The organism is Nocardia arseniciresistens (assembly GCF_046764875.1).
Taxonomy (GTDB): Bacteria; Actinomycetota; Actinomycetes; order Mycobacteriales; family Mycobacteriaceae; genus Nocardia; species Nocardia arseniciresistens.
The window spans coordinates 115344-172256 of sequence record NZ_JBKORD010000001.1; the positions used below are offsets into that span (position 1 = coordinate 115344).

Here is a 56913-nt window from a genome sequence, read left to right on the forward strand (position 1 = left end):
CGATGCGCCGCCCCGTCTCCTCGGCCTTCACACCGCGCGCCATCGGCAGGCTGCGCGACCGCATCGAAACCGTCACCGAGGAACTACTCGACGCGCTGCCGTCGGGCGGTTCGGCCGATCTGATCGAATCCTTCGCCGCACAGGTTCCCATCGCGATCATCTCCGAAATGCTCGGATTTCCCGAACGGGACCGAAATCTCTTCCTCGAGTGGGGCGACAAGGCAACCCCGCTGCTCGACGTCGGGATCTCCTGGAGCGCATTCCGCAGCGGGGTCGACGCGATGGATGTGATGAACGGGTACCTCGACGAGCACATCGAGCGCCTGCGTCGCGAGCCGGGCGACGATATCCTCAGCAGCCTGGTCACCGCGGGCGAACTGGATACCTTCGCACTGAAGGCGACCGCGAGCCTGCTGATGGGCGCCGGATTCGAAACCACGGTGAACCTCATCGGCAACGGCGTCGCCCAACTCGTCGCCCACCCCGAACAACTGGATCGCCTGCGTGCCGAACCGGAACTGTGGCCCAACGCCATCGAAGAGGTGCTGCGCGTCGATGCACCGGTACAGACCACCGCACGCACCGCCCTGTCCGATATAGAGCTCGAGGGCCTCTCGATACGCGAAGGCAGCACGATCGTGCTGTCACTGGCGGGCGCGAACCGCGACCCCGCGGTCTTCACCGATCCGGCGACCTTCGATATCGCCCGCCCGAATGCCAAGGAGCACCTCACCTTCAGCAGCGGCGTGCACGCCTGCCTCGGTGCCAGTCTGGCCCGGATGGAGGCCACCTACGCACTGCAATCGCTCTTCGACCGCTTCCCCGACCTCACCCTCGACGGCCCACCGCAACGCCGGAAGCTGTTCACCCTGCACGGTTATGAGCGCATGCCGGTCCGATTGGGTAGGCGCGCAACCACTCCGTCAGCGGTCTAGACGGATACGGCTCAGCTGAAGCCGACCGCCTGTTCGCCCCACGCCGTGTGTAGCTCACGGTCGGGGTTGTCCACAACGCGGTCGACGGTGTCGATCAGCAGTGTGGTGCGATTCGACGGACGGTAGGGCGGCCAGTGTTTCGACCCGTCGATGGCCGCGGGTACGCCGTGGGTGGCGAAGGCCAGCCAGCGTCGCATCATCCGCCCAGATACCTCGGTGGCCACCTTGCGGCCACCGAGCCAGAAGGTCGGGTCGTGATTGAAGGTGCCGAAATTGCCGAAGACGTACGGCAATTCGGTGGCATGGCCCGCCCCGACGCGGGCGGCCTTCAACATCGGCGTCGCGTGGTCGAAGCGGTACAGCCAGGTCGGTGAGTGCTGTGCGTGCGCGTCGGCCACCCAGTGCGCGGGCATCCGGAATGCCGCGTCGGTGGACATGGCGAGCGCGCCGCGGGTTTTGTCGAGATCGGGATAGGCCGAGGTGATTTCGGCGATGCGCTCGTGCGACATCTCGGGATGGCTCGCGGCGACGTCGCGCAGCATCGCGTTCACCGCGTCCGGCGTCACCGGCATGATCGGCGAACGGAATACCCGGAACAGCGACGCCTCGTCCCTATTGGTCCCGATCATCAGCGGCACCCGGTGCGAGCGCCCGTGCTGGAAGCGATCGATCGGGTAGGTCGGCAGCAGAACACCATCGACAACGGGGGCCGCGGCCAGCCTGCCCGGCTCCTTCAACGGGATCTCGTCGAGCAGCAGGCCTGCCGCGGTCACTATCCGTTCGAGCGGGCACTCGAGCAGTTCACCCACCCGGGATTCGGGCAGGTCCAACAGTTCCAGGAAACGCTGTGCGACACCTGCCGCGCGCGCCTGGCCGAATACCGTTGTCGCGGGTGGACTCTGCGCGATGGCTTTGTGGAACAGCCCCGCCGAACGCGGCGAGGTCAGCAGCGCTGTCACACATCCGGCGCCGGACGACTCACCGAACAGCGTCACATTGCCGGGGTCGCCGCCGAATCCGGCGATGTTGTCGCGCACCCACTCCAGCGCGGCGATCTGGTCGTGCAGACCGAGATTGGGGGTGAAGGCGTCCGAAAGCGAGGACAGATCGAGAAAGCCGAGTGCGCCGAGCCGGTAATTGACACCGACCACCACGACGTCACCCGTTTCGGCCAGCTTGCGTCCATCGTAAATGCGCTGCGCCGCGGTACCGAGGCAGTACGCGCCACCGTGCACCCACACCAGCACCGGCCGTGGTTCACCCGTCTCGGTGGCGTGCGGCGGCGCCCAGACATTCAGCCAGAGGCAGTCCTCGCCCATCCGGAGCTCGGAATCGACGGGGACCATCGGGCCGAGGGTCTGCGGGGCGATGTCCCCGAATGTCACGCAGTCTCGAACCCCGTCCCACGGTTGCGGGGGCATCGGTGGCCGAAACCGGTCGGGACCGGCAACGGGTGCCGCGTACGGGATGCTGCGCCACACTGCGACAGGGCCGTCCCAGCGGCCACGCACGTGCCCCGACACCGTTCGTGCGGTAGGTCCGGGGGCGCCCACATCCGAGCTCGGTTCCGTCTCGAACTGAGTGCTCATCTTCCGCACCTCCTGTCCACGACGCCGGCCGGAATGCCGCGAATTTGCTCCGCCCGGGTCCGGAACCTCGTGATCTCTGCTTCGAGAGTACGTCGATGCCACGAGCGGGACGGGTAAGACGCGGTTAACGGCTGCGTGACGGTACGCTGGAGCGATGCCGAGTTACAGCTTCCGTTGCCGCAGCTGTGGCGACACCTTCGACGTGAATCGCCCGATGGCGGAGTCCTCGAACCCGGCCACCTGCCCGAGCGGTCACGACGACACGGTCAAGCTGCTGACCACGTTTGCCACGGTCAACCGGGGTGGCACCGGCACAACGCAGCCCGCGGCCGCACCGCCTCCCTCGGGCGGCGGCTGTTGCGGTGGCGGCTGCTGCGCCTGACGCGCAGCACGCACCGCGAGACCTGCTCAGTCGCGTTTGTCGGCGTGGCCGAGATCACGATCCGGCGCGACCAAGTCACGCACCCGCTGCTTGAGCACCGCGATATCGGGGAACCCGCCGTCGGCCTTGCGTTCCCACACCTGCTCGCCGTCCACCGTGATGCGAAAGACGCCGCCGGTTCCTGGGACGAGCGCGACCTCGCCGAGGGCGGTTTCGAAGGTGCTCAACAGTTCCTGCGCCATCCAGCTCGCCCGCAGCAGCCAACGGCACTGGGTGCAGTATTCGATCGCGACGCGTGGCATAAGTGGCACGCTACCGGTCACTGTTCGACCACGCCGTCCAGGTAGACCCACGCGCCGTTCTCCCTGCGGAACCTGCTGACCTCGTGCAGCGATCCACGAACATCGTCGGCCCGGTAGTGCGCGATGAACTCGACGACCCCGATGTCGTCGAACGGACCGCCGCGCTCGGTACGCACGATCTCCAAGAACAACCACCGCTGCCCAGGATCGAGCTCGAGCTCCACGGGCCTGGTGCTCGGATGCCACGAGCGCCGAAGATAATCGACATCCCCCGTCGCGAACGCCGTGTACCTCGATCGCATCAGCGCCTCGGCGGTCGCGGCAGCCCGCTCCCCCGCAAGCACCGGCCCGCAGCACTGTTCGAACGGCTCCCCTCGCCGACACGGACACGCCTTGGCTTCACTCATACCCGAATCGTCCAAGCCCCGAGAATCGAGCATCACGCCGGGTCACCCGAATCCGTCCTGTCGCCCATGACCGTTCGCTCAGCGGACCACGGCCGCAGCTGTCCCCTCGGTCAACGCGAGTCGGGTGATTCGGTTGCGATAAGCGTCATCGAGCTTCCGCTTCGGCGAGCGCCGTAGCGATCGCGGCGGTCTGCTCGCGCCAGCGGCGCAGTTCGGTGACGCTCGGTGCGAGCTCGTAGTCGTAGTGGTGGGCGGCGCGCGAGAGTGCCGCCCATACCGTGGCGACCTGCGCGGCCGTCTCCGGACCAGCGAAGACGCGTAATGCCAAGAGCTGCGCGCGCATCGGGCAACGCATCAGTTCCGGTGCGACCCGCTCCCACAGTTCATCGACACACTGTTCGAGGGCCAACCGCAGAATCCACACCGTCGCACGCGACCACAGCCCGTCGGCATCGGTCACCGATCCGTCGAGCAACCGGTCGACGGCATCGAATCGTTCGGCAACGGTCGGCCTCGGTTGTGCGCGCGGTCGGCCCTTACCCGATCGGCCGGCGGGACCGCGGCCGCTCGGCCCTCGACGAGGTCTGCGTTGCGCACTCATCTACGCAGCCAGGCGACGAACTTCTCGGTATCGGCGATCAGGTCGCGCATACTGCGCTCGATCGGCACGTGTGCGCCCGCTGTCGCATCGCGCAGAGCGTCCACCACCCATTTGCCTTCGCGGGCAAGGTGTTTGTTCAGATCGTCGACACGTCCGGAGACGCCCATCACCGCGAGCGCGACCATCGCCCTGGTGGTGTGCGCGCCCTCGACGTAGCGCTCGACCTCACGATGGTCCATACCTTCGGCGAGCAGATTGCGCCGCACTCGTGCGAGGCTGGCCGCCTCCACCGCGGAGCGGCAGCAGGTGGCGACGAGTTCGTCGGCGATCGCCTGCGGCAGCTGCGGGGTTTTCAGCAGCGAGCGCGCATCGTCGAGGTAGCGCCGCACCGGGTCGCTTGCCATTCTGATTTCGACCACCGAACGCTCGCGCCGCTGTACCTCGAGCACGCAGGCATCCAACTCCATGCGGCGCACCGCCTCGGCCAGCCGCTCGTCGTGGGTGAACACGATCACCTGACGCGTCCACGCGACAACGGCCAGGACCCTGGCCAGCCCGTCCACCTTCGCCGGGTCCATCGCCTGCACCGGGTCATCGATCATGACGAAACGAAACGGACTCTGTTCGACGGTCGCGCGCGGCAGGAACAGCGACAACCCCAGCGCGTGCAGCTCACCCTGGCTCATGACGCCCAGCGCCGCACCGTCGACATCGTCGACGGTGACATCGAGCAGCACCCGCCTGGCCGTTCCCGCGTTGCCCTGCAACTTGATCGCGCCGAGCTCCACATTGCTCTGCTGGCGCAGCGAGTGCCAGACCCAGCGCGCCGTCGTCTCCAACGGCGCCATTCGTTCGCCGCGCAACCCCGCGGTCGCGGACTTGAGCCAGTCTTCGGCCCGTCGCACGGTGCGCAGCACGCCCGACTGCGCGGCCACCTGACGAGCGCCGTCCAACCAGCCGACCAACCTTGGCACCAGCGGCGACCAGACTTCGTCGATGCGGCTCAATTCCTTGCGGGTGCCCTGTTGCAGCAGATCGAGTTCGTCGACGAGCCGCGCATGCGCGCAACGCAACCTATCGGGCAGCTGAGCGGTGTAGTCGGCCGAAGTCAGCGCGGCCCAGTCCGACCACGCCCTGCGCACAGCCGTTGTGTCCACGGTCGGCGGGTAGCCGGGATCGAAATCCAGTTCCGAGGGAACATGCTCCGGCAGTGCCCGTGCGGCGCGCACCGCACTGTGCAGTTCGGCACGCGCGGTGGCGAGCGCATCGACGCGTGCGGTCAGCGCGGCGATCGAATCGTCGGCGTCGTTCGCCCACGCGTCGTCCAAATCCCCACGCCCGCATACCGGGCAGGCGCAGGCACCGCTCGCGACGACATGATCGCGCGCCCGACTCAACAGCCCGAGCACCCGCAGGTCGGCTTCGGCGTCCGCGGTGGAGTCGCGGGCGAGCACGGTCGCGCATTCCTCCAGACGTCTTGCCACCGCTTCGACCTCGGCACCGGACGGGATGGCCAGGCGCACGATCGCGCGCAGGCCCGCTCGTCCGGACGGATCATCGGCGGAGCCGAACACCTCACGACCGATCGCGGTGAGATCGGGTTGTGCGGGGCGCAGCAGGGCCGCCACTCGGACCGCGCGGCTGTCGGCCACCGACTCCAGTGTGGCGACAAGTCCGAGCCGGGCCTGCCGCGAATCCCGGACCACGCGTTCGAGTTCCAGCCTGCGTGTGCGTATCCGCTCCTGCGCGGAAGTCAATTCGTCGAGGCCGAGCAGCTGGTGCAGCGCGTCGAAGAGGTCGCTGGGTTTGCCGTCGACCAGCGCACCCAGTTCGCTGTAGGACAGGAAGGGGCGGTACAGCTCCAGCAGTGCCGACCATCGATCGGCGTCGAAATCCGTTGGCGGGGCGGGTGGGCGCTGCTCGGTCCAGCGCGCCGCGCCGAGGTTCGTCCCCGGTGCCCACTCTTTGGCGATGGTCAGCTCGGAATCGCTTCCCGCGGTGAGCAATTCCAGTTCGATGCGCGTCGCGTCGGGCTCGTGCAGGTTGCGCCAACCCTCCCGCCACGCCGCGGACCGCCCATCCCATCGGCGATTGCCACCGGTGAACGCCAACTCGGCGGCCTCGGCGAAGCTGGATTTGCCGCTGCCGTTACGTCCGACGACCAGGGTCAGGCCAGGGCCGGGCGGCAGGTTCAGCGTCGCCTCCTGGCCGATGCCGCGGAATCCACGCACCCGGATGGATCGCAGGAATATCCCCGAATCATCGAATTCCATTGCCCTGTCGGGAGACTCGGTGCCGAGCGCCTGCAAAACGGCCGCTGCTACGTCCACGGTTACCGTGGGATCCGCGGCGAGCCTGCGAGCAATCACCTCGGTCAGCCGCGGCACGGACTCCGTCGCCTGTTCGGCCTCGGGATCCGTGCGCATGCGAAACCCCCTCCACCGAACCGCGTCCTGGCGACCCCAATGCCCGGCGTCACTGCCGAAAGCTGTGCGAAACGCTACCCGATCGCGTTGAATTCGCCCACAGCACGGGATGAATACGCTGGTAGAGGTGCGAACCTGCCCGCGGGGGTCGGTATGGCCATCGAGCGGCAGGGGAATGCGCTCGATGTCCACCCCTCGCCGACCCCTGCGGGCAGCTCGATGGTGTATCACCCGACATGGGTGGCTCGGACGAGCCGAACAGAACAGAATGACAGAAATGCGACACTTAGGCAAGGCATATTTGCCACGAGTTTGCCAGCTGCACAGCGATTTCCAGGCAAAACCGGTGGGTAGCGCCGCACTTGTCGGTGGGCTGCGGTAGAAATCCGGTCAACCGAGAAACGGGGGAACAGATGAAGCAGAGCCGAACCGGCACGGCCCGATGACGGCGCCGTGGACCGCGGAACAGGTCGCCGCCCTCGCGCCGGATGCGAGCTCGCTGTCCGCCGCGCGGAAACTCGCCGGACGCTGGCACGGCACCGGATACCACGACACCGCGCTGTGGGGCCTGTGCAAAGGCAGTGGCGCCAAGCCCTATCAGACGATCGTCGATCTCGCAGGACCCGCGTACAAGTGCTCGTGCCCGAGCCGGAAGTTTCCATGCAAGCACGCACTGTCATTGCTGCTGAGCTGGTCGGACCGGACGATCGATGAGACGGCGCAGATCGCCGATTTCGCGGCGGACTGGATCAATGGAAGGACTACCCGCGCCGCGGCCAAGCTTGACGGTGAAACCGCAACGCGCACACCCAATCCAGCGACGGCCGAGCAACGCCGGGTGCGGGTCACCGCGGGTCTCGAGGAGCTCGATGTCTGGCTCGGCGACCAGGTGCGCACCGGGCTCGCACAGTCCGACAGGTCCTTCGGCGCATTCGAGGCGATCGCCGCACGGATGGTCGATGCGCAGGCGCCCGGCATCGCGGCCGCGCTGCGCCAATTGCCTGCCACCGTCGTTACCAGCGCGGATTGGCCAGAACTAGTACTGCGCGAATTCGCGAGGCTGCACCTTCTGGTCGCCGCGCATCGCCGCATCGCCGACATATCGCCCGCCTTGGCGGCCAGCGTCCGCTCCCACATCGGCTACCCCGCACCGGCCGAGAGCGTGCGCACCGAGCCCGCCGTGCGCGACCAATGGATGGTGCTCGGCGTCAGAACCGGCGAGGAGGAACGACTCTACACCCGCCGAAGCTGGCTGTACGGCAGGAAAAGTCGCCGCTGGGCCCTACTCGTCGAGCACTCGTTCGGCTCACCCAGCTTCTCCGCGGAAGTCCCCGCCCCCGGCATGATGGCCGACGCAGACCTGCACTATTACCCCGGCGCCGCGCCGCTGCGCGCCCTGTGGGGCGAACGGCACGGCGTCGCCGAACCATTCACCACACTGCCCGGGGCAGCCGAAGCGGGTACCACGCCGGCCGACGCAGTCGAACCACCTACCGAACGGCCCAGCGCTGCGGAAGCGGGCACTATCGCCGCCGCGCTCGGTGCGCATGCGCAGGCACTCGGTGCGGACCCATGGCTGCGGTCGTGGCCGGTTCTGCTCACCGACGTCGTACCGGTGTCGACCGAAAAGGGTTGGTATATAGCCGAATCCGGTGGTGCGGCGCTGCCGGTGGCGCCGATCGAGCAGCCGTGGCGGCTGCTCGGTGTATCCGGTGGTCATCCGGTGGCACTGGCCGCCGAATGGACAGCGGACGGCCTGGTCCCGATTTCGGCGTTCACCGCCGGCGAAGTCGTCGACGTGAGCGGCCGAGAACTCGCCGCCCGCAATACCCGGAGTTCGGCTGCCATACCCTCGCAGAACGCCGCTGACCTGACCTCCGTCGCGTTGCTCGGGACAGCACGCCGCGCACCAGACCCCACCCGGCTCGACCCGCCCGTCGCGGCCGCCGCCACCCAGCTGCGGACCGAACCGGCAATGCTGTTGCTCGAATCAGCCGTGCTGCGTGACACTTTCGCGCGTGGCGGCGTCACAGCGGGCACCGCGACCCCACCCGAGCCCGCCGAAAGCGACACCCGGCGACTGCTTCCCAGTTCGGCCGCCTCTCGGCTCGCACGCATGCTGGCCGATCGCTCGCCGTTCCTGGCCGAATGGTTCGCCACCGCCGCGCCGCGCGACTATCGCGCCCCCGACGCACTGTGCGGACAACTGCTCGAACAAGCGAAGACGAACGCCGAGCTACGCGAACCCCTACTGCGCCTCGCCGGTGCGCGCGGCCGATGGCTGGCGATGCAGCATCCGGACTGGCGAAACCTGGTGCGACACAGCACCACGACACCGCCGACGGATGTGTGGCAGTTCGGCAGGCCCGCCGAGCGCAGGGAGTGGCTCACCGAGCTGCGCCGCCACGACCCGGGCACCGCGCGAGCGGCACTGACCGCGGCGTGGCCTCGGGAATCCGGCCCACTGAAGGCGGAGCTGCTCGCCGTTCTCGCCGAAGCGCTTTCGGCCGCCGACGAAGCACTGCTCGAAACCGCATTGGACGATCGCCGCGCGGACGTCCGGCGAACCGCCGCCGGTCTTCTCACACTGCTTCCCGACTCGCGTTTCGCTCACCGAATGAAGCAACGCGCGGCCAAGTGGATCACCATCGACTCGCTCCCCACCGAACACAGTCCGGTCCGCACGCATCTCACCATCGACCTACCCGACGCACTCGCCCGCGAAGACCACAGAGACGGCATCGCCGACCGCAGTGTCGAATTCACCTACCGCTGGGGTGGCGCACCCGATGTCACCGCGGGCCGAGTCCGCCAACTCATCGCCGCAACCTCACTCGCCCACTGGGAATCAGCCCTCAGCAGCCTGAACACACCAAGCACCCCCCACACCCTGAGCACGCCCAGCATCCCGAGCGTGCCCAACGCTGCGCGCGCGCAACGCACGCCCAACACCTCGACTGCACCCGACACTCCGAGCACGCCTGCTGACACGCCGGAGCAGGCGACGCAGGCCGGGATCGAGGATCGCTTCCGGCAGCCGGTTTTCGACGGATGGGTTGATGCCGCACTGGCACAACGCAATCCGGAATGGGCGCGGGCCCTGTTCAACGCCGGAGTGCCGTCCGATCTCGCCATGCTGCGCCGCCGCGAACTGTTCGCGCTGCTGCCGATGGCTGATCGGACCCAGCATCTGTTGCGGCTGGACGGGTCCTGGCTCTCGGAGATCGAGGCATTGCTGCCCGCAATGGGGCATCCGTGGCCGGAGTCGTTGGCGCAGCATTTGATTCTGTTGCTGTTCGAACGTGCGCGCGCCGCGTACCAGCCGCCGGGGACGCAACGACCAGGGGCGCACGGCGCGACGCCGAGCGCGCACCGGTCGCTGCTTGCCGCGGCGGCCGCGCGACTGCCGCTCGGCGCGGTCGGCGCGGTCACCGTGGTGGCCCGCCGGTGCGACGACCCCGCCTGGGAGCAGGCATTCAACCAACTCGCCTACGACCTCAACCACCGCTCGATGATGCTCGAGGAGTTGCAGTGACCACCACCGCAGTGACCACCGAAGACACGACGCCGGACCTGATGCGTCCACACGCCGAACAGGCCTTCGCCGACGAACTGCACGCACTGGCCGCCATCGACGACCGCCCGCGCCCACCGTCGTGGCGGTTGTCGCCTTGGGCCGTGGTCACCTATCTGCTCGGCGGCGCGCTCGACGACGGCACCGTGATCACCCCGAAGTACGTCGGCCCACGCCGACTCATGGAGGTCGCGGTCGCCACCCTGGCCACCGACCGGGCGCTGCTGCTGCTCGGCGTGCCCGGCACCGCCAAAACTTGGGTATCGGAACACCTTTCGGCCGCTATCAGCGGCGAGTCGACGCTGCTAGTGCAGGGCACCTCCGGCACCGCCGAAGAGGCGATCCGCTACGGCTGGAACTACGCGCGACTGCTCGCCGAGGGGCCGAGCGAAGGCGCGATGGTGCCGTCACCGGTGATGACCGCGATGCGGCGCGGTGCCATCGCCCGCATCGAAGAACTGACCCGTATCCCCTCGGATGTCCAAGACGCGCTGATCACCGTGCTGTCCGAAAAGACCCTGCCTGTCCCGGAACTCGGCACGGAGGTACAGGCCGCCAAGGGCTTCAACGTCATCGCCACCGCCAACGACCGCGACCGCGGCGTCAACGACCTGTCCTCGGCATTGCGCCGCCGTTTCAACACCGTGGTACTTCCGCTGCCCGCCAGTGAAGACGACGAGGTCGCCATCGTCACCCGCCGCGTGGAACAGCTCGGCTCCGCACTCGAACTGCCGACCGTGCCCGCCGCCGCCGAGGAGGTGCGCCGCGTCGTGCGCATCTTCCGCGAATTGCGCTCCGGCATCACCGCCGACGGCCGCACCAAGCTGAAATCCCCGACGGGCACCCTCTCCACCGCCGAAGCGATCTCGGTCATCACCAACGGCATAGCCCTCTCCGCCCACTTCGGCGACGGCATCCTGCGCGCCTCCGACATCGCGGGCGCCGTGCTCGGCTCGGTGATCAAGGACCCGGTCTCCGACGCCGTCGTCTGGACCGAATACCTGGAAGCCGTCGTCCGCGAACGCCCGGACTGGTCCGACTTCTACCGAGCCTGCCGCGAGGTAAACGGGTGAGCGGGTACGGCGATGACGGCAGCACATCGCAGGCCCCCGAGGAGCCTGCGACGCGGGTATTCGGGATCCGCCATCACGGCCCCGGTTCGGCCAAATCGCTGCGCTCGGCGCTGGAGGCATTCCGTCCCGATGCGATCCTGATCGAGGGGCCTGCCGACGCCGACCCACTCGTCGGTTACGTTGCCGCCGAAGGGATGGCACCGCCTGTCGCGCTGCTGGCCTATCTGCCGGACACTCCGGCGAAGGCCGCTTTCTGGCCGTACGCGGTGTTCTCCCCGGAATGGCAGGCGCTGCACTACGCCGTCGAACACGCTGTGCCCGTGCGGTTCTGCGATCTGCCCGCGACGAATGTGCTCGCCCGCGACGACGAACCGGGCGATCACATCGACCCACTTGCCGAGCTGGCCGCCGCCGCCGGGTACGACGATGCCGAGCGCTGGTGGGATGCGGTGGTCGAATCGGCGTCCGACGCAACCGCTTTCGAGGCGATCACCGAAGCAATGGGTGCGATCCGCGAGGCCGCCGAAGCTGGAACACTGAGCGCGGCCACCAACGGCCTCCCAGCATCGGCCGAACCGACCGGCGACATCACGGCCGGAGATTCCTCATCCGACAGCGAATCGGCCGACGAGGACATCGCGCCGCGAGTGCCGATCGCGATCGACGAGCACACACTGCGGCGTGAGGCCTACATGCGGCAGACGATGCGTAAAGCGCTCAAAGACGGCTCGCAGCGGCTCGCGGTGGTCTGCGGCGCGTGGCATGCTCCCGCGCTGGTCGGCAAACTCGGGCCCGCCGCCGCGGATATGCGGCTGCTCAAGGGGTTGCCCAAGGTGAAAGCCACGGTGACCTGGGTGCCGTGGACACATTCGCGGCTGGCGTCGGCGTCCGGGTATGGCGCGGGCATCACCTCGCCCGGCTGGTATCACCATCTGTTCACCCAGACCGAGCAACCCATCGCACGGTGGCTCACCAGGGTGGCAGGAGTACTTCGGGCGCATGATCTGCCGGTCTCCAGTGCGCACATCATCGAGGCCATCCGACTCGCCGACACCCTCGCCGTGCTGCGCGACCGCCCGCTCGCTGGGCTGTCCGAGGTCACCGAGGCGGTGCGTTCGGTGATGTGTGCTGGCGACGAGACGATGGTGCGGCTGATTGCCGCCGAACTCGTTGTCGGAGAGGCGCTCGGCAGCGTGCCGGAAGGTACGCCGACCGTGCCGCTCGACGCCGATCTGCGGGCCGAGATTCGGACGCTGCGCATGAAGCAAGAGGCTTCGTCTCGGGCCCTCGACCTGGACCTGCGCAAAGAGCGGGAGGTCGATCGCTCCCGGCTGCTTCATCGGCTGCGACTGCTCGGCATCGACTGGGGCACACCGACCGCCGGAGAGGTGCGCAGCACCGGCACCTTCCGGGAAACCTGGACGCTGGAGTGGCGACCGGAGTTCGCCGTCTCGATCATCGAGGCCTCCCGCTGGGGCACCACCATCCGAACCGCCGCCGAGGCGAAAATACTCGATCTGGCCAACCGAGACGGCAGCACCGTCGCCGATCTCACCGCCGCGTTGGAAACGGCTCTGCTCGCCGATCTCGGCGGTGCCACCGATGGCCTGATCGCGCGACTGGAATCGGTTGCCGCACTGGATCATGACGTAAGCCACCTGCTCGCCGCACTACCCGGTCTGATCCGCACGCTGCGCTACGGCGACGTCCGAGGCACCGATACCAAGGCGCTCGCCCATGTCGCCGACGGCCTGCTCGTGCGCATCTGCGCGGGCCTGCCCGGCGCGGTCACCGGCCTGGACGCCGATGCCGCCGAACTACTCCGCGGCCTGCTCGATGCGGCCCACATCGCCATCCATACCAGGGACGACGGCTGGGCTATCAAGGAATGGCTCGCCGCGCTGCGCCGCCTCGCCGACCGCGACGACGTACACGGCGCACTGGTCGGCCGAGCCGTCCGGTTGCTCTGCGACGCGGACATCATCGACGAAACGGATTCCACGCGAAGGCTTTCCGCCGCGTTGTCGATCGGCAACACCGCCGCCGCCAAGGCCGCCTGGATCGACGGCTTCCTCGGGGGGCGCGGCCTCTTGCTCGTCCACGATCGAGAACTGTTGCGTCTCATCGACGATTGGTTACGCGGCCTCGGTGACGACCAGTTCATCGATACCCTGCCCTTGCTGCGCCGCACCTTCGGCGCCTTCGAGTCGGGAGAACGCCGCGCCATCGGCCGAGCCGTCCATGACGGGGGTTCCATCGCGTCGCGCACCGACGCCGACGACAGCACCGCCTTCGACATGACTCGTGGCCTGATCGCCATGCACACGGCGGCCGAGATTCTAGGAGTCGCGGTATGAAAATCACTCGGCACCGGACCGCGACCATCAACCTCCCTGGAGCGGCTGGATGAATGCCCACGACGAAACACATTCCCGGCGTTGGCGTCTGGTGCTCGGCACCGCTGCCGAGCCGTCCCTTGGCGGCCTCGGGTCCGTCGACGACCAGGCGATGGATGCGGCGTTGTCAGCCCTGTACAACACCGACGACACCACACCTTCCGGGAAAAGGACGGCCGGTCTCGGCGGCTCGGCACCGAAGGTCGCCCGCTGGCTCGGTGACATTCGTACCTATTTCCCGTCCACTGTCGTCGAGGTCATGCAGCGCGACGCGGTCGACCGGCTGAACCTCACGCAACTGCTGCTGGAGCCCGAATTGCTCGAAGCGGTGGAACCCGACGTCCACCTCGTCGGCACGCTTTTGAGCCTCAACTCGGTGATGCCCGAAACCACCAAGGCGACAGCGCGAATGGTGGTGGAGAAGGTCGTTCGCGAGATCGAACAGCGCATCGCCGCACACACGCTCGCGGCCGTCTCCGGCGCCCTCAACCGTGCGGCCCGCATCGGCCGCCCACGCCTGCGCGATATCGACTGGGATCGGACCATCCGCAAGAACCTCGCGCACTACCTGCCCGAACATCGCACCATCGTGCCCGAACGCCTCATCGGCTACGGCCGCAAAGCCCAAGCGGTCCGTCGTGATGTGGTGCTCGCCATCGACCAATCCGGCTCGATGGCCTCCAGCGTGGTCTACGCGTCGGTGTTCGGCGCGGTCCTCGCCTCGATGCGCGCATTGAAGACATCCCTCGTCGTCTTCGACACCGAAGTCGTCGATCTCACCGAAAAACTCGCCGACCCGGTCGATGTGCTGTTCGGCACCCAGCTCGGCGGCGGCACCGACATCAACCGCGCCATCGCCTACTCACAATCGCTCATCACCCGCCCCGCGGACACCCTTTTCGTCCTCATCTCCGACCTCTACGAGGGCGGCATCCGCAACGAAATGCTCCGCCGCGTCAACGCGATGAAAGAATCCGGCGTCCAAGTGGTGGTCTTACTGGCCCTCTCCGACGAGGGCGCCCCCGCCTTCGACCACGACAACGCCGCCGCCCTGGCCGCCCTCGGCGTCCCCGCCTTCGCCTGCACCCCCAACAAATTCCCCGACCTACTGGCGCTGGCCCTCGACCACGGCGATATCCAATCCTGGGCCAACACGAACGCAGGTCAGCGATAACTTCAGACACGGCGCGCCATCGAAATTGATCAGGGCCGGCATCGGGGATCTCCCCGATGCGAAGACACAAGCCCGACAGCGAGACTCGACACGAAATGATCAATTCGTGGAAAGTGAGCCCGTGCGTTTCGCCCGTCTTCTCGCCCTCGCAGCTATTCTCGCGACAGCACTGTGCACAGCGACCGCAGCACCCGGGTCGGCCGCACCAACCGCGTCCGGACCCGATATCAGTTCGGCGCTGCCTGCTCCGACCGGACTGTTCCCGGTCGGTGTCCAGGAGTTCCACCTGGTCGACGATCGTCGCGATCCGTGGGCCCCGTATCGTGACCGCGAACTGATGGTCTCCGCCTGGTATCCCGCCCTGGCGCCGATGGGCAGGCCGGATTCCTACGCCACACCCCAGGAATCGGCACTAATCCTGAGCTCGCTCGGCCTCACCGACATCGCGCCGGAAGCGCTCAGCACGATACGAACCCACGCCTATATCGACGCTCCGGGATGGGGCTACCCCCTACCCACCGTGGTGCTCTCGCCCGGCTTCACCATGCCGCGTTCGTCGCTCACCGGGCTCGCCGAGGAACTCGCCAGCCGCGGCTACCTCGTTGTCGGCATCGACCACACCTACGAGTCCGCCGCCGTGACCTTCCCGGACGGCCGCATCACCGAATGCCGGGCGTGCCAGGGCCGCCCGGACGGCGCGGCAGTCTCGCTCGAGCGCGCGCAGGATGTGTCCTTCGTCCTGGACGAACTGGCCGGACGTCTGCCGATCGACTCGACACGCATCGCTATGGGCGGGCACTCGGCAGGCGGGTTCACCGCGCCGTTCGCTCTCGCCGAAGACAACAGGATCCGCGCGGGATTCAACCTGGACGGAACCTTTCCCGCCCCGCCCTACGGCCGAGCCGTCGACCGCCCTTTTCTGATGATGGGCGCGCCACACCACGCACCAGAGGGCAAGTACGGCGCCAAGTGGGCCACGATCTACGACGCCTTCGATGGCTGGAAACGCTGGTTGTCAGTGGAGGGCACCTCGCACTCGTCGTTCACCGACTACGCGCCGATCGCCACCGCCCTCGGTATCGAGGTCCCGGAGACAACTATCGACGGCAACCGTGCCATGAACCTGACGCGCCGATACGTCGCTGCCTTCCTCGACAACCAGTTGCGCAACATCCCGCAGCCGATCCTCGACGCCCCGAACCCCACAGCCCCCGAGGTCCACTTCGGCTGACCGATCGGCCTTTCCGCGCGGGCGACGAGTCACCGTTCGTCCGGAGGCGAGTAGCACCTGACGGAGGTGGGCTCTCGGTGTTTGTCGCGGTCATGCGCCACTCGCGAGCCAGCCGTCCTCGTCGACCCGGGAGAGGGTGCCGTCCGCGTGGTGGAGTATGGCGGGGCCGTTGTCCGGGGCGATGGCGAGCTTGTGGGCGGTGTCCTCGTGGAAGATCGTGAGCAGAACCGCTACCGAATAGGCCAGATCGTCTGGCAGACAATAGAGTTCGAACACCCGGCTAGCCCCTTGTCCCCGAGGGCGGCAGATCGGCCATGTTGAGCAGTGCGTGCCAGTAGTCCTCGCGCACCGCGTCCCACAGATCGAGGTAGCCGGGGAACGCGTCACGCACCGTTGCTAGATCCGGCGGTGCCACCTCATCGAACAACACCAAACCCGGTGCGGCCATGGGCAGCAGCTCCCGGCCCGGCCACCGGTAAGCCGGGGACGCGTCCGCCCGATTCTGGACCCGCAGAATGCGAGCCCCAGCGCGCAGCAATCGCCAAGAGGCGACCTTCCGCCCATCTGGTGATTCGGTGGTGCGCAACCTGTCTCGGCGCATCACCGAACCTCCCGGTCTATGCGCTCGATGCCGGGGAACGCGACACCCCGGCACCGGGACGATTCGGCGCTCGCCTCGCCCGCCCACTCGCGTACGGCGATCGCGAAGCTCGCCACCACATCGGCCGTCGCGCCGACATATTCGCTGGGTGGCCCGATGAACGGGTCTCGTTGCGGAAGCTCATTTTTCGGCATCTGCCGACCTCCGGAGGATTGCCTGCGGCTTATGTGCGCCCGGCTCTGGACGTCGTCTGCAACCAGAGACTGCCTCTCGACCGGGCACGCGCATAGGACACCATGCGGCGCGCAGGCGTTCCTTCCAAATTGGGTTTCTCAAAGAGACTGCCGCAAAATGCCTGGCACACGGTCAATGAAGTGAGACAGTGCAGTGCACGTTCGGCACACGCGGGGACTCAGAACGGGGGCACACGATATGTCAGAAGCTGGCAGCACAGTTCCACGGCGGCAGTTGGGCCGCTATCTGCGAGACCTACGGACGCAGACCGGGATGACCATTCCCGAGGTAGCGAAACTGATTGAACGAAGCCCAAGCACTCTGCAACGGATCGAGAAGGGAGACCTACCACAGAGGGTGCGCACGGTTGACATCCGAGAGCTGTGCAACGTACTCGGGGCCGATGACACCATGACCACAGCGCTTACGGGACTGGCCGAGCAGGCGAATGTACAGAGTTGGTGGCACGAATACGGAAATCTGATTCCGAAAGACTTCGATGTGTACATGGGGCTGGAGTCAGCAGCTGAACGTCTGACCTCGTACTCACCCGACGCCGTAATTGGACTTCTACAGCACGCCGACTACGCCCGGGTTCTCGCTCGGGATGTCTACTCACAGGGGACGCCCGATGAGATCGAACAGCGCGTACACCTCAAACAGCGGAGACAGACGCTGGTCACCCGGAAGCGGCAACCCGCGAAACTGACAGTGGTTCTGGGCGAGGCGTCGGTACGCCGCGTCGTTGGAAACCGGAAGGTCATGTCGCACCAGCTGAAGCATCTAGCGGACATGAGCACTCTGCCGAATGTGTCGATTCGAGTGCTCGCGTTCAATGCCGGTATCCCGATGGGGGATCCGCTCGGCCTGTTCACCATCCTCGGATTCGGCACCACAGCCAAAAGTCAGCACGTGGAACCGCCCGTGGTCTACCTGGAGAACTTCACCGGCGATATGTACCTGGAAAAGGCCGCCGACGTACAGCGCTACTATGAGGCGCATCAAGCAATCCAGCGCGCGGCGCTGGACGAGAAAGCAAGCAGGGACCTGTTCAGGCAGGTAGCAAGGGAGTTTAGCGCGTGACCGACAAGTACGACGTTGACCTCTCAGAGGCACGTTGGTTCACCAGCACCCGCACATCCGGCGGCAAAGACTGCGTCGAAGTCGCGTTCCTCGATGGGGGCAACATCGGAGTACGTGACTCGAAGAACCCAACCGGCCCAGCACTGGTCTTCACCCCGGGTGAGTGGGAAGCCTTCACCGCAGGCGTGAGCAACGGCGAGTTCGCCAGTGAGTGTTGACCTGTCGGGGGCACGATGGTTCAAAAGCAGACGCAGCAGTGGCTCTCAGGAATGCGTTGAGGTGGCCTTCCTCGACGGGGGTCACGTCGGCGTCCGAGACTCCAAGAACGGGGCTGGCCCAGCACTGGTCTTCACCCCCGGCGAATGGGATGCCTTTACCACAGGCATGAACGACGGCGAGTTCAACCGCCGGTAATCCTCGCTTGACAGCGCAAGGCCCCAGCTCGTTTGTGTTGAGCTGGGGCCTTGCTCGCTGTACAGGCCGTCTGTTCGGACAGTCCGTCGGCGCGAAGATGTCCAGCGGGCATCGTTGGATGACAACAGCTACCGCTTGCGGAGTCCCCCCATTTCACCGCACCCCCAACTCGCATTGGCTCTGAACTGCGGCAACGTTGGTCTTGGACCAACACCAACACAGAGCCCGGGGTCAGTAATCCCCCGACGAACTCACCAGGTTCCCGCCGACATGCTCACCATGCCTTTGAACACGTCGACGAACCTGTTGCCCATACCCATAAAGACATCGAGAAAGTCCATGCCGAACCCCTTTCGAGACTATTCAACTAAATCCGACAGCCGAGTGTAGGGCCGTGCTCGAATCGATGTGCAGGGCAGGCCGATTTATGTTGCGCGTCAGCCGATGACGCGACCGGTGTCGAGATCATCGGTACAGGACAGGTGACGATTCCACCGGGCCCATCACGCCCCACGCGGTTGCCGAGCCGGGGACCACCAGCGGATGTATGGCCGCCGCTACCGCTAGCAGCGTGATCGCCACGATGACGTCGAGCCAGTAGTGGTTGCCGGTGCCGACCACCACCAGGGTCGTGATCACCGGGTGCGCCAATGCCAGCCAGCGCCATCGGGTTCGGGTCGCGGCCACCACGGCGAAGGCCAGCAGCAGCGCCCATCCGACGTGCAATGAGGGCATTGCCGCGAATTGATTCGACAGGCCGCCCGAATCGGGTGCGCCGTATACCGATTGGCCGTGGATCGCGGCGAGATCGACGAAGCCGTACTGCGGGAACATCCGCGGCGGGGCCAATGGCATCAGCACGTGCACCACCAGCGCGGCGCCGGTGAGAGCCGCCATCAGGTTGCGGGTCCACCGATAGTGCTCGGGCCGGAATGCCCACAGCCACAACAGCACCGCGACCGCGACGGTGAAATGTGCGGTGGCGTAATAGAAGTTGGCGGGCAGCGCGAGGAAGCTGTGGTCGACGAAGATCGCTTGCAGCGTCGTTTCCTCGGGCAGTCCGAGCCGGTCTTCGACGCCGAGGATGCTGTGCGCGTTGCTCATCGCGTGCATCGTGTCGTCGGCGGTGAACATTCGACCGACCCGATACGCCAGATACAGGACGGTGATCAGCACGAGTTGCCCGATCGCCTCGCCGCCACGGCCACGCACCGCGGCCCGCACCCGTTCGACCCGCTCGGCGAGCGCTGGCGGAAAACTCACGCCCGGACCACCGGCACCTACTGCCACCATCGCCAGCAGTTCCTTCCTCATCGCACCAGGCCGTCACCGACAATTAAACGGAGCAACCACCTCCGTTTACCGTAGCAGCACCTTCGGCCTCGCCCCACCGCTATGTGACCGGACAGACAAAAATGGTCGGCATCGATCGCCGGCCGGGTGTAATCGTCAGCAGACCAAGGAAATACGGCGATCTGCCGCAACCAGCGACCTGCCGATCTCGCTACGCCTCCACGGTCCCGGCACGATCACGACAGCGCGGCAGGGCCCGCAACGTAGACGGCCGGTGTCACCTTTTCGGGCAACACCGGCCGGTAGGTCAGCGGACGGAAGTCTCTACAAATCCGCGATGGCTGCCAATGGCGGCGTGCGTGCCGCACGGATACCGGGCCAGAGAGCCGCGAGTACGCCGACGACGGCTGAGCTCACCAGCATCAGCACCAGTTGGTTCCATGGGATCGCGATCTGATCGATCCCCAGGTCGCGCAGGGTGCGCAGGAAGCCGACGCCGAGGCCGAGGCCGAGCAGCATGCCGACGATCGCGCCGAACACCGCGATCAGCATCGATTCCAGATAGATGGTTCGCCGTATTTGGGCTCGCTGCATTCCGACCGCGCGCAACATGCCGATCTCTCGACGACGCTCTACCACCGACAGCGCCAAGGTATTGACGATGCCGAGGATCGCGATCACCACTGCCAGCGCGAGTAGGCCGTAGAGGATCGCGAGCAGGGTGTTGATCTGTTTGCCCTGTGCGCCTTTGAACTCCTCGCGGTCCTGTACCTGAACGACCACGAACTGCTCGGTCGCCTTCTCCAGGTCGGCGCGCATCTCGGTGAGATCGGCGCCGGGCTTCGCCTTGACCAGTATCAGGAAATTGGTCCGGAAGTTGACCGGCATGGTCTCGTCATACATCTTCGGCGACACCACCATCGGGCCGAGCAGCGGCGTCTTCTTGTAGATGCCGGTCACGGTCACCTGAATCTTCTTCGCGTCCAGGCTGACCAGGTCGACGTGATCGCCGACCTTCCAACCCCGCTTGTCGGCCTCGTCCTCCGACACGAGCACATCGTGATCGCCGATCGTATCGGTGCCGCGCACTATGTCGTAGTTCAGCACACTGTCGAGCGGCCCGTCCGGTGCGGTTCCGAGGATCTGATCGTCGCCGACCTTGAAGCCGACACCGCGAATCCCGACCACATCGGCCACCTGCGGCACCGACTTGCGCACCGCGTCACCCGCACCGAGCGGCACCCCGATCAGCTGCGGCCCTGCCAGCACATAGTCGGCCTGCACACCCTTGTCGACAAGCACGCTCACACTCGCCTTCGCCGAGGCGCCGAGCATGCCGATCGCGGTCACCAGCATCAACCCGAGGGTGAGCGCGAAAGCCGTTGCGGCCGTGCGACGCGGGTTACGGGCGGCATTGTTGCGCGCCATCCGGCCGATCGGCCCGAACGGGCGAATCAACACCCCGAGCACCGCGACCACCGGCCGCGATACCGCGGGCGCGGCGAGCAACACCGCCAGTATCAGGGCCAGCGCACCGATGCCCACCGTCAAAGCCGCATTACCGCCGGTGGATTGCGCGCCGATCACCACGAGGACCGCGCCCGCCACCGCGAGCAACGCACCGATCAGGGTGCGAAGCCGCAAAGAGTCACCGGCAGAAGCGAATTCCTCTCGCATCGCCTCGACGGGCGGAATCTTCGCGGCCCGTCGCGCCGGCGCATAGGCACTCACCATGGTGACCAGCAGTCCGACGAGCATGCCGACCACGATCGTGCGCGGTAGCACCGCCATCGAACCGGTCGGCAGCCCGAGATCGAAGGCGTTGAGCAGCGCGGAAAGCCCGAACGCCAGACCGACACCGCCCGCCAATCCGATTGCGCTACCGATCAACCCGATAACGAAGGCCTCCGCGACCACCGAACGACCGACCTGCTGCCTGCTGGCGCCGACCGCGCGCAACAGCGCCAGTTCACGCAGCCGCTGCGCCACGATCATCGAGAAGGTGTTGTAGATGATGAACGTGCCGACGATCAGCGCGATCGCACCGAAGGCGAGCAGAAAGTAGTTGATGAAGTTCAGCGCGTTGGAGATTTCCTTCTTCATATCGGCGCGCACCTGCTCGCCGTTCTGCACCTTGTAATCCTTCAAGGTGGCCGAGAGCTGATCGCGCAACTGATCGCCGGGGATGCCCGCCGCGGCGATATCGACATAGGCGACATGCGTGCCGTCGGTGAACAGCTTGCGGGCCTGCGTGTCATCGAACAGCAGCCCGATGAAGCCGCCGGTATCGGAAGCCACCTGGTAGATGCCGGTCACCGTGACGTCGATGGGTGGACCGTGCGACGGGATGAGGACTTTGGTCTTGTCCCCCACCTTCAGCCCGGCGCGTTCGGCGCCGCCGGTATTGATCGCGATCTCGCCCTCCCGCGTGGGTGCGGCGCCCTCGACGAGCTTGTCCGGTTCCGCGACCGCCTTCTCCGGCGGCAGGTACGACTGCCCGAAAGTGGGCGCGCCACCGGTCTGTACGGCCTTCTTGCCGTCCGGATACAGCAGCACCACGGGGCCGTTCACGCTCGGCGCGACGGTCCGAACCCCATCCATCCTGGCAATCTGGTCCACCAGACTCTGTGGAACGCCGAGGGCCTGTCGTTCCTTGGGGCTCACCCGAACGTCGACGCCCTTCGCCTGATTGGCGAAGATCCCGTCGAAGGTGCGTTGCAAGGTATCGGTGAACACGAACGACCCCGCGATGAACGCGGTACCGAGCACCACCGATAGCAGGGTCAAAGCCAGTCGCACCTTGTGCGCGGCGAGATTGCGCAAGGCCACCTTGCGCATCGGGCTACCGGCCATCACTGCTGCTCCTGGATCTTGCGGGATGCCGAGCAGGACCGTCGCTCGCTCACGCCTGCTCCAGTGACTTCATCTTGTCGAGCACCGACTCCGATGTCGGATCGCGCAGTTCGTCGACGATCTTTCCGTCGGCAAGGAAGATCACCCGGTCGGCATAGCCCGCTGCGTGCGGTTCGTGGGTGACGATGACCACCGTCTGCCCGAATTCGTCCACCGCGGCCCGCAGGATGTTCAACACCTCCTCAGAGGCTCGCGAGTCCAGATTGCCGGTCGGCTCGTCGCCGAAGACAATCTCCGGCTTACCCGCCAGTGCCCGCGCACACGCCACGCGCTGCTGCTGTCCGCCGGAAAGCTCACTGGGCCGGTGGGTGAGCCGGTCGGTCAGCCCGAGCCGCTTGAGCACCGTGTCCAGCCAGTCCTGGTCGGGCTTGCGACCGGCGATGTCCAGCGGCAGTGTGATGTTCTCCAGCGCGGTCAACGTCGGCACCAGGTTGAACGCCTGGAACACGAAGCCGATCCGGTCGCGCCGCAGCCGCGTCATCTGCTTGTCCGACAGTCCCGGCAGATCGGTATCGCCGATCCGTACCGACCCCGAACTGGCGCTGTCGAGGCCGGCGAGGCAGTGCATCAGCGTCGACTTGCCGGAACCCGATGGCCCCATGATCGCGGTGAACTCCCCCTTCCCGAACTCGACCGACACGCCGTCCAGCGCCGTGACCAGCGTATCTCCCGCCCCGTAGACCTTCGACAAGTCGATGGCACGTGCCGCTACATCGGTCGGAGCCGCCGGTTCGGCGGTGTCGGTACCCACAGCGTGCGAAGTCATGCAACCCAGTCTGTCTGCGATTGCGCTACCGCGCCATCAGGGACATCCCCGATAGCTCGAGTATCGATCCAGGCTCCCAGGTCAGCAGGGTCGGTGTTGGCTCCGCACAGGATCACCCCGACCCGCTCCCCCTTGCTCGGCCGGTACGCACCGGTCGTCAGCACCGCAAGGGCCGTGGCGGCGTCGTGTTCCACGACCATCCGGTAGCCCTCCCACAGGGATCTGCGAGCCAGACCGATCGCGTCGTCCTCGACTACGAACGTCCGTACATCCGCGGCCCGCGCTCGTGCCGAGGAGAGCGCGTGCGGCGCACGACTCCCATCCGGCTCTGCGCCGACAACGCGGATGCCGCGGCCCGCGGCGACCGCGGTGACTCCGGGGAACAGGCCGCCCGCACCGACGGCGAGCACGATGGTGTCCAATTTCGGTATGGCGGTGAGACATTCGAGCAGGAGCGTGCCCGCGCCAGCCGATGTCAGATTGTCGTCGAAGGTATGGGCGTCGATCGCGCCGGTACGCGCCGTGAACCGACTCGCGTTGTCGTTCGCCTGATCCTGTGTCCAGCCGCCGATCCGAACCCGGGCGCCCAATCCGCGCAGCCGATCGGCGCGGGCCGGCGTCGCCGACTCCGCGAGGAAGACCGTGGTGGGAATGCCGAATAGCCGTGCCGCCCAAGCGAATCCGATGTCCGCGTTGTGATCGGTCGTGGAAACAATGCCCGCATCGGGCATGGTTCCCGCCGCGAGCATGGCGGCGAACAGATTGGCCGCACCGCGTGCCTGGAACGAGCCGGTGTGCTGCATGAATTCGAGCGCGAGGAAAATCTCCGCCCCGAGGCCGTATTCCGGGCCCGCCGCCATCACGGTGACCGGTCGAACGAGTCCGGCAATGCGCTCGGCCGCGGCCTCGACATCCAGGGGGGAAGGAGTGCGGATATCGATCACCGGCAGTCTCCTCACGATCTGTGGTCTTGACCGGGGACGTTAGACACTGGAATAGACGATCGGTATCGGGCATCTGCCCTAATCAAGGAAACAACAGCGCCGCCCGGACCTGCTCGGTCGGGGCGGCGCGTCACCAAAACGTACTATTCGGAAGTATCTGTACCCCAACGATCCAGCGCAATGTAAGCGGGTTACCACTGCTGGAGACGGGCGGCGCGGACGGATCAGGACCCGAGGAAGTCGAGGATGTCGGCGTTGAGCTGATCGGCGTGGCTGATCATGATGCCATGGCCGGTTGCCGGGTATTCCTTGTAGGTGCTGCCGGGTATCAGGTCCTTGACCTTGCGACCGCACAGGTCGATCGGCGCGGAGGCGTCGGCGTCGCCGTGGATAATCAAGGTCGGCAGCGTGATTTCCGGCAACTCCGCCCGAAAATCGGTAGTGAAGATCGACTGCATGATCTCGTCGGACGCCAGCAGCGAGCAATCCATGCACTTCTGCACCATCCACGCCATGCGCGCGGAGGACACTTCGTTGCCGAGGTGGGTCGCGAAGAATGCCTGCGTGTTCTGCTCCATCCAGCGCGGTCGGTCGGCCGCCCTTGTCGCATTCACCGCGTCAGCAACGGCTTTCGGGATGCCATCCGGATTGTCGGCGGTCTGCGCGGGGAACGGCAGGGTGACCGAGACCAGTGCGATTCGGCTGATTCGGTCATCGCCGTGCCGCGTCAGATACCGGACCAGTTCGCCGCCCGCCATCGAGTGCGCGACCACTGTGACCTCGTGGAGGTCGAGGTGTTCCAGGAAGGCGGCAAAGTCCTCGGACAGGCTGTCGTAGTCGTAGCCGTGCCCGACCCAGTCGGACTTCCCGTGTCCGCGCCGGTCATAGGACAGGCATCGCAGGCCCTGCCGAGACAGCGGGAGCATCTGCAACTCCCAGGAACTGCTGCTCAACCACCCACCTGCCATGAACACCACCGGTCGTCCGCTGCCCCAATCCTGGTAGTGCAGGCGGGTGCCGTCGTGTGAGTCGAAGTAAGGCATCGGATTCTCCAATCATCGTGTGCCTCACCATCTTGCGGCGACCGAGGTAACCAAGTCCATTACGTCTGAAGTAATGCGATGGTGACCGTGCCCCGTTCCGACACGATCAGAGAAAACGGGTTCGGCGCTACTCGAGGATGAGTAGCGCGGATTTCTCCAGCCGGTCGGCGATTTCGGAGTAGGAGGCGTAGCCCATTCCGGCACGGACCAGGGCTCCCGCGTAGAGGAGTTCCAACGATTCGACGACATCCAGATCCGGGTCGGGCCCGAGAGCGCGCATCAGGCGTTTGCGGATCTCGGCCCCGATACGGGCCCGCAGGTGCGCGACATCGGGATCGCGCCCCAGCAGTGCGCTGGTGACAGCGCCGGACAGTTCCTGCTCGTCGGCGACGAGCAGGGCGATATTGCGCAGTTCCGCGACGACCCGGACCGTGGGGTCGGGGTCCTCGCTGGCCGGAGACGAGCCGGAAACCAATCGACGCCAGAAGATTTCGGCGACGAGGTGCTCCTTGGAGGAGAAATAGGTATAGGCCGTCGCGGTGCCGACACCGGCCGTCGCGGCGACCATGCGGATGGTCATCCCCGCAAAGCCCTCGCGGGCAAGGACTTCCACCGCCGCTCTGGTGAGCTTGTCGACCGTGTCTGCCTGCTTCTCGGTGAGGCGACGCCTGGTCGCCTCCAAGATGATGGACTCGTCTTCAGACATGTGTCTAAACCCTACTTGGCGGCGGCGAGGCCGGCGCGGCGGCCATAGAAGCTGCCGTCGCCGAGCGAGGCGCCGCTGACGTAGCCACCCGCGCAGAGGCCGGAGGTGCAGCGGCCAGCGGCGAACAATCCGGCGATCGGCTCACCCGAGACGTGCATGACCCTGGAGTCGAGGTCGGTACGCAGACCGCCGAGGGTGAAGCCCGCGGTGAAACCGCGCATGTCGAACGCCGCGAGCGGGCTGCCGATCGGCTCGACCCACTCCGGCTTCTTGCCGAGCAGCGGATCTTTGCCGTCAGCGGCATGCAGGTTGTAGGCGTCGACGGTGCCCTGCAATGCCAGCCTCGGCAGGCCCATGTCGGCCTCGAGTTCGGCGACAGTCTCGGCCGCCCAGGTCGGTGGCTGCCGGAAGAAGGGGGTGGAGGTCTCGGTGGCCAGCGCGGCCTCCAGAGATTGCTCGTCGATGATCAGATACGCCTGGTTGTCCTGCTGAATGAGCGTCGCCTGCCCGATCCGTCCCGGATAGGTGTCCTCGGGGATGTACCGCTGGCCGCGCCCGTTGACCAGAATGCCGCGCGCCATCATCTGCGGGTCGCCGAAGAACGCGACCTCGGTTGCGTCCATATGCGCAAGCTCGGCCCCGAGGGCTTGGGCCACCAGAATGCCGATGCCGTCGTGCTCCTCGATCGCGGCGGCGGGCCTGCCGATCAGCCGCGGCGCATAGCCCTCGATCATCTTCTGGTGATAGGCGAAACTGCCGGTGGCAAGAACGACGCCGCGCTCGGCTCTGATGGCGACCTGCTTACCGAACTGGGTGGCGAGCACGCCGACGACACGGTCGGTGTGGTCGACGATCAGACGCCGGATCCTGGTGTCGTATTCGACACGGACACCGAGTCCCTCCGCGGTCTCGGCGAGCGGCTTCATGAGCATGTAGCCGCCGCTCTTCTGCCCGATTCGCTTATCCGCCATCTGCGGAACATGCCCGCGCGGAGCGGGTTTCGCTATCGCGTTGAACGGCGCGGCGTTCTCGCCGCCGGAATACATCAGCCCCTCGTCGTGCGGCGGCTCCCAGCCGGGCTGACCCCAGAACGTCTCGCGGAACGGCACCCCGCACGAGACGAGCCACTTGTAATGTTCGACGCTGCCCTGGCAGTAGTCGGCGATCTTGGCCTTGTCGACGCCGGGACCGAGCGCCGCGAGTAGAAACGTCTCCATGTTCTCGGGTGTGTCATCGAAACCGAGTGCCTGCTGAAGTGGGGTGCCACCGCCGAGATAGATGAATCCGCCCGCCATGGCGGCCGCACCACCCCAGCCACCTGTGCGTTCCAGTATCAGCACATCGGCGCCCGCGCGCGCGGACTCGATCGCCGCGCACACACCGGCTATCCCGTATCCGGCAACGACGACGTCGGCCTCCTTGTCCCACTCGGAGATCTCGCTGGCACGCAGCGGCCGAATTGTCGCGGCATCAGACATTTTTCGTGTTCCTCACTCTTCTACTCGGTCGGACCCTGCGCATTGTCGCGATGTACTGCTCACTCGAACCGCACCCGCTCCGGCCACCCTGTGCTGTCGCCTACTGTGCCGTGCCTGGCCGCACAGGTCGAGCTTCGCGACTCGATGCCGATTCGGACTGCTCCTCCGCTTTCTTGCGCGCGGCCTTCTTCTGTTGTCCGACGATGGTCCCGACCAGCAGGTCGAGCTTGGTTCCGTTCGGCCAGCCGACGTAGTGGCAGAGGAACAGCGCGATCTCGTGCAGCTGCTCCTCGGTCAACTCTTCGTTACGCAGCGCGGCGCCGATCTGGATGCCCGCGGTGTCGATAGCGCCCTGGGCGGTCAGCGCGCCGAGCAGGATCAGTCGGCGGTCGCGCACTGTGAGCGCCGGGCGGGACCAGATATCGGCGAAGAGGTGATCGGCGGTGGCGGCGAAGTGTGCGCCTGGGTAGTCCTGGAACTCGGTGCCGTAGACCTCGGCCATCTTCGCCAGCCCGCGCTGACGGACGGAGTCGGCCGCAGCACCGTTGGAAGCGTTGTCGCTCATCGGGATTCCCTTTCTGCTGACGCGGGCTCGGATACGACGCCAAGCCCTGGACCGAGCCGGTCGAGGGCGAGTTCGGCCAGCGGCAGCTCGACGCCGAGCCGGGTGCCGAGGTCGAGTGCGAGGGTGAGGTCCTTTTCGCCGAGGTCACGGACGTGGCCGAGGATGGGCAGCCAGAAGTCGCCGACCTCGATCGGGGCGGTCCGGTCGCGCAGCATGATGGCCCCTGGGCCGCCGGTGACCGCGTCGGAATGACGCACGACCTTGCCGAGTGTGGTGATGTCCAGGTCGGCGGCTTCGGCGAGGCGTTGCGCCTCGGACGCGGCGGTGAAGGCGACGAAGTGGAGTAGGTTGCGGGCCAACTTCATTCGGGTTCCCGCACCCACCGGGCCCGCGTGCACGACGAGATCGGCGAAGCAGCCGAAGGGGCCGCGCACCCGCTCGAAGGCCGTCTCACTGCCGCCGACCATCACGGCGAGTCTGCCGCGCTGCGCACCCGGTGCGCCGCCGCTCACCGGGGCGTCCACGAGTTCGACGCCATGTTCGGCACACACGATCGCCAATTCTTCGGCGGTCCGATCACCGATCGTGGAGTGCACGGCGATCACGGTTCCCGGTGCGGCGGCGCGCAGGATCCCGTCGGGCCCCGCGACCACCGCACGGACCTGCTCGTCGTTCAACACCGTCACCGAGATGACGGCGGCCTGCTTCGCGACCTCCCGCGCGGTGCCAACGGCAACGGCTCCCGCGTCGGTGAACGGCTGGACGGCCTCGGCACGCATGTCACACACAGTGAGTCCGCCGGACCACTCCAGTAGCCGCTTCGCCATCGGCGCACCCATATTGCCGAGACCGATGAAGCCGACCCGGAATTCACCGCCCGCACCTGTGCTCATGACCGGAACACCTGTCCGCCATCGACATTGAAGATCTGACCGGTCACCCAGCTCGCCTCGTCCGAAAGCAGGTAGAGGCAGGCTCCGACCAGATCCTCCGGTGTCCCCATCCGCTTGAGCGGCAGCCGGTTCACCATGTCGGCGACGATCACCTCCGGCGTCACAGCCTTGGTCGCCTCGGTATCGATCGGGCCGGGCGCGATGGCGTTGATACGAATCTTGGAGCCGCCGAGCTCGAAGGCCAGCTGCTGGGTCAGGCCGTTGATCCCGACCTTCGCCAAGCCGTAAAAGCTCGAGTATGTCCATGCGGCGGTCGATGATTGGTTGACGATCGAGCCGCCGCCCGAGGCCGTCATGGGCTTCCAGACCGCACGGGTCATGTTCAGTGCGCCGTCCATGTTCACGCCCATGAACTTCTTGTAGTAGTCCCACGGCACGCTCAGCAGCAGATTGAGCTTCATCTCGCCGTAGATGGCCGCGTTGTTGACCAGGTGATTGATGCCGCCGAACTCTCCGACGGTCAATTCGGCAAGCGCCGTGGCGGATTCGGGTTCGGCGACATCGACCTCACCGAAGATCGCCGTCCCACCATCGGCGACGATCTTCTCCGCGACAGCCTTGCCGCCTGTCACATTGCGGTCGGCGACAACGACTTTGGCACCCTCGGATGCCAGGGCCCGCGCGTACACCGCACCGATCCCCTGCCCGGCACCGGTGACAATGACGGACTTTCCCGCGAAACGGGCCATGAAGTCGGTTCCTCTCATTCAGGCTTGGTAGGCGATCAGCTTGGTTTCGAGGTATTCCTCGAAACCGGCGATGCCCATCTCCCGGCCGATGCCGGACTGCTTGTATCCGCCGAATGGTGCGTCCGCGGAGTACCAAATGCCGCCGTTCACGCTCAGCGTCCCGGTTCGGACCCCCTCGGTGACGCGCCGAATCCGGTCCGGATCGCTGCCCCAGACCGAGCCGGAGAGGCCGTACGGGGAATCGTTGGCGATACGGATCGCGTCGTCATCGCCGTCGTAGGGAATCACGACGAGCACGGGGCCGAAGATCTCCTCGCGGGCGACCGTCGAGGTGTTCGCCACGTCAGCGATCAGCGTCGGTTCGATGTAATAGCCGCGCTCGCGATTCGCGGGCCGTCCGCCGCCGGTGACGATGCGCCCGCCCTCGGCGACGGCGATCTCCAGATAGCGCTCGACGCGGGCGCGCTGCCGCTGCGAGATCAGCGGGCCACAGATGGTCCTCGGATCCGCGGGGTCGCCGGGCACGATCCCGCTCAGCGTGGCGGCGGCGACCTGTACCGCGTCGTCGTAGGCCGCGCGCGGGACGAGCAGGCGGGTGGTGATCGCACAACCCTGTCCCGCGTGCACACACACCGAAAACGCCGCGACACCAACGGCCGCCGCGAGATTCGCGTCATCGAGCACGATGAACGCGGACTTGCCACCGAGCTCGAGGAAGGCCTTCTTCAGCGTCGTCGCCGCACCCGCCATCACCGCTTTTCCGGTCAGCGTCGAGCCTGTGAAGCTGACCATGTCGACCCGCGGGTCGACGGTGAGCCGCGCGCCGATCGTGTGATCGGCGGAGGTGATGATATTGACGACGCCTGGCGGGATGTCGGTGTGCTCGGCGATCACCGCACCAACGGCCGCCGCGCACCATGGCGTGTCGGGAGCAGGCTTGAGTACCAGCGTATTTCCGGCCGCCAGCGCCGGTCCGAGCTTCGCGAAGTTGATCTGGTGCGGGAAGTTCCACGGGGTGATCGCGCCGACCACGCCGATCGCTTCCCTGCGCAGCACCCGGCGGGACTTGATGCCCATCGGCTCCGCGATCCCGAGATCGGTTTCCCAGTTGTAGGTTTCGGCGAGCGAGGCGCAGTAGCCGAGGTCGGCGACCGGGCCCTCCAACTGCGGGCCGCGCGTCAGCATCGTCGGTGCGCCCGCCTCCGCGATGGTGATCTCGCGCAATTCGTCGACGTGCGCCTGTAGTGCGGTGCGCAACTGTTCGAGGCAGCGCGCACGGAAAGCGTGGTCGCGCGACCAATCGGTGTCGTCGAACGCCGTACGCGCCGCGGCGATGGCCGCGTCCATATCGGCGCCGCCCGCGTTGGCGGCCTGGCCGATGATCTCTTCGGTCGCCGGGTTCACGGTGTCGAACACGCCGTCGGCGCCCGGCACCAGCTTGCCGCCGATGAGCAGGCGGGATTCGGCGGTGGGCAGAAGGCTGCTCATCAAGGGCTCCCATACTGTCTGGACACGTGTACGGAATATAGTCTAGCGCTCGATATGGCGCAAGAACTTGTTCCAGGTTTGCCGTCCGCCCTGGCCGAATTCCGACACTATTCGACACCCGCCCATGGCATCGACGCCGCCTTGTCATTCCCGCACAAATACCGCCGAATCGTTGTCGAACGAATGTGCCGATGGTACCGTCCAGACACATGTCCAGCTATATGTCTCCCAACGGCGATACGACAGACTTCGCCGACGAGAACTCGTTATCGAATTTCAGGACGGCGCGATGACGGCGGCTTCAGTGCAACCATTGACTTTCGATCCATACGACTACCGGTTCCACGAGGATCCGTACCCCACTTATCAGCGGCTGCGCACCGAGGCGCCGTTGTACTACAACGCCGAGCTGGATTTCTGGGCACTGTCGCGGCATGCCGATGTGACCGGCGCATTCCGCGACAGCGTGCGGCTGTCGAGCGCCAACGGGGTGTCACTGGATCCGGCGGCCTGGGGTCCGCACGCACACCGAGTGATGTCGTTCCTCGCCATGGACGACCCACGGCACCTGCGAATGCGCAGGCTCGTATACAAGGGCTTCACACCCAAGCGGGTGGCCGAAATGGCCGACCGCATCAAGGAACTGACGCTGTCCTACCTCGAACCCGCTTTGGCGACAGGGTCTTTCGACTGGATCGACGCGGTCGCGGGCAAGCTACCGATGGACGTGATCTCCGAGCTGATGGGCGTACCCGAACCCGATCGCACCGAAATACGCAGGCTCGCGGATCTGGTGGTGCACCGTGAAGACGGCGTGCTGGATGTCCCGATGCCCGCCGTCGAGGCTTCGATCCGGCTCATCGGGTACTACAGCGACATGGTCGCCGAACGCAGGCGCGCCCCCACGGCCGACCTCACCTCGGCACTGCTGGAGGCCGAAATCGACGGCGACACCATGTCGGACGAGGAAATCATCGGGTTCATGTTCCTGATGGTCGTCGCGGGCAACGAGACAACGACCAAGCTGCTCGGCAACGCGCTGTACTGGGGTGCGAAGAACCCGGCCGAATACGCCGGTGTCATCGCCGAACCGGAGCTGGTCACCGACTGGGTCGAAGAGACACTGCGCTACGACACCTCCAGTCAGATGGTCGCGCGCAGCGCCGCCGTCGACATCGACCAGCACGGCCGCACCATCCCGGCGGGATCCAAGGTGCTGCTGCTGATCGGCTCGGCCAATCGCGATCCCGAGGTGTTCACCGACGGCGACAGCTATCGCATCGCGCGTACCGACAAAGCCGGGCTCGCCAGCTTCGGCGCAGGCGTCCATTTCTGTCTCGGTGCGCACCTTGCCCGACTGGAGGCGGGCGTCGCACTGCGCGAATTCGCCTCGCGGGTCCGGTCCTACGACGTCGTCGATTCGGGCATCGTGCGCGTGCACTCGACGAACGTGCGCGGGTTCGCCGAGCTCCCCATCATCGTGGAGGCGAAATAGTGCCGCGTTTCGAACCTCATCCCACGCGTAGGCCCGCCATCGTTGCCGGTGCGTCCTCCGGCATCGGAGCCGCGACCGCGCTCGCGTTTGCCGAACTCGGGCACCCCGTCGCGCTCGGTGCGCGCCGCGTCGACCAGTGCGAGGCACTAGCGCAGAAGATTCGTGACAGCGGTGGCGAGGCGTTCGCGCACCAACTGGATGTCACCGATGCCACCTCGATCGACGAATTCGTGACGGCGGCAGAGGCGGCACTGGGTCCCACCGAGATCCTGGTCTCCGGTGCGGGCGATATCGAGTTCAGCCCGGTGCACGAGATGGCACCGGATCGGTTCCTCCAACAGGTGCAAGTGCATCTGGTCGGCGCACATCGGGTGGTGCACCGGGTACTGCCCGGCATGATCGCGCGACGACGCGGCGATGTCGTGTTGATCAGCTCCGACTGCGCTGTCGAGCCGCGCCCGCACACCGGCGCGTACAGCGCGGCGAAGGCGGGTATCGAAGCAATGGCCCAGCAAATGCGTATGGAGTTGGAGGGCACCGGAATTCGCGCATCACTGGTTCGTCCAGGTCCGACATTGACCGGCATGGGCATGAACTCCACCCCGGAAGTGGTCGGGCCGATGCTGGAGGCGTGGAAGACCTGGGGGTTCGCCCGGCACGGATACATGCTGCGCGCCAGCGACATGGCCGCCGCGGTTGTCGCCGTGGTCGCGACACCGCGTGGCGCACACCTGGTGCTTGTCGAGGTCCAACCCGAGGCGCCGCTGCATCCGATTCCGGACGGCGCCTCGAATAAGCGAGACGGGAGCGAACATTGAGGATCATCGCCGATCTCGACCTGTGCCAAGGACACGCCGTCTGCCAGGACGAGGCACCGGAAACCTTCACCGTGCCCAAGCGCGGAAAGGTGGAAATCGTCGATCCGAATCCCGGCGCCGACGCGAGCGCGGATGTCGAACGGGCCGTTCGCTACTGCCCGACCCGAGCACTGTCGATCATTGCGGACGAAGCTGCCGCGGAACCGAAAGGAACACGGTAATGCCAGGTTTCGAACGCGACGAACTCGACGAGATGGTCCGGCGCTGGGTGCTGGAGAACCAGCGATGCGAGGAAAAGGGCGACTGGAAACCGCTGGCCGAGATGTACACCGAGGACGCCACCTACGGCTGGAATTACGGTCCGACCCAGGAATTCATGGCCGTCGGGCGTGCGGAGATCCGGGTGCTCGCCCTCGGCCAGGAGATGGACGGGCTGGAGGGCTGGTCCTATCCGTACCAGGAGTTCGTGATCGACGAGCGCAACGGCAGCGTCATCGGCTTCTGGAAGCAGGTGGCCGACGCCAAACGCCCCGATGGCCGCAACTACAGTCCCGAAGGTATCGGCGGCAGCTGGTTCCGCTACGGCGGCGACTACCAATGGTCTTGGCAGCGTGACTTTTTCGACTTCGGCAATGTCTCTCAGCTGTTCCTGGAGATGATCACCGCCAAGGCGCTGCTGCCCGGCATGCAGAAGCGGATCCAGCGCTCGATGTCCGGCAAGCAACTGCCAGGCTGGTACAAAGTCGGCGAAGCACCGGTTCCACTGTGGTGACAGGTATGCCGCGCAGCAACTTCGATCGGCTGCCACGGGCGGCACTGGCCACCCTGCTTCCGGAACTGCTGCTGTGCGGTCAGTTGATCGATAGATCCGGTCTGCCGCATGCCATCGGGGCATTCGGCCGCGAAGGGATGACCGCGATCGCCATCGAAGAGTGGCAGATCGCCAGCCCCGTCTACACCCGTCGCATGCAACGCGCCCTCGGCTTCGTCGGCGACGATGTGGCGACCATCTTCAAGGGGCTACAGCTCGATATCGGCGCGCCACCGCAGTTCATGGACTTCCGGTTCCGGATCCATGACCGCGACCACGGAGAGTTCTGGCTCGATCACTGTGGCGCGCTGATGGATGTCGAACCGATGGGCGACGAATTCGTGGTCGCCATGTGCCACACCATCGAGGATCCGACCTTCGACGCGACCGCGCTGGCGACCAACGCGCACGCGCAGATTCGACCGATCCACCGCCCGCCGCGCAGCCCAGCCGACCGCCACCCGATGTGCGCGTGGACCGTCACCATCGACCCCGCCAACGCCCCGCCGCCGGTACCGCCGAATGCGCAGCTCGTGGCCGAATCCGCCGCCGCCGGTGTAGAACTCGGTGCGATCGACACCGAAGGACCGGGTCGAGCGGACTACACGGGCCCACTGCTGAGCGATCTCCGATTCGCCGACTTCTCGAAATCGGCACTGGTACGCATCGCCGACGAAGTGTGCCTGCAACACCACCTGCTGACCCTTGGCTTCATGATCGCGGTGCGTGCCAGGCTCGGGACCGAGACCACCGGCGATGATGGCGGTAGCGCCGCCGCGTTGAGCATGGGCCGCAAGCACTTCACCGGCATCGCGGGTATCAGCTCCGAACGCATCCGGAACGCGCTCCGGCTGGGCGACGACACGGCGGCGCTTGCCGAAGTGCTGCGCTCGCATCCGGCCTGGAATCCTCTGCCCTACACCGGCGTAGAGATCACCGAGACCAGTGATGCGGTGCTGCTTCATATTCCGCACCACAGTGCCGCAAGGGCCGACGGCGCGTGGCCCGCGATGATCGACGCCGACCACCTCGCCCCGCTGGATGCGATGGCCAGGGGCGTGAACCCCCGCTTCGCCACCCGCCCCGTCGCCACCGACGAGCACGGCTGGACCGTCGAAATGGCGCTGGCCCCACAACCATTCCGTGAGGCAACCGAGGTGACGCTCACCCGATACAGCACCGGCGCGTCCTTCACCTTCACAGACCGCGGAATTCCGCTGCCACTCACCGTGCTCTGACGCACGCATCGAAGGAGTGAATTGCCATGTCCCGCAATTTCGCCGACCTGTTCGAGCACTCCGTCGACGCGATGCCGGACCGAATCGCGCTGATCGAGGGCGACCGCGCACGCACCTTCCGCGACCTGGACGCACTAGCCGACCGACTGGCCGACTACCTCTGCTCGATCGGCGTCGGCCCCGGCACTCACATCGGCTTTCAGATGCACAACAGCATCGAAACGATGACCACGTTGATCGCATGCTTCAAGGCCCGCGCGGTCCCCATCAATATCAACTACCGCTACGGCGTAGCGGAATTGCGCTACATCTACGACAATGCCGATCTCGAAGTGCTGATCTACCATGCGGAGTACGAGCAGGCGGCGCGCGAGGCCGCCGCTCTGGTGCCCGCGCTGCGGCACCTGATAGTCGTCGACAACCGAGCGTCCGCCGACGCGTCGACAGCGACCGATCCGGTGCCGTTCGAACAAGCCCTCGCCGCGGGTTCACCCACCCGGCGCACGTCCGATCGCAGCCCGGACGACCTCTTCATGATGTACACCGGCGGGACCACCGGCCTGCCGAAGGGCGTCATGTGGCGGCAGGAGGACATGTGGCGGGTACTCGGCGGTGGCATCGACTTCTACACCGGCGTACCGGTTTCCGACGAATACCAACAGTCGCGGGTCGGGGCGCAGGTCGATCCCGGTATCTGGTTCGTGCTGCCGCCGCTGATCCACGCCGCGGCGATGATGCCGACCTTCACCGCGCTGTGGTCGGGCAATACCGTCATGTTCGAGCCGCGATTCGATGCGCGACGGGTTTGGCAGCTGGTCGCGCAGCGCCGTCCGCAGATCATGGTGATCACCGGGGACGCCATGGCCCGCCCGCTGATCGATACCTACCGCGCGCGTCCGGTAGACGCGTCCAGCCTCATCGCCATCGCATCCGGTGCGGCGTTGCTCTCGCAGCCGGTGAAAAATACTCTGCTGGAACTGTTTCCGTCGAGTGTGGTCTCGGATTCGATCGGATCGTCGGAAACCGGCTTCGGCGGTATCGGTTTCGCGCAGAAGGACGATGATCCGGGTCGCGGTCCCAGGGTGCAGACCGGCCGCGGCGCGGTGGTGGTCGACGATGCGGGACGGCCGGTCGAACCGGGAGCCGAGGGCTGGCTCGCCAAGACCGGGGCGGTGCCGATCGGCTACTACAAGGACCAGAAGAAGACCGACCGGCTGTTCCACACTGTCGACGGCACTCGCATCGTGGTCACCGACGATCGCGCGCGGGCCGAGCGGGACGGTTCGGTCACGCTGATCGGCCGCGGCAACATGGTGGTCAATACCGGCGGCGAGAAAGTGTTCGTCGAAGAGGTCGAGAGCGTGGTGAAAGCGCACGACGCGATCTACGACGCGGTGGTGATCGGGGTGCCGCACGAACGCTGGGGACAGCAGGTGGCAGCGGTAGTGTCGGTGACGGGGGCGCTCGATTTCGCAGCGCTGGAAAGCCATGTACGCGGGCACCTTGCGGGCTACAAGGTTCCGAGGCAGATTTGGATCGCGGCGGCGATATCGCGAGCACCAAGCGGAAAGCCCGACTATCGCTGGGCGAAGCAATACTCGGCGGACCGTGCGCCGGATCATCAGGCGGGTTGAAATATGCCGTCCAACTGCGCGAACTGCCTGGTCACGACAATGAGAACGTGTTCTAATTCGAACGTACCCGCCGTTGCCCTTGGGAGAGTCCGATGAGCACAACCGAAACGAGCACAGAATCGGCGCGCACCCTGCCCGCCAGGATCACCGACGAGTTGATCGGCAGGCTGACCGGGATGGTCGCCGCCGACGAAGCCGCGGCGCCGTTCCCGATGATCGAGGTCTACACCGGGTCGGTGGTCGGCCGGCTACCGCAGTCGACCCCCGCGGATATCACCGCCGCGTACGCGACCGCGCGGGCCGCGCAGAAAGCATGGGCCGCCTGGCCACTGCGACGCAGACTGCGCGTTTTCGAGCGTGCGCACGAACTGATCCTGGCCGAGCACGAAACCATTGCCGATCTCATCCAGATCGGCTGCGGTAAGACCCGCAGAATGGCCATCGAGGAATCCTGCGACGTGCCGATGGTCATCAGCCACTACCTCAAGACCGCCAAGCGGGTACTGCGACCGGTCCGGCGCGGCGGCCCGATGCCACTGCTGACCACCTCCACCGAGCAGCACCGCCCCAAGGGCATCGTCGCGGTGATCGCACCGTGGAACTTCCCCTTCGCCATCGCACTATCGGATGCGATGCCCGCGCTGATGGCGGGCAACGGCGTTGTCCTCAAACCGGACAACAAGACCGCACTGTGCGCGCTGTTCGGAGTGGAACTGCTGTACAAGGCCGGGCTGCCGCGCGGGCTGTTCCAGGTGGTCTGTGGTGAGGGCCCCGAGGTCGGCCCGACGCTGATCGACAACGCCGACTTCGTGATGTTCACCGGCTCGACCGCGACCGGCCGGATCGTCGGCGAAGGCGCGGGCCGCAACCTGATCGGGTGCAGCCTGGAACTCGGCGGCAAGAACCCGATGATCGTGCTGGACGACGCGAATCTCGACGACGTGATCCCCGGTGCGGCGTTCGCGGTGTTCGCCAATTCCGGTCAGGCCTGTATGCACATCGAGCGCATCTACGTGCACGACCGCTTGTACGACGAGTTCGTGCGCCGATTGGTCACGGCCGCAGAGGAATTGGGATCAAAGGCCGGCGCGGCATACAACTACGCACCGGAGTTCGGTTCGCTGGTGTCGGTCGAGCACATGGAACGCGTCGCGGCGCATGTGGACGATGCCCGCGCGAAGGGCGCGACAGTATTGACCGGCGGCAAGGCGCGACCCGACATCGGACCCGCTTTCTACGAGCCGACCGTACTGACCGACGTCACACCCGAGATGACGCACGCGACCTTGGAGACCTTCGGCCCGGTGGTCAGCGTGTACCGCTTCACCGACGAGCAGGAGGCGATCCGGCTCGCCAACGACACCAGCTACGGCCTGAACGCGAGCATCTGGAGCCGAAACCTGCCCCGCGCCAACCGCGTTGCCGATCAGCTCGAAGCCGGGAACATCAATATCAACGACGGCTTCGTGGCCACCTATGCCGCGAAAGCCACACCGTCGGGTGGCGTGAAGCAATCCGGCGTCGGCACCCGGCACGGCGATCAGGGCCTGCTCAAGTACACCGACACCGTTAATGTCGGCGTCCTGAAACGTCAGGTGCTCAATGCACGCGCCGGCCTGCCCTACGAGAAGCAACTGAAGACGACTCTGACGATGCTGCGGCTCATGCGCCGAACACGGCTGCGCTGAACCATCCCGAGGACGCGGCCGAGAAATCCGGCGGCGGCGACTTCGCCCGGCAGATCGCCGTCGAGCTGCCGCTTCAGGCGATCGCGGGACTGCTCGGCGTTATAGTTCGGCGAATTTCGACGAGGACGCCTTAGACGTAATGCCGAACATCACCCAGATGTCGGATCCGGTACGGTTGCGGTCGGGGTGGATCAACGGAATCAAGAAGTGGCAGGTGCAATACGAGTGAGCCTTCGAGATATTCCATTGCGCACGCTCTCCGGCGACGCGACGACCCTGGGCGACCTCGCCGGGGACCACGCCGTGCTGCTGGTCAACGTGGCCTCGAAATGCGGCCTGACGCCGCAGTATTCCGGGCTGGTAGAGCTGCAGAAGACCTATGGACCGCGCGGATTGACCGTTATCGGGGTGCCGAGCAACCAGTTCATGGGCCAGGAACCCGGCACGGCCGAGGAGATCCAGGAGTTCTGTTCCACCACCTATGGCGTGGATTTCCCGCTGTTGGAGAAGACCGACGTCAACGGCGAGCAGCGGCATCCGCTCTACAGCGAGCTGGTCGAGACCGCCGATGCCGAGGGCGCGAGCGGTGACATCCAGTGGAACTTCGAGAAGTTCCTGATCGATCGGGACGGCAAAGTGGCCGGTCGCTTCCGTCCGCGGACCGAACCCGACTCCGCTGCGGTCATCAACGCCATCGAGGCCGCGCTCTGATCAACACTTCGGCGAAGCCGGAATCGAAGGGTGCCTCGCTCCCCTCGATTCCGGTTTTTTCGTGCTACGCCATGGCGAAACGCAGCAGGGCCTGCTTGTCGCCCTGCTTGATCTGACCCTTGCGGTTGATGACTTCCAGCTGCCAGCCCGCGCCGGACCGGAAGGCCCGCGCGACCGCGTTGGCGTTGTCGTTGCCGAGCAGCGACGGCCAGATGTCGGCGACCTGGTCGGCACTGCCGCCGGTCGCGTCGTAGACCTTGAACGAAATATTGTTGGCCTTCTCGAACGAGCTGCCCTTCTTGAAGGCAGCGGCCACGAAGACGATGGCGTCGATACCGCCGGGCACGTCGGCGAAGGTGACGTGTACCGATTCGTCGTCACCGGACGCGGCGCCGGTCTGCTCGTCGCCGGTGTGCTGAACCGAGCCGTTGCCCATCGGGTCCAGGGAGTCCAGACCGGCGAAACGCACCGGCTCGGCGCCCTGCATGAGAATGGCGATCAGATCGAGGTCCACCCCGCGCTTGCGACGCAGCAGCCCGACCGGACCGCCGCTTGTGCCGGACGACGGATCCCAGCTCACCCCGACCGTCAATTTGGTGATACCGCTGAGATCGGCGGCGCCATCTTCTTTTTTGAGCGTGATCATGCAATTCACAGTACAAGCGATGCGGATCTCGGTGCGGTGCAGAATGTTTCTACTCACACCCGCGCAAGGTATCCGGCGTCAAGGGCTTTCGACGCCCACGGTAGCGGACAGCCGCACCACCATCTTGCGGTGGTCGTCGCGGTAGCTGTCGGGAAGTCATTGGAAAACCCTCCCGGGATGGCCGTCCAGACGTACTATGGACACGTGTCTGGACAGCACTACGACACGTAAGGCCGGGCAGGTATACCGGCATCGCGAGCGGGGGCAACGACGCACCCGTCTCCAGGCAGGTGAGCAATGCGTTCGAAGCAAAAGACCGATGCGGCGTGGCTCGCGATCGCCCTTTGGCGGGCGCTGCGCTTGAAAGTCGCCGGTGCCGCAATGATTCTTACGATCGCTACCGTCATCGCGACTGTGCTGTCGATGTATTCGGGCAAGTACATCTCGACGGCGTCGGTCACCGTCGACGCGCCCCGCGCTGGACTGGTGCTCGACCCCGACGCCAGGGTGAAGTTCCGCGGCGTCGAGATCGGCAGAGTGGCCGCGATCGCCCGGACCGAAGAGCGGGTGCACCTGCGGCTCGATCTCGACCCCGAGCTGCTGCGGCTCGTCCCGGACAACGCGAGGGTGGATATCCACTCCACCACCATCTTTGGCGCCAAGTACGTGAACTTCGTTGTCCCGCAAAGACCTTCGGGTAGGCCGCTGCGGCCCGGAGCGCAGGTGGCGGCCGAAGCGGTCACCGTCGAATTCAACACCCTGTTCCAACACCTGGCCGACCTCCTCGCGAAGGTCGAGCCGGGCGAACTCAACGCCACCTTCACCGCGCTCAGCACCGCACTGCATGGGCGCGGCGACCAGCTCGGCGACACCATGGCTCGCACGGACTCCTATCTGCGCGAGCTCAATCCGAGCCTGCCCGCACTGCGTCGTGACCTGGCCACGACTGCCGAGGTCACACACCTATACGGCGACACTGTCGGAGATCTCGTACGCACGGTGGAAAACGTCACCGCCACCGGAGCGACGATCATCGATGAGCAGCCGAATCTCGACGCGGTACTGCTGAACCTTGTCGGCCTCGCGGACACCACAGGTGGCCTGCTACAGCAGAACGAAACACCGCTGATCACATCGCTGCGGCTCCTCCACCCGACCACCGCGTTGTTGTATGCCTACGCGCCAGGACTGAATTGCGTCGTCAACGCACTCGGCAAACTCATGCCACTCGCCGAGGAGATCTTCGGCGGAAGATACCCGGGCGCATATTTCAACTCGAACTTCATGTACGGCGCGCAGCCGTATCAGTACCCCGATGACCTACCGAAGGTCAACGCCACCGGTGGACCGCACTGTGAAGGTGTGAACGACAGGGTGCCGGGCAGCCACTCCGACTACATTGTCACCGACACCGGCGAAGGCCGACCATTCATGCCGTCCACCACTGTGCACCCGAACACCCCGCCGGTTTTCGAGCTGCTGTTCGCCGGGCTGCCCGGCATGGGCGGGCGCTAGCACAACGGGCTCAGATGACCCAGTCGAAGGCTTCGGCTTTCGAGCGGGCGCCCTCGGCGGTGCGGGAGCGGTTGGGTTCACCGAGGTCGGCAAGGAGGGCTTCGGAGAGGTTCACCATGGCGGACAGGGTAGTGGGGGTGAACCAGGCGGGGCGGGTGGCGAAGAGGATGTCTTCGGTGGAGGTGTTGCCGCTGGCGCCGGGGGCGAAGGGGCAGCCGCCGAGGCCACCCAGCGAGCCGTCGACCATGGTTGCACCTGCTCGGAGGGCGGCGAGGGTGTTGGCGACGCCCATGCCCCAGGTGTCGTGGCCGTGGAAGACGATGCGGCGCTGCGGGGTTCGGTCGCGGACGGCGGAGATGAGAGCCGTTACCCGAGCCGGATCGGCCTGGCCGAGGGTGTCGGCGACGACGATATCGGTGGCGCCTTCGGTGCGGGGGTCGTTGGCGATCGCGAGGACTCGTTCGGGATCTACCGGACCATCGAATGGGCAGCTGAAGCTGGTGGCCAGGCACAGTTGGATCTGGCCGCCCGCTTCATTGGCGAGGCGGACCGCGTCGGGCATGACGGCCACGCTGTCTTCGGTGCTGCGGCCGATATTCGCCTTGTTGTGCGCGTCCGAAACGGAGAAACAGTATTGAAAGTTGCGCACGCCCGCGGCCGCGGCCTTTTCGATGTGCCGCGGTGTGGCCACCCAGACCCAACAGCGTTGCAGCTCTTCGGGAGTCAGTGCCGCGATGAGGTCCATGGTGTTGGCCATCGGCGGGACAAGATCCGGGCGGGCCATGGAGCCGATCTCCAGTGCGGGCACGCCGAGGGCGAGCAGCCGCCGCACGACCTCGACCTTGCGGTCCACCGGGAGCACCTTGCCGGTCAGCTGAAGTCCGTCACGCAACGTCACATCACGCAGGACCGACTCGGTCAGCACCGTCATTTCCGCTCCCGCGCTTCCTTCGGGACGCACATCACGCCGCCGCACGGCTTCCCGTTCCCCACGGCCGGGTTGGGATGCACGGTGGGTCGACGGGGTGTCGGCGCCCGTAGCTCGTAAGCCGAACGCCCTGGTGGTCGCCTGCGACCATAAACCCGCCGAGTCATGAGGCCTCCAGTACAAGCACTGTGCGATTGTCTCTCACGATGCCTCCGGTGTCTCGCGCGACTTGCACCCGATTCGCCGCCGCAAGCACTGCGCGAGCATTTCTCATGGCACCTCCAATGCGTCGATCTCGGCATCGCTCATGCCGAGTAATCCCGACAGCACCTCGCGAGTGTGCGCACCGAGATCGGGGCCGACGTTGCGGATGGGCAGCGATTGGTCGCCGATCACCGGGACGATGCCGGTGAAGCCGACCGTTTTCGGTTGCGGCGCACCGACATCCACGGCGAAGGGCTGGATCATGTTTCGCGCCCTGTACTGTTCGTCGGCGACGATGTCGGCGGCGGTGTAGATGGGGCCGCACGGAATCGCGGCCGCCTCGAGCAGCTTCAGCGCCGCGTCGCGGGTGTGGGTGATCGTCCATTCGGCGATCGAGGCGTCCAGCCGCTCGCGGTGGTGCCAGCGGCCCGCGTTGTCCTGCAACTCGGGGTCGGCGGCCAGGTCGGGGCGGCCGATCACTGCCATATAGCGCTGGAAGATGGCGTCGCCATTGCCGCCGATGATGATGCTGACCCCGTCGCTGCACGGGTAGGCGTTGCTCGGCGCGATGCCTTCCATCCGGCCGCCGACGCGTTCCCGGTTGATGCCGTAGGCGAGGTAGTCCGGCACGAGGGATTCCATTACCGACAGGATCGCCTCGTTGAGGGCGACATCGATGACGCGCTCCCGCAAAGGAATCGATTCGGCCCGCTGGGTGCGCTGGAACAGCGCCATCACAGTGCCGAAGGCGGCGTAGATACCCGCAATGGAATCGCCGATGGAGACGCCGGTGCGCACCGGAGGGCGGTCCGGGTCACCGACGAGTTCGCGTAAACCGCCGACGGCCTCGGCGACGGCGGCGAAACCGGGCCGCGATGCCAAAGGGCCGGTCTGCCCGTACGCCGAGATGCGGGTGATCACCAGATCGGGATTGACCTCGTTGAGCACCTCGGGGCCAAGACCCCACTTCTCGAGCATGCCGGGCCGGAAATTTTCCAGCAACACATCGCAGTGCCGGATCAGATCGAGCACGATGCCCCGGCCTGCTTCGGTGCGCAGATCGAGGGTGATCGACTTCTTATTGCGATTCACGGTGCGGTAAAGCATCGAGGTGTCGCCGCCGTAGAGCCGCCAGTTCCGCAGCTCATCCCCCGCTTTCGGCCGCTCGACCTTGATGACCTCTGCCCCGAAGTCACCCAGCATGCGCCCCGCGGTCGGTGCCGCGATGTAATTGCCGAGTTCGAGGACGCGCACCCCGTCCAACGGCCTGATACTCATGGCCACCAGTGTGGCCTATCCACATCTCCCGCACCCGCCGACCCGGCGGGCCCGAACGCGATCACGGCGTAACGGCCCTGGTCGAGCGGCGGGTTGGGCGGGTGTGCGGGTCAGGAGGCGAGCGGTACCGGAGTGTCGATGACGGAATAGTGTTCGGCATTGCCTTCGCGGATGGTGCTTGTTGTGCCGTCGACGGCGACCGGGATGTCGCCCGCGAGGGTGATCCGGGTGAGCTTGCGGGGCTGGTCGTTGTAGTCGTCGATGGCGTAGTGCTGGGTGGCGCGGTTGTCCCAGATCGCGACGTCACCGGGGGCCCAGTTCCAGCGGGTGGTGTTTTCCAGTCGGGTCACGCGGTCTTGGAAGAGGCGGAAGAGGGCCTGGGATTCGGTGGTGGACACGCCGACGAAATGCTTCACGAAGTGGCCGACCAGGAGCGCTCGCTCGCCGGTCTCGGGGTGCACGCGGACCACCGGATGCTCGGTTTCGAAGTAGCTCGACTGGAATTCGGCGCGGTAGGCCTCGGTATTCGCGTTCGACTTGTCGACGTTGACCGCGGCGTAGTCGTAGACATTCGTGTGCACGGCGCGCAGGTTCTCGGCCAGTCGCTTGAGCGGCTCGGGCAGCGAGTTGTATGCGGCGACGGTGGAGGCCCAGGTGGTCGATCCGCCGTAGGGCGGCAAGTGCACCGCGCGCAGGATCGATGCCTTCGGGATCCGGTCGACGAAGGTGACGTCGCTGTGCCAGCTGTTGGCGCGGCCATGCTCGGAATCGATGGCGAGGCTCTTGTCGCCGTGCGAGGTGACCGTCGGGTGCGGCGTCGTCGGGCTGCCGAGCAGCTGCGCGAACGCGTACTGGCCGTCCTCGTCCAGGTGATCCTGACCGCGGAAGAAGATCACCTTATGCTCGAGCAGCGCGCGCCGGACCACCTCGACCGTCGCCGAATCCAGGTCGCCGCCCAGCCGGACATTGTCGACCTGGGCACCGATGTGGGCGCCGAGCTTGGTCACCGTGGTGGTGGCGAGAGTGGTGTAGACCGTCATCGGGTGTTTGGCGCGGATACTCTCTCGTTCACGGGGGAGAGGAAGCGCCATCCTCCTTCCAGAGGTTGGGTCGCGAAATTGTGTCGGATCACCCAAGACTGTCTGGGGCATTGGTACGCCTCGTTCGTCGTCCGGCATGAGGTGGAAACCGTGCTGGCAGCTGGGGGCGGGGTCGGTATCGATTGGGGTGTGAGTGTCACGGCCACGACCACCGAAGCCGAGTTCGATCTGCCGTTTCTGGGGCACCGGAAACGGTGCGCGGCGGAACTGGCGAAAGCGCAACGCCGCATGGCCCGACGCCACAGCGGTAAACGTGGCCCCCAGTCCGGCGGTTACCAGCGGGCCGCCCGGCAGGTGGCGAAGTTGCATAAGAAGGCGGCGCGGCAAACCCGGCATGATTCGCGGGTGTGGGCGCAACGTGTTGTCGCCGCTCATGGGTTGATCGCGGTGGAGGATTTCCGGCCGAGGTTCCTGGCGAAGTCCACGATGGCGCGTAAGGCTGCGGATGCGGCGATCGGTGGGGCGAAGCGCGAGTTGGTCGAGCAGGGTGTTCGGGCTGGCCGGAGGGTGGTGTTGGTTCAGCCCGCTTTTACGTCGATGACATGCAGTGATTGTTTTGCGAGAGCCAAGCGACCGGAACTGTGCGAGCGAACTTTCCGATGCCCTGAATGTGGTTACACCGCTTGTCGGGATCGGAACGCTGCCAGGGTGGTTCTGGTTGTGGCAGAGCGCGGCCACGTCAGTGTTGAGGATGTGAGACAAGTGGGTCACCTCCTTCGGGTGGGTGGTTCGGTTGCGGTCTGAGCTGTGAATCTCCTGCCTTCAGGCAGGAGAAGCGTTAAGGGATCACCTTCGCTGTTCGAGACTGATTGAGACGCTGTCGCAGCACACCACCCGAACTGCCCCGTCAAACAGGGTTTTCGTCGCCATGATCACAACTACAGTGCGTGTGCGCACTAGAAAGTCGCGGCCATCGCCCGCCTATTCGCACAGGTCCGCGAGCTCGCCCGCAATATTTTCTGCCAGGGTTTCCGGAGCCATGTCCACAGTTCGGCACACTTGCGCAATCAACCCACGTGCTCACGCGAACACGCCGGACATCCGCCCTCTCGGCGGGACTTCCCAGGACCACCATCACGTCCACTGCTCAGACACCCCGCGCAGTCAGCCCACGTTCCCGCGCAGATTCGCCGGATCGCCCCCGACTCCTTCAGCTGGGGTCTCCGGGACCACCACCGCATCAGGACACACCGCGCGATCAGCCAACATGCTCGCGCAGGTACGCGAGGTCGTCGGCTACTCCTTCGGCAGGGGTTTCGAGGATTACCGGTGCGTCGGCGGTGCGGCAGACCTCGGCGAGTAGTTGCGGGTCGATGGTGCCGTCGGCGAAGTTGGCGTGGCGGTCGGCGCCGGAATCGAACTCGTCGCGCGAAGAATTCAAATGCACCAGGTCGATTCGGCCGGTGATGGCCTTGATTCGTTCGACGACGCCGACGAGCTCTTCGCCGCCCGCCCATGCGTGACAGGTGTCGAGGCAGAAGCCGGCGCCGTAATCGCCGACCGCGTCCCACAGACGCGCGATCGAATCGAAATGCCGTGCCATGGCATGGTTCCCGCCCGCGGTGTTCTCGATCAGGATGGGTACCGCGAAGCCGCCCTTGTCCTGTTGGCGTTCGAACAGCTTGCGCCAGTTGTCGATTCCGGTGTCGATCTCGGCGTCGGACCTGACGTGCCCGCCGTGCACGACCAACCCGATGGCGCCCAGCTCCGCGGCGGCCTTCGCCTGCTGCGCCACCGCATTGCGCGATGGCATCCGCAGCCTGTTGTTCAGGCTCGCCACATTGATCTGATACGACGAGTGCACGACCACATCGATCGGACTTGCGAGGATCTCCTCGGTCCGTGGATGCGGTGTCGGTTTGTCCCAGCTCTGCGGATCCACGACGAACAGCTGGATGACATCGGCGCCGAGTTTCGCACCGAAACCGATGGGATCGCTGTCGAGCCGGACGTGTGCTCCAATGCGCATGCGCCCACTTTATCGACTGGCACCGACAAGCCGAAGGCAAGCACAACGAGTCTGTTGCATCGAGACGGCGTACCGAGATACATCGGTAAGATCCAGGTGCTCGACCTGATGAGGGGGGTGAATCCACTGTGCTACAAAAAGGCGAGCTCTTCGCGGGCTATGCCATCCAGCGCGTGCTCGGCCAAGGCGGCATGGGCACCGTCTACCTGGCCAAACATCCACGCCTGCCCCGGCTGACCGCGCTGAAGCTGCTGAAGCGGGAGCTGTACAGCGACATCGAGATCCGTGGACGTTTCGAGCGCGAGGCCGACCTCGTCGCCCAGCTCGACCATCCCAACATCGTGACCGTCTACGACCGCGGCGCCGAGGACGAGCAGCTGTGGATCTCCATGCAATTCGTGCCCGGCGCGGACGCGTCCTGCGCGGATGTGAACGTGCTCGCGCCAGGGCGAGCGGTACAGATTGTCGGTGACACCGCCAAGGCCCTGGATTTCGCGCACGCCAACGGCGTGCTGCACCGCGACGTGAAACCGGCCAATATCCTGCTGGCCAAGGCACCGATCGGGCAGCCGGAACGAGTGCTGCTCACCGATTTCGGCATCGCGGGCATGCGCGACGGCGATACCACGCTGAGCTCGGCGGGCTCGATCACCGCGACCCTCGCCTATGCCGCGCCCGAACAACTGCTCGGGCTGCCGCTGGACGATCGGGCCGATCAGTACGCGCTGGCGTGCACCCTGTTCTGGATGCTGACGGGCCTGGGCCCGTACCCTGGCACCGGTCCGGCGGCCGTTATCAACGGCCATCTCTACGGACAGGTGCCATCGGTGTGCCGGACCAGGCCGGGAATTCCGCCCGCGCTGGACGGTGTGCTCGCGCGGGCCATGTCCAAGCGCCCGACGGACCGGTTCGCCAGCTGCTCGGAGTTCGCCGCGGCGGCGCGCTGGGCGCTCTCGTCCGGCGGACGAGGCTATTCGCCATCACCCGGGCAGTCAGGGCAACACGGGCATTCGGCGCCGCGAGGGAATTGGACGCCGACTATTGCCGCGCCGCCGACATCCGCGACGCCACCTACTCCCCCCGCATCGCAGCCGACCGAGATACCGCATGGGCGACCGGAGCGGGCCGGGGCCGGGGTGTCACGTGCATCCGCCGAACCGGTCGTACCGCGCATGCCGTTGCCGCCACGGCGGACGCCTCGCCCGGGAACCATCGCGCTGCCGGATATTCGGGTGCGTCCGATCCGGTCGGCGCCACCGCGGGCAGACCGGCAGGGCGGGCAGCAGCCGCCTGAACCACGCCCTCCACCATAGCTTTCCGCTATGAAAGGGCGATCTTTGGTTGCCCGAATACTGCTAAGGTTTCGATGTTTTCGGCGCACGGGTCGGGCCTGATCGCGCATTCCAATGCTGTACGTCTGTCCATCGGCGGGTCCCGATGAGCGACGGGAAGTGGAGCAGACATGCTGGCCAGCGGTGACGTTTTCGCCGGCTATGTCATCGATCGGCAATTGGGCCGCGGTGGCATGGGTTCGGTCTACCTGGCGAAACATCCGCGGCTGCCGCGGATGACAGCGCTGAAGCTGTTGAACAGGGAAATGTTCTTCGACAAGGAGGTGCGTGCGCGGTTCGAACGGGAGGCGGATCTGGTCGCGCAGCTCGATCACCCCAATATCGTCACGGTGTACGACCGCGGCCTCGACGACGAGCAGCTGTGGATCTCGATGCAGTACATCGACGGCATCGACGCCGCGTCGGTGGATCCCAAGTCGCTGCCGCCGGAGCGGGCGGTGCAGATCATCAAGGAGATGGCCGACGCGCTCGATTATGCGCACGGCATGGGCGTGCTGCACCGCGACGTGAAGCCGGCGAACATCCTGCTCGCCCGCTCTGGCGCGGGTCGCGGCGAGCGCGTCTACCTGACCGATTTCGGCATCGCCAGGCTGCGCGACGACACCGGCCATCTCACCCAGACCGGCACCTTCACCGCCACCCTCGCCTACGCCTCACCCGAACAGCTGACCGGCGCGACACTGGACCATCGATCGGATCAGTATTCGCTGGCATGCTCGCTGTTCTGGCTGTTCACCGGCACCGGCCCGTTCAACGCAACCAACCCGGCCGCGGTGATCCAGGGACACCTACAGGGCGCGCCGCCCGCACTCAGCAGCACACGGCCCGGGCTGCCGTACGCCCTGGACAGCGTGCTCGCCAGGGCGATGGCCAAGCGCCCGGAGGACAGGTACGTCTCCTGTTCGGAGTTCGCCGCCGCCGCGCGCCACGCCCTGACCAACCCCAGCGTGCCGTCGATGCCGGTCGTCGGTGGACCGCGCCACGTCACCGGCCCCACAACGCCCTTGACCAGCGGCCCGTGGCCACCCACCGCACCACCGATTCCGGTAACGGGAACGCCGTATCCGGTGGCCGATGGACCGGGCCCGCGGACAAGCGGCACCCACTCGCTGACCGGCTCGCCCGTCGGCAACACCCCGCCACCCACCCTGGTGCGGCAGCCGCACATGCAGCAACCAACGCTGCAGCAGTCGAACCTCTACAACCACCAGCAGCCGACCTTCGGGTTCCACACACCGATCCCGCACGGTCAGCCACCGCGGCACAAGTCGAACACCGGACTCATCATCGGGATCAGCGTGGGTGTGGTGGTGCTGATCCTGGTGGTACTCGGCATCATCGGAGCGGTCACCGATAATTCGGGTTCTACCGATGCCACCGACACGTCCACATCGTCCTCGCCGAGCAACGGCGGTGCGGTAATTCCGAACATCGAAGCGATCAGCACCGAGTTCGGTCGTATGGTGCCCACATCCAAGTCCGGCAGCACCGGCTACAACGGCTCCCATTGCATCGCGGCCGATTCGACCTCCCCGTCGGCCCCGACCACAGGCTCACCGGATTTCGGCAAATGGGTTTACGAGTGGGATTGCTACGGCGGCGGTGAGACTTCCGATCCGGACCCGTTCTATACGATCTTCGTCTACAACTCCGCCGCGGACGTGCAGGCAATGGTCGCCAGCCTGCCGACGAACACCAAGTCGACCGACACCAACGGTGGAATGTCGTACACGAACTACAAATACATGAACGACGGGCCCAAGATCATCACCGTCTTCACCGGCGACAAGGATCGCGCGCAGTTCGCGATGTACACCGACGGCCTCGCGGGCAGCATCGAAAATGCCATGCGCTGGTGGCGCACGGCACCGCTGAACTGATAGGTAAACACTCGCGGGCATTGCCGCGACGCCCCGCTCGTCCAGCCTCGCTCGAGGCTCGGGGCTCGACGCTGGGTGCCGGTGCGGAATTTCGACCGAGCGACTCCTGAAATCCGTCGCTACTGCGCCGCCTCGTCATCCGGACGGTGCCGGTTCGGATCCAGCATCGGCACCGGAGTGTCGCGCGCCGACAGGAACGTATCGAGCAGCGCGAGTCTGTCGACGGTGAGACCTGTTGCCATGGACGACAGCTCGTCCAGCAGAATCTCCGCCCCCGATGCCGCCTCGATGCCGGGCGACCCCGGATCGACCCGCCGCCACGGCAGTGCGACCGACCAGGACGGGTCGCCGGTGGCCCACGCCCAGATCACAGCACGGACCACGGTGTGCATCGTGGTGTAGACGCGGAAGTGCTCGGCCGTTGATCCGGCTCGATGTTCCAGTTCGTAGACCCATTCGTGGCGGCGCGCGCCGATGTAGGTGTCGTCGTCACGCGCCACGACCAGAAACGGGTCGTCCGGATCGGTTCCCGCGACCACGAAGTCCTCGACCAGCGCGGCCGTGAGATAGGGCAGCGTCCGCCCGTCACCGACGGTGACCATGGCATCGACATGTCCGCGTGGGTCGTACAGATGCCCGGTCTGCACGTCGAGCACGACGAGGTCGCGTTGCTTGCTCAGCTCCAGCACGGTGTGCAGGTGTCTGTTGCGCCCGGGCCCCTCGACGCGCAATACGGCTCCGCGGGAGTCCGCGATGGTGACGACCAGATCGTCGCCGTTGTCGTGACTGTTGACCGCGGCCACGAAATCGCCCACCACGGGCGAGACGGCACCGCTGCGGGGATGAGCCCACATCTGCCGATACCGCTCCAGAGCATCGAGGGCGTTATCGACGTCGGCGGCCGGGGCCACCCCGAAATCGCAACTCACCCGAAGGAGTTAACCCGATGACGGTGCGGTTCCCCAGGATTGGGGACCAGCACACAACCGCTATCGGGTAAAGGCGTAGCGCACGAACTCGCGGACCGGTTCGAAGCCGATGGCCTGATAGATCTTGTTCGGAGTGGGGTCGGCGGGGTCGGCGAACAGACAGACATTCACCCCCTTGGTGCGCAGCGTGTGCGCCACATGGGCGGTGAGGATGCTGGCGTAGCCGTGACCACGGTCTGCGGGTGGGGTGTAGACGGGGCCGATGCGGGACCAGCCGTATCCGGGAACCTGGTGGGCCGCCAACGAGACCGGTCTGCCCTCGTGCTCCCATAGCCACCAACGTCCCGCCGCGATCCGCTTGCCGATCTGCGTGGCGGTCCAGCCGTTCGGCCCCATATCCAACTCGACCCGCATCGCCTCCGCCCAGGCGAGGCACAGCTCGGTGTCGGATTCGACTGCGCGCCGCGGCGATCCGGCGGCATCGGGCACCCTGAGTGTGCCCAGCCGGTACAACCGGCTGGTGTAGGAATGCCGGTATCCGACGCCGAGCAGCGCACTCCAGCGGTCGCTGAAACGGGTGGCGTGCTCGGGAGCCCCCTCGACGCCGCCGGCATCGGGAACAACCTCTGCCAGCGCGTCGGCGACGGTGTCCACGCAGCCCTCGGCGATGTCGCCGAGATAGAGGTCGTGCCCCGCGCTGCGCATCGCCACACCGAGCACCGTGTCGTCCTCGGCATGCACCGACAAAAACCTGGACGGTTCGTTCGAGCCGTCGAGGCCACCAGCGGCGTTAGCGGTACCGGTAGTGATCACTGTGTGTCGCAAGGGATCACGGACCAGGAAGGCTTCCGTCCGCGACCGGAACTGCACCGGGTCCGTAGTGATCTCGATCCTCATGGGATCAGGCTAAATCTCCGAACATGATGCGCGCTCGCCATTTTGGCGGGCCACAGCCTCGCCTGCCTTCACACTTTCGGCGCGGAGCTTGAGCAAGACCAACCCCGCCGTGCACGCCAGAATCAGTCCGGCAACGGTTATTTCGACATGTAGGCCGGCGATGCCGAGTACGGCCCCGCCGATTCCACCGACGAAAATCAGCCAGGCCGATATCCGCGACAGAATCGTGGACAGGGTACGCACTGGCGGGTTCGACACCTTATGCTGCGATGTTGCCGAGGCCGCTGGTTCAGCGGCCGCGGACGGGGCATGCAGCGGAGTTGTCGAGTAAGCTGCCATCATCTACTCCTCGATGACGCCGATCAGAGTGTTGCTGTCGCGCAATTCGCATCGCGCGTCTCTCATCTGGGTACAGGCGTCTCACGCGTAACTTTGATCACACGCTAGGCCACCGCTTACGGTTCAGCGGCGACACGTGCCCGCGACACGCAGAGTAGACCAATTCGATATCTGAATTACCAACGTTTACGATGCCTCCAGTTCGGTGCATCGCTAGTGACTGCTCGCAGGTCGCTCGAAAAGGTCAGTTAGCGACTGCTCGCAGGTCGCTCGAAAAGGTCAGTTAGCGACTGCTCGCAGGTCGCTCGAAAAGGTCACCTAGCGCCTGCTCGCAGATCACTCGCTCGTAAGCTCAGCCGGCGACATCCTCACCTGTGGCCGGGTCGCCCGGCCTCGATTAGTGTGAGCCCCACTCGAACGCACGAGGAGTGTCACCGATGGAGAGCAGCAGGACCAAGATCGCCGGTCCGGCGATCGCCGCGGGCGCGGTTTCCCTCGGTCTCGTTCTCATCGGCGCCTGCGGGGTCGGTAAGCACGACACCTATGTCGCACCGCCGCCGATCAAGTCCGCAGCCGATGCTGTGCCGATGATGCGGGAGGGCTCCAGCGTTACGATGCCGAGGGTCTTCATTCCGCCGTCGCCCACCTGGCGGGTCGCCCCCAACGCTCCGCGCGCGCCAGCCGGTTTCACGGTGCCGCCGACGGCGACATCATCATCTGGCGAATCGACCACGCGACCGCCGATGACGACGACACTGCGGGAAAGCACCAGTCCGCTGCCACCTCCGCCGCCGGTTGTCCCGAGCGAGACACAGGAACCGCCGACGACCATCGTGCTGACCACCACTGTCGCGCCGCCGCTCGAGGAACTGCCGACCACGCAGCCGCCGATCACGACACAACCCGTCGAGACACACGACGGCGAGTAGCCCGCAGCGGTGCGTGAGCACCTGGCCCACGCACCGCTTTCGGAGAATCTAGAGCTCGGCCAGGTCGTAATCGCCGACGCGGTCGGTCAGCACCCGCAGGTGCTCGAGGCCCCCGCCGAGGGTGCGCTCGATCGCGGTGAGCCGGGCCACGTAGTGGCCGACCGGGTATTCCGCGGTGACGCCGATGCCGCCGTGCATCTGAATCGCTTCCTGACCGACGTTGCGTGCGGCGCGACCGACCTGCAACCTCGCCCGCGAAGCTACGACCGGATCGGCCGTGCCATCGGCCAGCGACGCGGTCGCGTAGAGGCTCATGCCGCGCGCTAGCTCCAGCGAGACGTACATGTTCGCGGCCCGCTGGGTCAGGGTCTGGAACTTCGACAGCGTGACGCCGAATTGCTTACGTGTACGCAGGTATTCGGCGGTCAGGCGCAGCGCCTCCTCCATCGCGCCGATCGACTCCGCACACAAACCGGCCTGGGCGTGCACGATCGTCGTCTCGATCGCCGATGCGGCGTCGGCGTTGTCGCCGAGCAATTCCGCGGGCGCCTTGTCGAGCTCGAGCTGCGCGCCACGCTGCCCGTCCACCGTGCGGTAGGGCTTGCGGACCACGCCCGCGGCGTCGGGAGCCACCAGGAACAGGCCGACGCCGCCACCGGGCAGTGTCGCGCTGACCACGAACTCATCGGCGCAATCGCCGTGCGGAACCGGGTTCTTGATGCCGGTCAGGACATACGAATCGCCCTGGGCCGATGCCGTTGTGCCGAGTTCGATGGACGGCCAGCGCACGCCGGGCTCGGCGTGCGCGAAGGCGAGCAGCTTGTTGCCCTCGACGACCTCGGGCAGGATCCGCTGACGCTGTTCGGCACTGCCGACCCTGGCGATCAACCCGCCGGGCACCAGCACCGCGTCCAGGATCGGCTCCGGTGCGAGCCTGCGGCCGACCTCCTCGAGCACGAGGTTGGTCTCCACCGGTCCCGCGTCGACGCCGCCGTCCTCCTCGGTGAAGCTCAGACCGAGCACGCCGAGCTCGGCCAGCTGGCGCCACACATCGCGGCTCCAGCCGAGTTCGGTATCGGTGATCTTCAGCCGGGATTCGGGATCGTAGTTGCGGGCCAGCAGATCGCGGACGGTGTCGCGCAGCATGACCTGTTCATCGGTGAGTTCGAAATCCATGGTGTCGCCTCACAATCCGAGGATCGTGGAGGCGATGATGGTGCGCTGCACCTCGCTCGAACCTCCATAGATGGTTGTCTTGCGGTAGTTCAGGTAGCCGGGGCCACTGCGCTGTGCCCAGCCGGGAGCGGCGATGTCGTCGGCGTCGACGGGCAGCGCGTCCTGGCCCGCGGTGTCCAGCAGCAGCTCGGTTGCGGCCTGCTGTAGCTCGGAGCCGCGCAGCTTGAGCACCGACGAGGCCGGATTCGGTTTGCCATCCACGGAGTTCGAGACCACGCGCAGCTGGGTGATCTCCAGCGCGAGCAGTTCGTTCTCCAGCTCAGCGACCCTTGCCGCGAAGAGCGGGTCCTCCAGCAGGGTGCCGGAGCCCGACTTGGTCTGGCGCGCATAGTCTTTCGCGACGCCGATCTTGACCTTGGTGCGGCCGACGCCGGTGATGCCGGTGCGCTCGTTGCCGAGCAGGAACTTGGCGTAGGTCCAGCCCATGTTCTCCTCGCCGACCAACTGATCGGCGGGCACACGGACGTTCTCGAAGAAGACCTCGTTCACTTCGTAGCCGCCGTCGATGAGCTTGATCGGGCGAATAGTGACACCGGGGCTCTTCACGTCGAACAGCAGGAAGGAGATGCCCGCCTGTTTTTTCGGCGCGTTCGGATCGGTGCGCACCAGGCAGAAGATCCAGTCCGCGTACTGCGCGAGGGTGGTCCAGATCTTCTGGCCGTTGACGATGTAGGAATCGCCGTCGCGCACAGCGGTGGTGCGCAGCGAGGCGAGGTCCGAACCGGCGTCGGGCTCGGAGAACCCCTGACACCACCAGATGTCCAGCGCCGCGGTCGGCGGCAGGAAGCGCTCCTTGACCGCCTGCGATCCGAATTGCGCGATCACGGGGCCGACCATCTGGGCGTTGAAGGTGAGCGGCTCCGGGACCGAGGCCAGCTGCATCTCGTCCTGCCAGATATGGCGCTGCATCGGCGTCCAGTCCTTGCCGCCCCACTCCACCGGCCAGTTCGGCACGGCGAGACCGTGGTCGTTGAGGATCTTGTGGGTGGTGACGATGTCGTCGCGGGACAGCTCGCGGCCGTATTTCACGCGCTCACGGATGTCTTCGGGAATCTCGGCCCGGTAGAACCTTCGCAGCTCATCGCGGAAGGCCACCTCGTCGGGGGACAGACCTATTTTCATACAAATCTCCCGGTGTGTCTCGTACGTCCGAGTCAAACCTACCCTCCGGTAATCTCTCATTGCCGCCGGGGTCACAGGGGGAGGACACGCGTGTCAGCGTCGACTCGGCGGGTCACCGCCATCGGTAGCGCGGCGAGGAAAACAACGAGCTGGTACGTTGCTGGCGAGGGTTGGGGAACCCCTGGGGATAGGTATCTAGGAGTAGACGAGTGAACGGCAGACCCATCGCACGCGCGGCCGCGGCAGTGACCTCCCTCGGCATCGGTGCGGTTCTGGCACTCACCGGGACGGCGACGGCCGAACCGGCCGCGCCGTCGCCGGTCGACATCGGCCTCGCCGAACTCGCCGACACCGCGGGAACCGACACGGTCGCGCAGGCGGGCGTCGGAGCTCTCCAGCAGTACACCAAGCTCGTCGATGTGTCCGGACTGCGCGACATCGCGGGCACATTCATCCCGTTCGCCTATGCGGCGCCGACCTTCGGCTGCGGCAGCAACGGCCCCATCACCACCATCATCGCCGCGGCCACCACCAACGGTCCCGCTCGCGACGACGGCTTCAACCCAGCCCCGGGCACCCTGCGGTTCAGCGCGACGCCCGCGCACTCGGGTTCGCCGCTGGCCTCGGGACTCGTGGTGGCCTGGGTCAACGTCAATACCGGCGCGAGCGGCATGGACGTTCTCGACGACACGACCGAGCTCAACCTGCCGATCCTGTCGAAGACCGTGGCCAGTGGGCCCGGCATCGTCCTCGCGTCGATGTGGGGCATCATCGACTACCCGTTCGCGCACTGCGTGATGACCCCGACGGTCGGATTGTTCACGGTCCCGGACGCACCGGCACTCCCGCCTGCCCCTGCGCTCGCCCCGCCGAACCCCGGCGCGGCCCAGCCCGCCCCCGGCATCATCCCGGCCCCTGCAGCACCGGCCGCATA

General features: G+C 66.1%; 52 protein-coding genes (2 of these 52 running past the window's edge). 24 read left to right on the forward strand and 28 right to left on the reverse strand.

The genetic code is table 11. From position 1 onward, the window contains the following. Nucleotides 1-935, forward strand: partial view of a cytochrome P450 gene (locus ACLMAJ_RS00535; RefSeq protein WP_412011429.1) — the 3' portion only. Its footprint begins 382 nt before the window's first position; the window shows 935 of its 1317 coding nt (coding positions 383-1317); the start codon falls outside the window, past its left edge; it ends in the stop codon at nt 933-935. Nucleotides 936-946: 11 nt separating this feature from the next. Here the strand turns inward: ACLMAJ_RS00535 and ACLMAJ_RS00540 are convergent, their stop codons facing one another. Beyond that, nucleotides 947-2524, reverse strand: coding sequence for a carboxylesterase/lipase family protein (locus tag ACLMAJ_RS00540; RefSeq protein WP_412011430.1), 1578 nt, complete (start codon nt 2522-2524; stop codon nt 947-949). A gap of 154 nt (nt 2525-2678) precedes the next feature. Here ACLMAJ_RS00540 and ACLMAJ_RS00545 point away from each other — a divergent pair, with 154 nt between their 5' ends. Next, nucleotides 2679-2906 (forward strand): FmdB family zinc ribbon protein, encoded by a 228-nt coding sequence (locus ACLMAJ_RS00545; RefSeq protein WP_412011431.1) that lies wholly within the window; start codon nt 2679-2681, stop codon nt 2904-2906. Nucleotides 2907-2932: 26 nt separating this feature from the next. Here ACLMAJ_RS00545 and ACLMAJ_RS00550 read toward each other — a convergent pair whose 3' ends face one another. From ACLMAJ_RS00550 to ACLMAJ_RS00565, 4 genes are all read right to left on the reverse strand, one after another. Beyond that, a complete protein-coding gene (locus ACLMAJ_RS00550; RefSeq protein ID WP_412011432.1) occupies nt 2933-3208 on the reverse strand; it encodes an Rdx family protein in 276 nt (91 codons plus the stop codon). A 17-nt stretch (nt 3209-3225) separates the two neighbouring features. Next, the gene (locus ACLMAJ_RS00555) at nt 3226-3615 is read right to left on the reverse strand and encodes a YchJ family protein (RefSeq protein WP_412011433.1); all 390 of its coding nucleotides are present in this window, start codon (nt 3613-3615) and stop codon (nt 3226-3228) included. Between the two features lie 145 nt (nt 3616-3760). Then, complete coding sequence (locus tag ACLMAJ_RS00560) at nt 3761-4216, reverse strand: hypothetical protein (protein WP_412011434.1); 456 nt, start codon at nt 4214-4216, stop codon at nt 3761-3763. After that, nucleotides 4213-6642 carry an AAA family ATPase gene (locus ACLMAJ_RS00565; protein WP_412011435.1) on the reverse strand — a complete coding sequence of 810 codons (2430 nt, stop codon included), beginning with the start codon at nt 6640-6642 and terminating at the stop codon, nt 4213-4215. The genes ACLMAJ_RS00560 and ACLMAJ_RS00565 overlap by 4 nt, the downstream gene beginning before the upstream one ends. Nucleotides 6643-7084: 442 nt before the next feature. On the opposite strand from ACLMAJ_RS00565, the gene ACLMAJ_RS00570 reads away from it, so the two are divergent. From ACLMAJ_RS00570 to ACLMAJ_RS00590, 5 genes are all read left to right on the forward strand, one after another. Next, on the forward strand, nt 7085-10177 hold the full coding sequence (locus ACLMAJ_RS00570; RefSeq protein WP_412011436.1) for an SWIM zinc finger family protein: 3093 nt from the start codon (nt 7085-7087) through the stop codon (nt 10175-10177). 41 nt (nt 10178-10218) lie between these two features. Then, nucleotides 10219-11289 (forward strand): ATP-binding protein, encoded by a 1071-nt coding sequence (locus ACLMAJ_RS00575; protein ID WP_412011996.1) that lies wholly within the window; start codon nt 10219-10221, stop codon nt 11287-11289. Next, nucleotides 11286-13646 carry a DUF5682 family protein gene (locus ACLMAJ_RS00580; RefSeq protein ID WP_412011437.1) on the forward strand — a complete coding sequence of 787 codons (2361 nt, stop codon included), beginning with the start codon at nt 11286-11288 and terminating at the stop codon, nt 13644-13646. The genes ACLMAJ_RS00575 and ACLMAJ_RS00580 overlap by 4 nt, the downstream gene beginning before the upstream one ends. A gap of 49 nt (nt 13647-13695) precedes the next feature. Then, a complete protein-coding gene (locus ACLMAJ_RS00585) occupies nt 13696-14859 on the forward strand; it encodes a VWA domain-containing protein (protein ID WP_412011438.1) in 1164 nt (387 codons plus the stop codon). A gap of 106 nt (nt 14860-14965) precedes the next feature. After that, nucleotides 14966-16090, forward strand: coding sequence for an alpha/beta hydrolase family protein (locus ACLMAJ_RS00590; protein WP_412011439.1), 1125 nt, complete (start codon nt 14966-14968; stop codon nt 16088-16090). 90 nt (nt 16091-16180) lie between these two features. Here the strand turns inward: ACLMAJ_RS00590 and ACLMAJ_RS00595 are convergent, their stop codons facing one another. Genes ACLMAJ_RS00595 through ACLMAJ_RS00605 form a run of 3 tightly spaced genes read right to left on the reverse strand, consistent with a single transcriptional unit; the run spans nt 16181 to nt 16885 of the window. Then, entirely contained in the window at nt 16181-16366 is a 186-nt protein-coding gene (locus ACLMAJ_RS00595; RefSeq protein WP_412011440.1) for a hypothetical protein, read from the reverse strand. 4 nt (nt 16367-16370) lie between these two features. Beyond that, nucleotides 16371-16691, reverse strand: coding sequence for a hypothetical protein (locus ACLMAJ_RS00600; RefSeq protein WP_412011441.1), 321 nt, complete (start codon nt 16689-16691; stop codon nt 16371-16373). Next, on the reverse strand, nt 16691-16885 hold the full coding sequence (locus tag ACLMAJ_RS00605; protein WP_412011442.1) for a hypothetical protein: 195 nt from the start codon (nt 16883-16885) through the stop codon (nt 16691-16693). Before ACLMAJ_RS00605 ends, ACLMAJ_RS00600 begins: the two co-directional genes overlap by 1 nt. 238 nt (nt 16886-17123) lie before the next feature. Between ACLMAJ_RS00605 and ACLMAJ_RS00610 the strand changes: the two genes are divergently transcribed. The 3 genes from ACLMAJ_RS00610 to ACLMAJ_RS00620 are packed head-to-tail and all read left to right on the forward strand — an operon-like array spanning nt 17124 to nt 18422. Continuing rightward, nucleotides 17124-18008, forward strand: a complete 885-nt coding sequence (locus ACLMAJ_RS00610; protein WP_412011443.1) for a helix-turn-helix domain-containing protein — start codon at nt 17124-17126, stop codon at nt 18006-18008. Beyond that, nucleotides 18005-18226, forward strand: a complete 222-nt coding sequence (locus ACLMAJ_RS00615) for a DUF397 domain-containing protein (RefSeq protein ID WP_412011444.1) — start codon at nt 18005-18007, stop codon at nt 18224-18226. Before ACLMAJ_RS00610 ends, ACLMAJ_RS00615 begins: the two co-directional genes overlap by 4 nt. Further along, nucleotides 18216-18422 (forward strand): DUF397 domain-containing protein, encoded by a 207-nt coding sequence (locus ACLMAJ_RS00620; protein WP_412011445.1) that lies wholly within the window; start codon nt 18216-18218, stop codon nt 18420-18422. Before ACLMAJ_RS00615 ends, ACLMAJ_RS00620 begins: the two co-directional genes overlap by 11 nt. Before the next feature lie 465 nt (nt 18423-18887). On the opposite strand, the gene ACLMAJ_RS00625 is transcribed toward ACLMAJ_RS00620, so the two are convergent. The 11 genes from ACLMAJ_RS00625 to ACLMAJ_RS00675 all read right to left on the reverse strand — a co-directional run bounded on the left by ACLMAJ_RS00625 (nt 18888) and on the right by ACLMAJ_RS00675 (nt 31260). After that, complete coding sequence (locus tag ACLMAJ_RS00625) at nt 18888-19685, reverse strand: phosphatase PAP2 family protein (protein WP_412011446.1); 798 nt, start codon at nt 19683-19685, stop codon at nt 18888-18890. Nucleotides 19686-20039: 354 nt separating this feature from the next. Further along, nucleotides 20040-22568 (reverse strand): ABC transporter permease, encoded by a 2529-nt coding sequence (locus ACLMAJ_RS00630; RefSeq protein ID WP_412011447.1) that lies wholly within the window; start codon nt 22566-22568, stop codon nt 20040-20042. 49 nt (nt 22569-22617) lie between these two features. Beyond that, nucleotides 22618-23394: an ABC transporter ATP-binding protein gene (locus ACLMAJ_RS00635; protein ID WP_412011448.1), complete on the reverse strand. Its 777-nt coding sequence runs from the start codon at nt 23392-23394 to the stop codon at nt 22618-22620. Further along, nucleotides 23391-24338: a pyridoxal-phosphate dependent enzyme gene (locus ACLMAJ_RS00640; protein WP_412011449.1), complete on the reverse strand. Its 948-nt coding sequence runs from the start codon at nt 24336-24338 to the stop codon at nt 23391-23393. The genes ACLMAJ_RS00635 and ACLMAJ_RS00640 overlap by 4 nt, the downstream gene beginning before the upstream one ends. A 224-nt stretch (nt 24339-24562) precedes the next feature. Further along, nucleotides 24563-25381 carry an alpha/beta fold hydrolase gene (locus ACLMAJ_RS00645; RefSeq protein ID WP_412011450.1) on the reverse strand — a complete coding sequence of 273 codons (819 nt, stop codon included), beginning with the start codon at nt 25379-25381 and terminating at the stop codon, nt 24563-24565. Between the two features lie 127 nt (nt 25382-25508). Next, nucleotides 25509-26087: a TetR/AcrR family transcriptional regulator gene (locus ACLMAJ_RS00650; RefSeq protein ID WP_412011451.1), complete on the reverse strand. Its 579-nt coding sequence runs from the start codon at nt 26085-26087 to the stop codon at nt 25509-25511. Nucleotides 26088-26098: 11 nt separating this feature from the next. Beyond that, nucleotides 26099-27565 carry an FAD-dependent oxidoreductase gene (locus ACLMAJ_RS00655; RefSeq protein WP_412011452.1) on the reverse strand — a complete coding sequence of 489 codons (1467 nt, stop codon included), beginning with the start codon at nt 27563-27565 and terminating at the stop codon, nt 26099-26101. Nucleotides 27566-27665: 100 nt separating this feature from the next. Next, nucleotides 27666-28130: a carboxymuconolactone decarboxylase family protein gene (locus ACLMAJ_RS00660; protein ID WP_412011453.1), complete on the reverse strand. Its 465-nt coding sequence runs from the start codon at nt 28128-28130 to the stop codon at nt 27666-27668. Then, nucleotides 28127-29023 carry an NAD(P)-dependent oxidoreductase gene (locus ACLMAJ_RS00665; protein ID WP_412011454.1) on the reverse strand — a complete coding sequence of 299 codons (897 nt, stop codon included), beginning with the start codon at nt 29021-29023 and terminating at the stop codon, nt 28127-28129. Before ACLMAJ_RS00665 ends, ACLMAJ_RS00660 begins: the two co-directional genes overlap by 4 nt. After that, nucleotides 29020-29772 carry an SDR family oxidoreductase gene (locus ACLMAJ_RS00670; RefSeq protein ID WP_412011997.1) on the reverse strand — a complete coding sequence of 251 codons (753 nt, stop codon included), beginning with the start codon at nt 29770-29772 and terminating at the stop codon, nt 29020-29022. The genes ACLMAJ_RS00665 and ACLMAJ_RS00670 overlap by 4 nt, the downstream gene beginning before the upstream one ends. 18 nt (nt 29773-29790) lie before the next feature. Continuing rightward, on the reverse strand, nt 29791-31260 hold the full coding sequence (locus ACLMAJ_RS00675; protein ID WP_412011455.1) for an aldehyde dehydrogenase: 1470 nt from the start codon (nt 31258-31260) through the stop codon (nt 29791-29793). A 289-nt stretch (nt 31261-31549) separates the two neighbouring features. Between ACLMAJ_RS00675 and ACLMAJ_RS00680 the strand changes: the two genes are divergently transcribed. The 8 genes from ACLMAJ_RS00680 (at nt 31550) to ACLMAJ_RS00715 (ending at nt 39655) form a co-directional block, all read left to right on the forward strand. Next, nucleotides 31550-32755: a cytochrome P450 gene (locus ACLMAJ_RS00680; protein ID WP_412011456.1), complete on the forward strand. Its 1206-nt coding sequence runs from the start codon at nt 31550-31552 to the stop codon at nt 32753-32755. After that, nucleotides 32755-33573: an SDR family oxidoreductase gene (locus ACLMAJ_RS00685; RefSeq protein WP_412011457.1), complete on the forward strand. Its 819-nt coding sequence runs from the start codon at nt 32755-32757 to the stop codon at nt 33571-33573. Before ACLMAJ_RS00680 ends, ACLMAJ_RS00685 begins: the two co-directional genes overlap by 1 nt. Then, complete coding sequence (locus ACLMAJ_RS00690) at nt 33570-33794, forward strand: ferredoxin (RefSeq protein WP_412011458.1); 225 nt, start codon at nt 33570-33572, stop codon at nt 33792-33794. Before ACLMAJ_RS00685 ends, ACLMAJ_RS00690 begins: the two co-directional genes overlap by 4 nt. Continuing rightward, nucleotides 33794-34345 (forward strand): Cif family virulence factor, encoded by a 552-nt coding sequence (locus ACLMAJ_RS00695; protein WP_412011459.1) that lies wholly within the window; start codon nt 33794-33796, stop codon nt 34343-34345. The genes ACLMAJ_RS00690 and ACLMAJ_RS00695 overlap by 1 nt, the downstream gene beginning before the upstream one ends. Nucleotides 34346-34350: 5 nt before the next feature. Further along, nucleotides 34351-35622 carry a hypothetical protein gene (locus ACLMAJ_RS00700; RefSeq protein ID WP_412011460.1) on the forward strand — a complete coding sequence of 424 codons (1272 nt, stop codon included), beginning with the start codon at nt 34351-34353 and terminating at the stop codon, nt 35620-35622. Between the two features lie 26 nt (nt 35623-35648). Further along, complete coding sequence (locus tag ACLMAJ_RS00705) at nt 35649-37256, forward strand: acyl-CoA synthetase (RefSeq protein WP_412011461.1); 1608 nt, start codon at nt 35649-35651, stop codon at nt 37254-37256. Between the two features lie 92 nt (nt 37257-37348). Beyond that, nucleotides 37349-38944, forward strand: a complete 1596-nt coding sequence (locus ACLMAJ_RS00710) for a succinic semialdehyde dehydrogenase (RefSeq protein ID WP_412011462.1) — start codon at nt 37349-37351, stop codon at nt 38942-38944. A 225-nt stretch (nt 38945-39169) separates the two neighbouring features. Further along, nucleotides 39170-39655 carry a glutathione peroxidase gene (locus ACLMAJ_RS00715; protein WP_412011463.1) on the forward strand — a complete coding sequence of 162 codons (486 nt, stop codon included), beginning with the start codon at nt 39170-39172 and terminating at the stop codon, nt 39653-39655. A 64-nt stretch (nt 39656-39719) separates the two neighbouring features. On the opposite strand, the gene ACLMAJ_RS00720 is transcribed toward ACLMAJ_RS00715, so the two are convergent. Beyond that, nucleotides 39720-40301, reverse strand: coding sequence for a TerD family protein (locus ACLMAJ_RS00720; RefSeq protein WP_412011464.1), 582 nt, complete (start codon nt 40299-40301; stop codon nt 39720-39722). A 297-nt stretch (nt 40302-40598) separates the two neighbouring features. Here ACLMAJ_RS00720 and ACLMAJ_RS00725 point away from each other — a divergent pair, with 297 nt between their 5' ends. After that, nucleotides 40599-41816, forward strand: a complete 1218-nt coding sequence (locus ACLMAJ_RS00725) for an MCE family protein (protein WP_412011465.1) — start codon at nt 40599-40601, stop codon at nt 41814-41816. Between the two features lie 10 nt (nt 41817-41826). Here ACLMAJ_RS00725 and ACLMAJ_RS00730 read toward each other — a convergent pair whose 3' ends face one another. The 3 genes from ACLMAJ_RS00730 to ACLMAJ_RS00740 all read right to left on the reverse strand — a co-directional run bounded on the left by ACLMAJ_RS00730 (nt 41827) and on the right by ACLMAJ_RS00740 (nt 45266). Beyond that, nucleotides 41827-42747, reverse strand: coding sequence for a hydroxymethylglutaryl-CoA lyase (locus ACLMAJ_RS00730; RefSeq protein WP_412011466.1), 921 nt, complete (start codon nt 42745-42747; stop codon nt 41827-41829). A gap of 267 nt (nt 42748-43014) precedes the next feature. Then, nucleotides 43015-44226, reverse strand: a complete 1212-nt coding sequence (locus ACLMAJ_RS00735; protein ID WP_412011467.1) for a CaiB/BaiF CoA transferase family protein — start codon at nt 44224-44226, stop codon at nt 43015-43017. 110 nt (nt 44227-44336) lie between these two features. Next, a complete protein-coding gene (locus ACLMAJ_RS00740) occupies nt 44337-45266 on the reverse strand; it encodes a TauD/TfdA dioxygenase family protein (RefSeq protein WP_412011468.1) in 930 nt (309 codons plus the stop codon). 3 nt (nt 45267-45269) lie between these two features. Here ACLMAJ_RS00740 and ACLMAJ_RS00745 point away from each other — a divergent pair, with 3 nt between their 5' ends. Further along, nucleotides 45270-46070, forward strand: a complete 801-nt coding sequence (locus ACLMAJ_RS00745) for an RNA-guided endonuclease InsQ/TnpB family protein (RefSeq protein ID WP_412011469.1) — start codon at nt 45270-45272, stop codon at nt 46068-46070. A gap of 454 nt (nt 46071-46524) precedes the next feature. On the opposite strand, the gene ACLMAJ_RS00750 is transcribed toward ACLMAJ_RS00745, so the two are convergent. Continuing rightward, complete coding sequence (locus tag ACLMAJ_RS00750; protein ID WP_412011470.1) at nt 46525-47295, reverse strand: deoxyribonuclease IV; 771 nt, start codon at nt 47293-47295, stop codon at nt 46525-46527. A gap of 128 nt (nt 47296-47423) precedes the next feature. On the opposite strand from ACLMAJ_RS00750, the gene ACLMAJ_RS00755 reads away from it, so the two are divergent. Both ACLMAJ_RS00755 and ACLMAJ_RS00760 read left to right on the forward strand, forming a co-directional pair. After that, nucleotides 47424-48608 carry a serine/threonine-protein kinase gene (locus tag ACLMAJ_RS00755; protein ID WP_412011471.1) on the forward strand — a complete coding sequence of 395 codons (1185 nt, stop codon included), beginning with the start codon at nt 47424-47426 and terminating at the stop codon, nt 48606-48608. A gap of 149 nt (nt 48609-48757) precedes the next feature. Then, complete coding sequence (locus ACLMAJ_RS00760; RefSeq protein WP_412011472.1) at nt 48758-50527, forward strand: serine/threonine-protein kinase; 1770 nt, start codon at nt 48758-48760, stop codon at nt 50525-50527. Nucleotides 50528-50646: 119 nt separating this feature from the next. Here ACLMAJ_RS00760 and ACLMAJ_RS00765 read toward each other — a convergent pair whose 3' ends face one another. Continuing rightward, nucleotides 50647-51456 carry a hypothetical protein gene (locus ACLMAJ_RS00765; protein ID WP_412011473.1) on the reverse strand — a complete coding sequence of 270 codons (810 nt, stop codon included), beginning with the start codon at nt 51454-51456 and terminating at the stop codon, nt 50647-50649. Between the two features lie 60 nt (nt 51457-51516). After that, complete coding sequence (locus tag ACLMAJ_RS00770; RefSeq protein ID WP_412011474.1) at nt 51517-52353, reverse strand: GNAT family N-acetyltransferase; 837 nt, start codon at nt 52351-52353, stop codon at nt 51517-51519. 776 nt (nt 52354-53129) lie between these two features. On the opposite strand from ACLMAJ_RS00770, the gene ACLMAJ_RS00775 reads away from it, so the two are divergent. Further along, complete coding sequence (locus ACLMAJ_RS00775) at nt 53130-53621, forward strand: hypothetical protein (RefSeq protein WP_412011475.1); 492 nt, start codon at nt 53130-53132, stop codon at nt 53619-53621. Between the two features lie 48 nt (nt 53622-53669). On the opposite strand, the gene ACLMAJ_RS00780 is transcribed toward ACLMAJ_RS00775, so the two are convergent. Both ACLMAJ_RS00780 and ACLMAJ_RS00785 read right to left on the reverse strand, forming a co-directional pair. Beyond that, nucleotides 53670-54797: an acyl-CoA dehydrogenase family protein gene (locus ACLMAJ_RS00780; RefSeq protein WP_412011476.1), complete on the reverse strand. Its 1128-nt coding sequence runs from the start codon at nt 54795-54797 to the stop codon at nt 53670-53672. Between the two features lie 9 nt (nt 54798-54806). Further along, the gene (locus ACLMAJ_RS00785; protein WP_412011477.1) at nt 54807-55979 is read right to left on the reverse strand and encodes an acyl-CoA dehydrogenase family protein; all 1173 of its coding nucleotides are present in this window, start codon (nt 55977-55979) and stop codon (nt 54807-54809) included. Between the two features lie 209 nt (nt 55980-56188). Here ACLMAJ_RS00785 and ACLMAJ_RS00790 point away from each other — a divergent pair, with 209 nt between their 5' ends. Then, nucleotides 56189-56913, forward strand: the 5' portion of a protein-coding gene (locus tag ACLMAJ_RS00790) for a hypothetical protein (RefSeq protein ID WP_412011478.1). Its footprint extends 1 nt past the window's final position; 725 of the gene's 726 nt are visible here — the first part of the coding sequence; the start codon lies at nt 56189-56191; the stop codon is cut by the window's right edge — 2 of its three bases fall inside, at nt 56912-56913.

What these genes read in the sequence shown, in the direction of transcription:
- ACLMAJ_RS00780 (WP_412011476.1), bottom strand. Translation starts at nt 54,797, where the DNA reads ATGGATTTCGAACTCACCGATGAACAGGTCATGCTGCGCGACACCGTC.
- ACLMAJ_RS00750 (WP_412011470.1), bottom strand. Translation starts at nt 47,295, where the DNA reads ATGCGCATTGGAGCACACGTCCGGCTCGACAGCGATCCCATCGGTTTC.
- ACLMAJ_RS00680 (WP_412011456.1), top strand. Translation starts at nt 31,550, where the DNA reads ATGACGGCGGCTTCAGTGCAACCATTGACTTTCGATCCATACGACTAC.
- ACLMAJ_RS00785 (WP_412011477.1), bottom strand. Translation starts at nt 55,979, where the DNA reads ATGAAAATAGGTCTGTCCCCCGACGAGGTGGCCTTCCGCGATGAGCTG.
- ACLMAJ_RS00550 (WP_412011432.1), bottom strand. Translation starts at nt 3,208, where the DNA reads ATGCCACGCGTCGCGATCGAATACTGCACCCAGTGCCGTTGGCTGCTG.
- ACLMAJ_RS00725 (WP_412011465.1), top strand. Translation starts at nt 40,599, where the DNA reads ATGCGTTCGAAGCAAAAGACCGATGCGGCGTGGCTCGCGATCGCCCTT.
- ACLMAJ_RS00585 (WP_412011438.1), top strand. Translation starts at nt 13,696, where the DNA reads ATGAATGCCCACGACGAAACACATTCCCGGCGTTGGCGTCTGGTGCTC.
- ACLMAJ_RS00575 (WP_412011996.1), top strand. Translation starts at nt 10,219, where the DNA reads ATGCGTCCACACGCCGAACAGGCCTTCGCCGACGAACTGCACGCACTG.
- ACLMAJ_RS00770 (WP_412011474.1), bottom strand. Translation starts at nt 52,353, where the DNA reads ATGAGGATCGAGATCACTACGGACCCGGTGCAGTTCCGGTCGCGGACG.
- ACLMAJ_RS00635 (WP_412011448.1), bottom strand. Translation starts at nt 23,394, where the DNA reads ATGACTTCGCACGCTGTGGGTACCGACACCGCCGAACCGGCGGCTCCG.
- ACLMAJ_RS00630 (WP_412011447.1), bottom strand. Translation starts at nt 22,568, where the DNA reads ATGGCCGGTAGCCCGATGCGCAAGGTGGCCTTGCGCAATCTCGCCGCG.
- ACLMAJ_RS00555 (WP_412011433.1), bottom strand. Translation starts at nt 3,615, where the DNA reads ATGAGTGAAGCCAAGGCGTGTCCGTGTCGGCGAGGGGAGCCGTTCGAA.
- ACLMAJ_RS00675 (WP_412011455.1), bottom strand. Translation starts at nt 31,260, where the DNA reads ATGAGCAGCCTTCTGCCCACCGCCGAATCCCGCCTGCTCATCGGCGGC.
- ACLMAJ_RS00695 (WP_412011459.1), top strand. Translation starts at nt 33,794, where the DNA reads ATGCCAGGTTTCGAACGCGACGAACTCGACGAGATGGTCCGGCGCTGG.
- ACLMAJ_RS00735 (WP_412011467.1), bottom strand. Translation starts at nt 44,226, where the DNA reads ATGAGTATCAGGCCGTTGGACGGGGTGCGCGTCCTCGAACTCGGCAAT.
- ACLMAJ_RS00560 (WP_412011434.1), bottom strand. Translation starts at nt 4,216, where the DNA reads ATGAGTGCGCAACGCAGACCTCGTCGAGGGCCGAGCGGCCGCGGTCCC.
- ACLMAJ_RS00720 (WP_412011464.1), bottom strand. Translation starts at nt 40,301, where the DNA reads ATGATCACGCTCAAAAAAGAAGATGGCGCCGCCGATCTCAGCGGTATC.
- ACLMAJ_RS00605 (WP_412011442.1), bottom strand. Translation starts at nt 16,885, where the DNA reads ATGCCGAAAAATGAGCTTCCGCAACGAGACCCGTTCATCGGGCCACCC.
- ACLMAJ_RS00700 (WP_412011460.1), top strand. Translation starts at nt 34,351, where the DNA reads ATGCCGCGCAGCAACTTCGATCGGCTGCCACGGGCGGCACTGGCCACC.
- ACLMAJ_RS00645 (WP_412011450.1), bottom strand. Translation starts at nt 25,381, where the DNA reads ATGCCTTACTTCGACTCACACGACGGCACCCGCCTGCACTACCAGGAT.
- ACLMAJ_RS00660 (WP_412011453.1), bottom strand. Translation starts at nt 28,130, where the DNA reads ATGAGCGACAACGCTTCCAACGGTGCTGCGGCCGACTCCGTCCGTCAG.
- ACLMAJ_RS00710 (WP_412011462.1), top strand. Translation starts at nt 37,349, where the DNA reads ATGAGCACAACCGAAACGAGCACAGAATCGGCGCGCACCCTGCCCGCC.
- ACLMAJ_RS00600 (WP_412011441.1), bottom strand. Translation starts at nt 16,691, where the DNA reads ATGCGCCGAGACAGGTTGCGCACCACCGAATCACCAGATGGGCGGAAG.
- ACLMAJ_RS00565 (WP_412011435.1), bottom strand. Translation starts at nt 6,642, where the DNA reads ATGCGCACGGATCCCGAGGCCGAACAGGCGACGGAGTCCGTGCCGCGG.
- ACLMAJ_RS00730 (WP_412011466.1), bottom strand. Translation starts at nt 42,747, where the DNA reads ATGACGGTGCTGACCGAGTCGGTCCTGCGTGATGTGACGTTGCGTGAC.
- ACLMAJ_RS00570 (WP_412011436.1), top strand. Translation starts at nt 7,085, where the DNA reads ATGACGGCGCCGTGGACCGCGGAACAGGTCGCCGCCCTCGCGCCGGAT.
- ACLMAJ_RS00705 (WP_412011461.1), top strand. Translation starts at nt 35,649, where the DNA reads ATGTCCCGCAATTTCGCCGACCTGTTCGAGCACTCCGTCGACGCGATG.
- ACLMAJ_RS00775 (WP_412011475.1), top strand. Translation starts at nt 53,130, where the DNA reads ATGGAGAGCAGCAGGACCAAGATCGCCGGTCCGGCGATCGCCGCGGGC.
- ACLMAJ_RS00545 (WP_412011431.1), top strand. Translation starts at nt 2,679, where the DNA reads ATGCCGAGTTACAGCTTCCGTTGCCGCAGCTGTGGCGACACCTTCGAC.
- ACLMAJ_RS00540 (WP_412011430.1), bottom strand. Translation starts at nt 2,524, where the DNA reads ATGAGCACTCAGTTCGAGACGGAACCGAGCTCGGATGTGGGCGCCCCC.
- ACLMAJ_RS00740 (WP_412011468.1), bottom strand. Translation starts at nt 45,266, where the DNA reads ATGACGGTCTACACCACTCTCGCCACCACCACGGTGACCAAGCTCGGC.
- ACLMAJ_RS00670 (WP_412011997.1), bottom strand. Translation starts at nt 29,772, where the DNA reads ATGGCCCGTTTCGCGGGAAAGTCCGTCATTGTCACCGGTGCCGGGCAG.
- ACLMAJ_RS00610 (WP_412011443.1), top strand. Translation starts at nt 17,124, where the DNA reads ATGTCAGAAGCTGGCAGCACAGTTCCACGGCGGCAGTTGGGCCGCTAT.
- ACLMAJ_RS00760 (WP_412011472.1), top strand. Translation starts at nt 48,758, where the DNA reads ATGCTGGCCAGCGGTGACGTTTTCGCCGGCTATGTCATCGATCGGCAA.
- ACLMAJ_RS00650 (WP_412011451.1), bottom strand. Translation starts at nt 26,087, where the DNA reads ATGTCTGAAGACGAGTCCATCATCTTGGAGGCGACCAGGCGTCGCCTC.
- ACLMAJ_RS00665 (WP_412011454.1), bottom strand. Translation starts at nt 29,023, where the DNA reads ATGAGCACAGGTGCGGGCGGTGAATTCCGGGTCGGCTTCATCGGTCTC.
- ACLMAJ_RS00655 (WP_412011452.1), bottom strand. Translation starts at nt 27,565, where the DNA reads ATGTCTGATGCCGCGACAATTCGGCCGCTGCGTGCCAGCGAGATCTCC.